The sequence below is a fragment of the Pseudonocardia sp. MH-G8 genome (assembly GCF_002262885.1).
Taxonomy (GTDB): domain Bacteria; phylum Actinomycetota; class Actinomycetes; order Mycobacteriales; family Pseudonocardiaceae; genus Pseudonocardia.
This window is the reverse complement of sequence record NZ_NKYF01000040.1, coordinates 1-57113: the sequence shown is the minus strand read 5'-3', so window position 1 is coordinate 57113 and position 57113 is coordinate 1. Positions and strand designations below refer to the sequence as shown.

Genomic DNA, 57113 nt, shown 5'->3' with positions numbered 1-57113 from the left:
TGCCCTACCGCCTCGACGAGGCCGCCACGCACTCCACGGAGGGCGCGCAGCTGGGCAGCTTCACGATCACCTACTCGATCGGTACGCAGGCGTGGGACGCCCTGCCCGCCGACCTGCAGGCCGCGCTGACGCAGGCCGGCCGGGACACGACGCGGCACCTGTGCCGCGCCATCGACGAGGAGAACGCCGCGTCCCGGGCCGAGCTCGCCGCGGGCGGGTTGGCCTTCCACACCCTCACCCCTGACGAGCAGCGCCGCTGGCACGACGCCGTGGCGCCGGTCCGGGACCGGTGGGTGGCCGACATGGAGCGCCTGGGCCTGCCCGGCCGCGCCGTCCTGGACGCGATGCTCGCCGCCCTGCGCGACCAGCAGGCGGACGCCCGATGACGCCGCGGGACGGGTTCGACAGTGTGCTGCGCCGCGTGGAGGACGCGCTGGCCGCGGTCGCCGCCACCGCGCTGCTCGCGCTGGCCGCGCTCATGGTGCTCGAGGTGCTGCTGCGCTACGTCCTCGCTGCGCCGATGTCGTGGTCGCTCGCGTTCATCAGCGACTACCTCCTGATCGGCTTCTTCTTCCTCGGGCTCCCGTACACCGTCCGCGCGGGCGCCCACGTGCGGATCGACGTGCTGTTCCGGGCGCTGCCGGTCGCGGCGCAGCGCGGGTGCACCGCGGTGGGGACGGTCCTGTCGGCGCTGTTCGTCGCCGCGCTCACCTGGGGTGGCCTCGCCCTGACGGGCGCGGCGTGGGCCGGCGGCGACATCCCGCCGCCCGGCGGGGCCGAGCTGTCCTGGCCCGTCTGGACCTCGACGGTCATGGTGCCGGTGGGCGGGGTCGTACTGCTGGCGCGGCTGCTGCGCACGCTCGTGGTGCGCCCCACCGAAGCACCCGAGGATCCCGACGACGAGCAGTCCGTCGTGGCGGAGGCGATCTGATGCTCGCCGCCCTCGTCATCGTCCTGTTGCTGGTCCTGCTGCTCGTCCGGGTCCCGGTCGGATTCGCGATCGGCATCGCCGGGGTCATCGGCCTGCTGCTGCAGGGCGGACCGCAGCTGGTCCTCGGCGTGCTGGAGACCACCCCGCACACCGCGGTGTCGGCCTACTCGCTCACGCCCATCCCGCTGTTCATCCTGATGGCGCAGTTCGTGCTGCGCAGCGGGGTGGCGGGCGAGCTGTTCGACGCCGCCCGCATCTGGGTGGGCCGCGTCCCGGCCGGGCTCGGCGTCGCGACGACGCTCTCCGGCGCGGTCTTCGCCGCCATCTCCGGTTCCAGCACGGCGGCCGCGGCCACGCTCGCGTCGACCGCGGTGCCGGAGATGACCCGCCGCGGCTACGACCCGCGGCTGGCCGGCGGCCTGGTCGCGGTGGTCGGCACGCTCGCGGCGATGGTGCCGCCCAGCATCATCCTGGTCTTCTACGCCGTGCTGGCCGAGGAGAGCGTCGGGCAGGTGCTCGTGGCGGGATTCCTCCCCGGGGTGCTCGTGACCGTCGCGCTCGTCGTCACGACGCTGCTGCTCGTGCGCCGCCGCCCGGAGCTCGCGCCCCGCGGTGAGCGGCACCCGCTGGCGGTGAAGGTCCGGACCCTGACCGCCGTGGCGCCGGTCGCCGTGCTGTTCGCACTGGTCACCGGCAGCATCTACCTCAGCCTCGCCACCCCGACGGAGGCCGCCGCGCTCGGCGCCGCCGGAGCGCTCGCGATCGGCCTGGTCCGGCGCAGGCTCGGCGCCCCCGAGATCCGCGCCGCGCTGCTGGACACGCTCGGCTCCAGCGTCATGATCCTGCTGATCATCGCCGCCGCGCACGTCTTCGGCTACGTCCTCACGCTGACCCGGGTGACCGAGACCGTGGTGGGCGCCGTGGCCTCGATCCCCGCGCCCGCCGCCGTCGTGTTCCTCGGGATCGCCGTGGTCTACCTGGTGCTCGGCGCGTTCCTCGACCAGATGGCGATCCTCGCTCTCACCGTGCCGATCGTGCTCCCGGTGGTCGAGCAGCTGGGCTACGACCCGGTGTGGTTCGGCGTGATGGTGGTGCTGCTCGCCGAGATCGGTCTGGTCAGCCCCCCGCTCGGGCTGAACGTCTTCATCGTCGCCCGTGCCACCCGCCAACCCACGGAGCAGGTGTTCCGCGGCGTGGTCCCGTTCGTCGTGGCGATGCTCGTGGTCGTGCTGCTATTCACGTTCGTCCCCCAGATCGTGCTGTGGCTGCCCGGGACGATGGCGGGCTGAGGGGGCGCGCGGGCCGTTGTCGCCGGACCGAGGCGATCGTTAGGTTGTCCGGACCAACGGCAGCGATGGAGGCCCGCGCCCGCATGACCGCCCCGACCGTGCACCTCGTCCTCGACGAGCTCGGCCCTATCGCCACCGTCCGCCTCGCCGGCGAGGAGGTGAGGTGATGCCCGAGCGTCCACAGGTGCTGGTGGACCGCGCCAGCCCGGTGCCGCTCTACTTCCAGGTGGCCCACCAGCTCGAGCAGGCGATCGAGTCCGGCGAGCTGCCGCCCGGGTCGAGGCTGGACAACGAGATCGCGCTCGCCGAGGAGCTGGGGCTCTCGCGCCCCACGATGCGCCAGGCCATCCAGTATCTGGTCGACAAGGGCCTCCTGGTCCGCAAGCGCGGCGTCGGCACCCACGTCGCGCGGGCCCGGGTACGCCGCCCGGTGGACCTCACGAGCTTGTTCGACGACCTGACGAGCTCCGGTCAGGATCCGACCACGACCGTCCTCGCGCACCGCGTCGAACCGGCGTCCGGGGTGGTGGCCTCGACGCTCGAGGTGGCCGACGGCACGCCCGTGGTGGCCCTGGAACGCCTGCGCCGGACCCGCGGTGAGCCCCTCGCCCTCCTGCGCAACCACCTGCGCGCCGACCTCGCCCCGCTCGACGCGGACGTGCTGGCGCAGCGCGGGCTCTACGAGGTGCTGCGCGAGGCGGGCGTCGCGCCGGCCTCGGCGAACCAGAGCATCGGCGCCCGGCGGGCCACCGCCGCGGAGGCCGCGCTGCTCGACGAGACCCGCGGCGCACCGCTGCTGACGATGCGACGCACCACGTTCGACGAGCGCGGCGTGGTCGTGGAGTACGGCGATCACCTGTACCGCGCCTCGCGCTACTCGTTCGAGGTGGCGCTCACCGGCCGCTAGATCGTTCAGGCCGATGGACAGACGTGCTGGACTGCTCCAGGATCACCGCCCGTAGGTTCCCGTCGTCAGCGAGGACGCATCGATGACACCCAGCAGAACGAGTCGCTCGCTCCTGGCGCTCGGCACGGTCACCGCGATCGCGCTCGCCGGCTGCGCCGACGGCGGGTCGATGGGCGGCACCGCCCCGGCGGATCCCCAGCGGGGCGCCGGCGCCGAGACGGTCACGCTCACGATCACCGGCAACTCCGCGCAGGGCGGCAAGAACGCGCGCGACGCCGACTGGATCGTGGACCACGTGATCCCGCGGTTCACCGAGCAGATGGCCGCGCAGGGCGTGCAGGCCACGGTGACGTTCGTGCCGTCGGGCGTGGACGACGAGCAGTACAAGACGCGCCAGTCGCTCGACATGCGCTCCGGCGCCGGCGCCGACATCGTGTCCCTGGACGGCATCTGGGTCGGCGAGTTCGCCCAGGCCGGCTACCTGCGCCCGCTCGAGGAGGTGGTCGGACCCGCGGCGGCCGGGTGGGAGGGCTGGGCCCAGGTCCCGGACGCGGTCGAGCAGCTCGCCACGTTCGACGGGCAGCGCTACGGCATCCCGGACGGCTCCGACGGGCGCGTGATCTTCTACAACAAGGAGCTCTTCGCCCGGGCCGGACTGCCCACCGAGTGGCAGCCGGCGAGCTGGCAGGAGATCCTCGACGCCGGGCGCGCGCTCGCGCAGCTGCCGGACGTGGACGCGATCCAGCTCAACGCGGGCACCGCGATGGGCGAGGCCACCACCATGCAAGGTGTGCTCCCGCTGCTGGCCGGCGCCGGCGCGGCGCTGCACGGCGAGGGCGGCTGGCAGGGCGACACCGCCGCGGTGCGCGACGTGCTGGGCTTCTACGGGGCCGTCTACGGCGGCGGGTTGGGCGACCCGCTGCTGCAGCAGGAGGCGCAGGGCCGCGACAAGAGCTTCCAGGAGTTCGCCGCCGGGCGGGTCGGCATGCTGTTCGAGAGCGACTACTTCTGGCGCTCGGTCGTCCACCCCGAGGTCGGCATCGCTCCCATGGCCGACCGCGACGAGGTCGTGGGCTACGCCAAGATCCCCGCCCAGGGACCGGGCACCGGGGTGAACGGACAGGACTTCGTCTCGATGTCCGGCGGCAGCATGAACGCGATCAACCCGAACACGCAGTACCCGCAGCAGGCCTGGGAGCTGCTCGCCTTCATGAACTCGGCAGACGCGGTGCGCGCTCGCCTCGGCGACTCCGCCCGCATCACCCAGCGGGCGGACGTCAACGCCGAGGCGCTCGCGACCGACCCGATGTTGAGCTTCGTGGCCGAGCAGGTGCTCCCGCTGACCGGCTACCGGCCGGGCCTGGCCGTGTACCCGCAGGTCTCGAAGGCGCTGCAGGAGGCCACGGCCGCCGTCGTCGCCGGCACGCCACCGGAGCAGGCCGCGCAGGACTACCGGACCGCGCTGGAGGGTGTGCTGGGTGGCGCTGACGACATCACCACCGGCTGAGGCGCGCCGCGGCCCCGCTGCCACGGATGCGGCCGGCCTGGGCAGGACCCGGGCCACGGCGTTCGTCGTGCCGGCGCTGGCGCTCGTGGCGGTCTTCCTGGTCTACCCGGCGCTCTGGACGCTCTACCTCGGGCTCACGAACTACCGGCTCACCGGGCTGGCCGCGGCCCGCCCGGAGGTCGTCGGGCTGGACAACTACACCCGCGCGCTGTCGGACCCGGACTTCCTGAACTCGCTGTGGCTGACGCTGCTCTACGTGCTCGGCTCGGCGGTGATCGGGCAGTGCGTGTTCGGTTTCGCGCTGGCCTGGATGCTGCGCACCTCCCCGCGGGTGGTCCGCACCGTCGTCGAGTCGCTGGTGATGCTGGCCTGGATCCTGCCCAGCTCGGTGGTGGCGTTCCTGTGGATCGCGCTGCTGGACCGCGACACGGGCTCGCTCAACACGCTGCTCGGCACGCCGGGCGTCGGGTGGCTGCTGCAGTACCCGATGTTGTCGATCATCGTGTTCAACACGTGGCGGGGCACCGCGTTCTCGATGCTGCTCTTCGGCGCGGCGCTGAACGCCGTGCCGCCCTCGCAGCTGGAGACCGCGCGGATGGTCGGTGCGTCCGGCATGCAGCAACTGCGCGACGTCGTGTTCCCGCACATCCGCGGGCACGTGCTCACCAACCTGCTGCTGATCAGCCTCTGGACGTTCAACGACTTCGCCCCGTACCTGATCACCGCGGGCGGGCCGGACGGGCGCTCGGAGATCCTGCCGGTGTTCGTCTACCAGGTGGCGATCTTCGACGGGCAGCTCGGCTTCGGCAGCGCCATCTCGCTGCTGATGCTGCTGATCAACCTGGTGATCGCCGTGGTCTACCTCCGGTTGCTGCGGGAGCGCCGGCCGTGACGGGGCGGGAGTGGGCCGGAAGGGTCGCCTTCTACGTGGTGATCGCCCTGATCACCGCGTTCATGGCGATCCCGGTGCTGTGGCTGCTGTCGGCGCCGTTCGACACCGCCCCGACGCTGACGACATCGCTGCCGGACTGGACGTGGCAGAACTTCACCGGCCTGCTCGAGAACCCCTACGCGCTCACATCGCTGGGCAACTCGATCCTCCTGTCGGTGGGCAGCGCGGTGCTGGTGACCGTGCTCGGGGCGCTGGCCGCGTACGCGCTGTCGCGGGTGTCGATCCCGGGCCGCGACGCGCTGCTCTACGTCCTGCTGCTGCTGTCCTCGATCGTCACGGGCACCGCGGCGATGGTGCCGATCTTCCTGCTGATGTTCGAGCTGAACCTGATCGACTCGCAGCTCGGCGTGGTGCTGGTGCTCTCCGGCGGACTGCTGCCCGCCGCCATCTTCATCCTCAAGGACTTCATGGACGCCACCCCGCGCTCCTACGAGGAGTCGGCGCGGGTGTTCGGGGCCGGGCCGCTGCAGATCCTGCGCGATGTCGTGCTGCCCACGGTGCGCCCGGGGATCGCGACCATCGCGGTGTGGGCGATCGTGAACGTCTGGGGCAACTTCCTCACCCCGTTCATCCTGCTGCGCAGCCCGGAGAAGGCGCCCGCCGCCGTCGTGCTCTACACCTTCTACACCGAGGGTGGGCAGGCGAACCTGGGCCTGATCTCGGCGTTCTCACTGCTCTACTCGATCCCGGTCGTCGCCATGTACGTGTTCGTCAACCGGCGCTACGGGTTCCGCTTCCACGGAGGGATCAAGCGCTGATGGCCGACATCCAGCTGGAGTCGCTGGTCAAGACCTACCCCGGCGGCGTGCAGGCCGTCGACGGGCTCGACCTGACCATCCGCGACGGCGAGTTCTTCGCCCTGCTCGGCCCGTCCGGCTGCGGCAAGACCACGCTGCTGCGCACCATCGCCGGGCTGGAGACGGCGACGTCGGGGACCATCCGGATCGGTGGGCGCGACGTCACCGGCCTCACGCCGGGCGCGCGCGACGTCGCGATGGTGTTCCAGGACTACGCGCTGTTCCCGCACATGAGCGTGCAGGACAACATCGCCTACCCGTTGCGGATCAAGAAGGTGGGGAAGGGTGAACGCCGGCACCGGGCCGCGCAGACCGCCGAGGGGCTCAGCCTCGGGCACCTGCTCGAACGCCGCCCCGGGCAGCTGTCCGGCGGCCAGCAGCAGCGGGCGGCACTCGCCCGCGCGGTCGTGGCCCACCCGCAGGCCTTCCTGTTCGACGAGCCGCTGTCCAACCTCGACGCGCGGCTGCGCCTGGAGGCGCGCACGTTCCTCAAGCGCCTGCAGCGCGACCTGGGCGTCACCACCGTGTTCGTCACCCACGACCAGGCCGAGGCACTCGCGATGAGCGACCGGATGGCCGTGATGGAGGCCGGGCGCATCCGCCAGATCGGCACACCCAAGGAGGTGTTCCAGCGCCCCACCAGCACGTTCGTCGCCGGGTTCATCGGCTCCACCCCGATGAACCTGATCCCCGCCGTCGTCGAGGGCGACGCGGTGCGGGTGGCCGGCACGTCCGCACCGGTGCCCGGGTCCGCCCGCGCCCACGTGCGCGACGGGGAGCAGGTGGTCTACGCCGCGCGCCCGGAGTACATGACCTTCTCCCCCACCGAGGTGGCCACCGGCCTGGGCGGCACCGTGGTGATCGTGGAGAACATGGGCGTCGGGTCGCTGGTGTCGCTCGACGTGGGCGAGCACACCGTGCAGGTCACGGTGCCCGAGGGCGAGGAACCCGAGCCGGGCAGCCGCGGCTGGGCGGTGGCCGCGCCGCAGCGCGTCCTGCTCTACCGCGCCGACGACGGCGAGCTCGTGGGCAGCGACCGTGCGGCACCCACCGACCCCGCGCTCGCCCGCACGGGGTCCTGAGCCGTGGCACCGCTCGCCGTCCACCGCGGCCGCTGGACCCTCGAGGACCGCGCCGAGGAGTTCTACCGGCTGCTGCCGGTCGAGGTGCCTCCCGGCACCGCGGCGATCTCCGTGGAGCTGGACCACGACCGCAGCTCTGCCGTCCTCGACCTGGGCTGCTTCGGCCCGTCCGGCTTCCGCGGCTGGTCCGGTGGGGCGCGCGAGCGGTTCACGATCGGGGCGGGGTTGGCCACTCCCGGCTACCTGCCCGGCCCGGTGGAGCCCGGCGTCTGGCACGTGTGCCTGGGGCTGCACCGCGTCCCGCGCGACGGGGCGCCGTTCGAGGTGCGGGTGGAGGCCGTCCCGGCGCCGGATCCCCCGTCGCTCGCCCCTCCACCGGTGCCGCAGCGCCGCCCGCGGCGTGCCCTGCCCGCCGAACCCGGGATGGTCTGGCTCGCGGGCGACCTGCACAGCCACACCGTGCACTCCGACGGCGCGCTGACCGTCGACGAGCTCGCCGCGCTCGCCGCCACGGGCGGGCTCGACTTCCTCGCGGTCACCGACCACAACACCGTCAGTCACCACCGCGAGCTGCCCGACGCGGGACTGCGCGCCGGGGTGCTGCTGCTGCCCGGCCAGGAGGTCACCCGCGACACCGGCCACGCCAACGCGTTCGGCGACATCGGCTGGATCGACTTCCGCCGCCCCGCCGACGACTGGCTCACCGAGACCGAACGCCGCGGCGGGCTGCTCTCGATCAACCACCCGCTCGCGGCCGACTGCGCGTGGCGGCTGCCGATGCGCCGCCGCCCCCGGTTCGCCGAGCTGTGGCACTGGACGTGGCTGGACCGCCGCTGGGGCGGCCCGCTCGCCTGGTGGCTCGCCTGGGACGCGAGCGTGCTCCCGCTCGGCGGCAGCGACTACCACACCCCCGTGCACGGGCGGCCGCTCGGCGCTCCGACCACCTGGGTGCAGGCGGACGGCGGCACGGACACCCCCGCCGGGGTCCTCGCCGCGCTCCCGGCGGGCCGGATCGCGATCAGTGCCGGGCGGGACGCCCCGGTGCTGCTGCGGGTCGGGGACGAGCTGCTCGCCGTCGACGGTGACGGCACCTACCTCGTCGACCCCGACGGCGGGCGCCGCGTGGTCCTCGGCGACCGTCGGGCCTTCCCGGGCCGGCCCGGCCCGCACCGGCTCGAGGCGGCCGACAACACGGTCGTCGCCCTCGCCACCTGAGCGCCACCGCCGACGACGACACCCCTCGCGACCAGCCCCGACCGGCGGACAGGTCCCCGTTCCGGACGACTGCCGCGGACACGCTCCGCAGTCACATCGCTCGATCGCGCGTCTGGAGGGACACCTTCGAGTGCGATGTGTGCCAGCGCCGCGACGGACCGGGCCCGACGCGCCAAGCTGGGCGCATGCGACGCAAGCCTTTGGTGGCAACAGTGCTGGTCAGCGCGGTGGTGGGCACGGTGCTGGCGGTGCTCGCGCCGGCGGCGGCAGCCGGCTCCGAATCGGATTCGAACAGCTCTCCCGGCAACCGCGGCTGGTCCAGCAGCCACGGCAGCGGGGACTCCGGCGGGGACTCCGGCGACGACTGACGACCGCCCTCGACCCGGGGCCGCAGGCCCCGTGCAGACCGCCGCCGCCTCCCTCCCCCTCGGTGCGGCGGCGGTCCGCGCTCCGGACCGGCTCAGTCCCGGCGCTCGGCCATCCGGCGGTACACCTGCGCGGCGGCGCGGGAGAACCCGTCCGGCACGTCGACGGCCGCCAGCGCCGCCGCGGCCTCGTCCATCTCCCCCGCCCAGCGCCACGCCTTCGCGCCGGCGCGTGCCTGCAGCGCGTCGAGGTGGGCGCCCAGGTCCACCCCGTCACCGGCCAGCTGCTCGCGCAGCGCGTCCTGCACGCCGTAGGCGTCGGCGGCCGACGCGAGCACCGCCCAGACGGTCGGCAAGGCCTTGGTCTGCAGGGCGTAACACGCCTTCAGGGCGCTGGCCGCGCCGAGGTCGGACCCGAGCACCCGCGCCGTGAACGGGGTGCCGGCGAAGAGATCGGCGACGGCCGGCGCGGCCACACCCGAGAGCCACAGCACCGTGCGACCGAGCTCCCAGGCGGGCGGGCCGATGACGGCCGCGTCCACCACCTGGCCGACGCCCAGCCGCGTGCCGATCTCCCGCACCGTCGCCGGGGCCACCGCATTGGCATCGACGTAGAGCGGCGGGTCCGGGCGACCGGCCGCCGCGGCCGCCACCTCCTGCGCGACGGCCGCGGCCGCGTCCGGCGGGCAGATCGAGACGATCACGTGCGCGCGGCGCGCCAGCTCGCCGACGTCGGGCACGGCGATGAGGTCGGCGAGCTCGGCGCGCTTGGCGGTGGCGTGGCTGCGGCCGGCATCGGCCCAGATCACCGCCCCCGCTCTGGCCTTGAGCGCCGAGCCGAGGGCTGCGCCCATCGCGCCCGGGTGCAGGATCCCGACCACCGGCCGAGGCGGGAAGGGTGTGTCCACCCGTGCATCATCGTCGGTGGCTCAGCCGCCCACGATCAGCCCCTCCACCACGGCCCGCACCTGCAGCAACACCGGCGCCACCCCCGGCACCACGAACGCCGCCAGCAGGAACACCGCGAGGGTGAGCGCGGGGGCCACCACCCACGCCTCGACCTTGCCGCCGGTGCGGAACCGGAGCGGTCGCGGGCTGCCCACCGGGTACCAGTGCCGCTGCCGGATCGGTAGCGGCCACAGCAGCGGGGCGCCGGTCTCGGTGACGGCATCGCCGACCGAGTGCACCACCATCCCCAGCGCGACCGCCGCGCCGAGCCAGCCCGCGGTGCCCGCCGTGCCACCCGGCACGAACTGCTCCACCGCGTACGTCAGCCCGGCCGCGATCACCAGCGACGGCGGGCCGGGCACCAGCGCGTCGAGACCCTTGATCGCCAGAGCGAGGCACACGAACAGCGTGCCGATCAGCACCGGGGCGCCGAAGCGGGCGGATGCCAGGTTCACCGCCAGCCCGAGGAGGACGGCACCGACGACGGTGTGGGTGAGGCCCCGGTGGGAGCCGCGGCCGGTGTCGCGGCGCCCCCGCGTGAGGTTGTAGACCAGCCGCGACAGCGGCCGCACCACGCGGCTCGCCAGCCAGGACGCCACCGAGAACCGTCGGGTGGCCGTCGAGGACGGGTGGTCGAGGTCGGGTAGCAGTGCCGCGCCCGCGCAGACCGCGGTGAACGTCAGGACGGTGCCGGCGTCGGGATGCGCACCCAGGAGCTCCGGCACGAAGCCCACCACCGCGAGCCCGAGGGCCGCTCCCGACAACGCGTGACTGACCCCGAGCACTCCGCGACGTTAACCCGATCGGGCCACGACGGCGGGCCGGGCGCGCCGGGCTCCTCCAGCAACTAAACGTGGCGTGCGCCTCAAAACGGGGCCGATCGGGATTCTGCCCCGCCCAGCAGTGGGTTGGACGGGGGCGTGCGGCCGTCACGACGGCCCCCGAAGGCTCCCCCGAAAGGCTCCTCTTGCGGCCACACATGCCGCCGATGTTTCGCGCACTCCGCCACCGCAACTACCGCTTGTGGGCTGCATCGGACCTCGTCTCCTCCACCGGTACCTGGATGCAGGTGCTCGGGCTCAACTGGCTCGTCCTCGAGTCGACGGGCTCGGCCACCGCGGTCGGTCTCACGATCCTGTTCCAGGCCGTCCCCATGCTGGTGCTCGGCTCGTGGTCGGGTGCGCTGGCCGACCGGCTGCCACTGCGTCCGCTGGTCCTCGTCACCCAGACCCTGCACCTGCTGCTGGCGGGGACGCTCGCCCTGATCTCCCTGACCGGCGCGTCCACCACAGTGATCTACGGCATCGCCGTGCTCACGGGCTTCGTCGCGGCGTTCGACGGGCCACCGATGACCAGGCTCGCGGCCCAGGTCGTCGGGCGGGCGGGTCTGGGCAACGCGCTCGCGCTGGGCAGCGTCTTCAACTCGACGGGCCGGATCCTGGGCATGAGCCTCGGCGGGGTGCTCGCCGGGTTCGGCGGCGCGTCACTCCTGTTCGGTGTCAACGCGCTCAGCTTCGGCGCCGTGATCATCGCGGTGCTCGCCCTGCGGCCGGGCGAGCTGCACGTGATGGAGGTCAGCCGACCCGAGCGCAGCGGGGTGCCGGCCGGGTTCCGCTACCTGCGGGGTGAGCCGCGGCTGCTGGTCCTGTTCGCACTGGGCTTCGTGCTCTCGAGCCTCGGCCGCAACTACCAGGTGTCGATGGCCGCGATGAGCAACGGTCCGCTGCAGGCCGGCGCAGCCGGGTTCGGCCTGCTGTCCACCGTGTTCGCCGTGGGCACGGTCGGCGGCGGGCTGCTCGCCGCCAACTGGCGCGAGCTCGGGGTCCGCGTGCTGCTCGGCGCCGCCCTCGTCACGAGCGCGCTGCAGGTCCTCAGCGGGTTCTCCACGGGCCTTCTGCAGTTCGCCGCGGTGATCCTGCCCATCGCGGCGGGTGCGGTGGTCATCGACACCGTGCTGGGCACCCGCGTGCAGCTCGACAGCGATGACGACATGCGCGGGCGGGTGGTGGCGGCGCAGGGCACCGTGTCGGCCGGCGCAGGCGCGCTCGGCGGCCCGCTGGTGGGCTGGCTGTCGGAGACCCTGGGGCCCACGACCGCCCTCGAGGTGTCCGGGTCGGTCGCACTGGTGGCCGCTGTCGCAGCGACGGCCGCGCTCGTCAGGATCCGTGCCGCGCGACGGCCGGCCCGGCTCGATCCGATCCGGCCGCCGGACACCGACGAGCCGGCACCGGCACTCGTCTGAGGGCCGCGCCGTCACCTTCCGAGGGTCACCTTCCGAGGGTCACCTTCCGAGGCGGTCCAGGAGCTGCTGGGCGGCCAGCGTGGGGGTGAGCTCGCCCTCGCGGACCGCCCGCTCGACGTCGGGGAGGGCGTCGCGGACACCGGGGTCGGACTGCAGGCGGTCGAGCAGCCGGTCGCGGACCACCGCCCACATCCACTGCACCTGCTGCGCTGCGCGGCGCGGTTCGAGCTCGCCGGCCTCCTCCAGCGCGGCGCGGTGCTCCTGCACCGACGTCCACACCTCGTCCATCCCGCTGCCCGTCTGCGCGCTGCAGGTCAGCACCGGGGGCGTCCAGGCCTCGCTGACCGGGGTCAGCAGCCGCAGGGCGCCGCGCAGCTCCCGGGCCGCGGCACGGGCGTCGGCCTCGTGCGGGCCGTCGGCCTTGTTGACGGCGACGACGTCGGCCAGCTCGAGGATGCCCTTCTTGATCCCCTGCAGGGAGTCGCCGCTGCGGGCCATCGTGAGCAGCAGGAACGTGTCGACCATCGCCGCAACGGCCACCTCGGACTGCCCGACGCCGACGGTCTCCACCAGCACCACGTCGTGCCCTGCGGCCTCCATCAGCACGATCGTCTCGCGGGTGGCGCGCGCGACGCCCCCGAGCGTGCCGGCGCTCGGGGAGGGCCGCACGAACGCGTTCTCGTCGTTCGCCAGGGCCGCCATCCGGGTCTTGTCGCCGAGGATCGAGCCCTTCGTCCGCGTGGAGGACGGGTCGACGGCGAGCACGGCCACGCGGTGGCCCGCCCCGGTGAGCCGCGTGCCGAGCGCCTCGATGAACGTCGACTTCCCGACACCGGGCACCCCGCTGATCCCGACGCGGCGGGCCCCGCCGGCCCGCGGCAGCAGCTCCATCAGCACCTGCTGCGCGGCCTCCCGGTGATCGGGCCGGTGCGACTCGACGAGCGTGATGGCCCGCGCCAGCACCGTCCGCGATCCGTCGAGCACGCCCTTGGCCAGGGCGGCGACGTCCACCTCACGCGCCACGGCTCACCCGTGCAGCCGCGCGCTGAGCGTGCCGAGCAGGTCGACCGCAGCCTCGGCGATCACGGTGCCGGGCCCGAACACCGCCGCCGCCCCGGCCTCCTTCAACGCAGGGTGGTCGGCAGGCGGGATCACGCCGCCGACGACGACCACGATGTCCTCGCGCTGAAGCGTCGCGAGCTCGGCGCGCAACTCCGGCACCAACGTCAGGTGCCCGGCCGCGAGCGAGCTGACCCCGACGACGTGCACGTCGGCCTCCACCGCCTGGCGCGCCACCTCGGCCGGCGTGGAGAACAGCGGACCGACGTCGACGTCGAAACCGAGGTCGGCGAACGCCGTGGCGATCACCTTCTGGCCGCGGTCGTGCCCGTCCTGGCCCACCTTCGCCACCAGGATGCGCGGCTGGCGGCCCTCCCGCACGGCGAAGGACTCCACCAGCTCACGCGCCCGCTCGATCACGGGGTTCTGGCCTGCCTCGTGCGCGTACACACCGGAGATGATCCGGATCTGACCGGAGTGGCGCGAGAACACCTTCTCCAGCGCGTCGGAGATCTCCCCCACCGTGGCCTTCGCCCGCGCCGCCGCCACCGACAGGCCCAGCAGGTTCTGCTCCTGCGAACGCGGCGAACCCTCCGCGATCAAGGCGGCCGCCGACGTCAACGCCGAGAGCGCCGCATCCACCTCGCGGTCGTCGCGCTCCTCGCGCAGCCGCCGCAGCTTCTCCAGCTGCTCGCGGCGCACACCGGCGTTGTCGACCTTGAGGACGTCGATGTCCTCGTCGGCGTCGGGCAGATAGGTGTTCACCCCGATCACCGGCTGCCGCCCGGCGTCGATCCGGGCCTGCGTGCGCGCCGCGGCCTCCTCCACCCGCAGCTTCGGGATGCCCGCGTCGATCGCCTGCGCCATCCCACCGGCCCGCTCGACCTCCTCGATGTGCGCCCACGCCCGCCGCGCCAGGTCGTAGGTGAGCCGCTCCACGTAGTGGCTGCCACCCCACGGGTCGATCACCCGCGTGGTGCCCGACTCCTGCTGCAACAACAGCTGCGTATTGCGCGCGATGCGCGCCGAGAAGTCCGTGGGCAGCGCGAGCGCCTCGTCCAGGGCGTTGGTGTGCAGGCTCTGCGTGTGCCCCTGGGTGGCGGCCATCGCCTCCACACACGTGCGCACCACGTTGTTGTAGACGTCCTGCGCGGTCAGCGACCAACCCGAGGTCTGGCAGTGGGTGCGCAGCGAGAGCGACTTGTCGCTCTGCGGCGAGAACGGGCGCACGAGCTTCGCCCACAGCAGCCGCGCCGCCCGCAGCTTCGCCACCTCCATGAAGAAGTTCATGCCGATGCCGAAGAAGAACGACAGGCGCGGCGCGAACCGATCCACGTCCAGGCCCGCATCGATCCCGGCCCGCAGGTACTCCACCCCGTCCGCGAGGGTGTAGGCCAGCTCCAGGTCGGCCGTGGCTCCGGCCTCCTGGATGTGGTAACCGGAGATGGAGATCGAGTTGAACTTCGGCATCTCCCGCGAGGTGAACGAGAAGATGTCGGAGATGATCTGCATCGAGGGCTGCGGCGGGTAGATGTAGGTGTTGCGGACCATGAACTCCTTGAGGATGTCGTTCTGGATGGTGCCCGCCAGCTGCTCGTGCGCCACCCCCTGCTCCTCCGCCGCCACGATGTAGAGCGCGAGCACGGGCAGCACCGCGCCGTTCATCGTCATCGACACCGACATCTCACCCAGCGGGATGCCGTCGAACAGCTGCCGCATGTCGTAGATCGAGTCGATCGCCACCCCCGCCATCCCGACGTCGCCCCCGACGCGGGGGTGGTCGGAGTCGTAGCCGCGGTGGGTGGCCAGGTCGAACGCGATCGACAGGCCCTTCTGCCCCGCCGCCAGGTTGCGCCGGTAGAACGCGTTCGACTCCGCCGCCGTGGAGAAGCCCGCGTACTGGCGCAGCGTCCAGGGCTGCGTGGTGTACATCGTCGGGTACGGGCCCCGCAGGTAGGGCGCGATACCCGGGAACGTGTCGAGGAAGTCCAGCCCCGCGACGTCGGCCGCGGTGTAGAGCGGCTTCACCCCGATGCCCTCCGGGGACTCCCAGATCGGCACGTCGCCGGTCCACCCCCCCGCCGGGGCCGCACCGCCGTCCAAGGGCACCTGCGTGAAGTCCGGGATGGTCATCGCACATCCTCCAGCGCGGTGTAGACCGAGTCGATCACGGCGAGCGCGTCGCCGCCGGCCGCGAGGTGCCCGTCCAGGCCGGGCACGTCGGCCGACCCGGCCAGCAGGACCTGCCGCGCGCCCGCCTCCCGCAGCGCCTCCACCGTCCGCGCCCCCCGCTCGGTGTAGAGCGCGTCGGTCGAGCACAGGACGGCGACGCCGGTGCCGGCAGCCGTGAAGGCCGCGGCCACCTCCTGCGCCGTCTCCGTGGGTCCGGCCTCGGGCGTCTCGATACCGCCCGCGGCGAGCAGGTTGCGCGCGAAGCCCGCACGCGTCGTGTACGCCGACAGCGGTCCCAGCGTCGCGAGGAACGCCCGCGGCCGGACGCCGGTCTCGGCGAGCACGGTGTCGGAGCGGTCCCGGAACGCCTCGTAGGGCTCGGCGGGCCGGAAGCGCGGCAGCCCGCCACCGGGTGGCTCCGGCACCGGCCGGCGCTCCAGCACGGGCTCCGCCAGGTCGGCGAACTCGCTCACCCCGGTGATCGGCGCGGTGCGCCGCGCGGCCGCGCGCTCGCGTCCCTCCCGGACCGCCGCCACCCGCTCGGCCACCAGCCCGGCGTCCAACGCGGCGAGGACACCGCCTGCGGCCTCGATCTCCTGGAAGAACGTCCAGGCGGCGGCCGCGAGCTCCGCGGTGAGCGACTCGACGAACCACGAGCCGCCTGCCGGATCGACCACCCGGGCCAGGTGCGACTCCTGCACCAGCAGCGCCTGGGTGTTGCGCGCGATCCGCCGGGAGAAGGGCTCGGACGCGCCGAGCGCGGCGTCGAACGGGGCCACCGTGACCGCGTCGGCGCCACCGACCCCGGCCGCGAAGCCTGCGACGGTGCCGCGCAGCAGGTTGCCGTGCGCGTCGCGGCGGGTGAGCATCGCCGGCGACGACACGGCGTGCTGGACCTGGGGCAGCGCCGTCGATCCCTGGGCGGCCCCGCAGGCCTCGGTGACGCGCGACCACAGCCGCCGCGCCGCGCGCAGCTTCGCGATCGTGGGGAACTGCGCGGCCGTGGCCGCGTAGCGGAACTCCAGCTGCCCCGCCGCGCCGGCGAGGTCCAGCCCGGCACCGGTCAGCGCGCGCAGGTACGCGACACCCGCGGCGAGCGAGAAGCCCAGCTCCTGCGCGTCCGAGGCCCCCGCGCCGTGCACCGGCAGCGCGTCCACGACGACCGTGCGGACCCGGGGGTATCCCTGCGCGACGCGCCGGGCGAGCGGCACGACCGTATCGACGTCCGGGCCGGCGCCGGTGCGGGCGCGGCGCCCCACCGGGTCCAGACCGAGGGTGGCGCGCAGGTCGGCGGGCGCGACCCCGCGGTCGGCGGCCAGCGCGAGCAGCGCCTCCGCCGCGGCGATCTCGGTGCCGGCCGGGTCCGCCGATGCGTCGAGCACCACGGGGGCGAGGTCGAGCTGCACGCCCTCGAGGACGGCGGGCAGGTCGGCGACCGCCGTGCCCTCCGCACCGACGGCCAGCCAGATCGAGCTGACGCCGTTCTCCAGGTCGGCGAGCACCGCCGTGCGGGCCGCCGCGGGATCGGGCTCGGCGTGGCGCTGCCGCACGTCCCAGCCGTCCGGGGCAGGGCCGTTCGCCCGCCCCCCGCGTACGAACGGCGCCGCGCCCGGCACGCCGGCCGACGCCGGGTCGGGCGCGTCGTCGGCGGTGTAGAGCGGGCGCACCCGGATGTCCTCAGGGGTGGTCCACTCCAGCCGCTCGACGCCCGCTCCGGCCGGGGCGTCGGGCGGGATGCGCCCTGCCTTGCGCACCACCTGGTCGACGAGCGCCGACCACTGCGCGCGCGCGGCCGCGGGGAACTCCGCGGCGAGCGTCAGCTCTTCCGGCTCCGACGGCGCGCCCGCGTCGAGCGCGTCGCTGTCGACCTGGGACGTGTTCATGCGGTGCCACTCCTCCGCCACCCCGCGCAGCAGCCTTGCCGGCGGGCCCGACGGTTCGGAGTGTAGGTCGGCGCGTGTGCCCCAGCCCGGTGCGCGCAGCGTGATCCGACCCACGGGACGGTCAGGCGAGGAGGATCTGGTCCCCGTCCACCTCGATGGCGCGCTCCGGCAGCGGCGCGTCGGCCGGGCCCTCCACGACCGCGCCGTCCTCCACCGCGAAGCGGCTGCCGTGGCAGGTGCACACGATCGTGCCCTCGCGCACCTCCCCGACGGCGCAGCCCTGGTGGGTGCACGTGGCGGAGAAGGCGCGGAACCGCCCCGCCGTCGGCTGCGTGACGACCACGTCCCGATCGGGGAAGACCGCACCGCCGCCGACCGGGATGTCGGACGCGCCGGCCAGCGCGTCCGCAGCGCCCGCGGCGTCCGGCTGCGACGGCGGGGCCGGAGCCGGAGCGGGCGGCGGCGCCGGGCGGGCGTCGTAGGTGGTGCAGGCGCACAGCGCTGCGGCGCAGGCGCCGGCCGAGCCGGCCACGAAAGCGCGGCGGGACGGGGCGGAGGGGAGCACGGCGAACACCTCAGGTCGGAGTATCGGGAGATCGGGTCAGAAGGAGAGCCCGGAGGTGGAGAAGAACCACAGCGACGAGCTGAGCCAGACGGCCGTCACGGCGGTGAAGAGGGCGCCGCCGAGCAGCGGCAGGCTCCACCGCGGGCTGTGCGGACGCTGCAGCACCAGCATCTTCGTGACGAAGGCGCCGTAGACGAAGCAGCCGGCGAGCGAGTGCAGCAGCACCCGGGGGGAGCCGTCCTGGAAGCCGAGCGCGTAGAGGCAGTGCACCGCGACCGGCACGGTGACCAGCACGGCCGCGCGACCCGACCAGCGGTGCACCGCCGCCAGCCGGCGCGATGGGCCGGCGGCCCGCCACCGCCGGCCCACCCGTCCGTGCAGCGCAGCTGCAGACCACAGCTGTCCCAGCGCCAGCACGAACGCGATGCTGCCCAGCCAGGCCTTCGCGGCCACGCCGGAGGAGAAGCCCGCGACGTTGACCGCCGCGGCCGCCGGCTCGTGCCACCGGCCGTACACCCCGAGCCCGACCGCGACCAGCGAGCCCGCCGCCGCGGCGACGAGCACGGCACCCGCGCCGCTGCCGGCGCGAACACCGCCGGCGTGCGCCCCGGCCGGCCGCGAGCCGGTGGGGCGGGTCCTCACCGGATCACCTCGTCACCGCCGTCGAGGGCCGTGACGTCGACCGGCACCCCGTCGAACGTGGTGGCGGCGGGGTCCGCCGGGTCCAGCGCGGGCGCGGGTCGCCGGACCCCGGCCGAGGAGGCCACCCCCGTGACGTCCCCCGCGCCGTCGACGATCCAGCCGATGCGCGTGGTGACGCCCCGGACGTCGGCGCGGCCCTCGTACAGACCGGCCGGCCCCGCGACGCCCTCCGCCGCGAACGGGCGCTCCTCGCCGTCGACGGTCACGGCACCCAGCACGGACTCCTCGGTGGCGGTGGCGGTGACCACCGGTGCGCCGCCCGCGTCGGAGAGCCGCAGGTCCGCGCCGGTGAGGGTGCCCTCGAGCCAGGTCTCGACCTCGTCCCCGTCGCAGACGTAGCCGACCGCGCGCCCGTCCCGCACCGCGATCGCGACGGTCACCTCGTCACCGGCGGAGCGGCCGGCGTAGGCGACGTCGGTGACGGCCGGGGCTGCGGGCGGCGCGGGCCCGGACTGCGCGGCGGACTGCGCGACCGGGGTGCCGGCGGATGTGGAGGCAGAGGTGGCGGCGTTCACGAGGAGCAGCCCGCCGCCGAGTGCGGCGACCACTCCCAGGGTGAGCAGCGGTGCGTACCGGGTCACGACACTCCCCGGGGTCGTCGGGGCCCGGACGGTCCGGGCGCGTCCTCGGGCACACGCGCGGCGGAGCGGGACGGTTCACCGCGATCCGCAGCGGATCGCGGTGAACCGGTACGCCCGCGCGGCCGTGTCGCAGGTGGGAGCCGCTCCGCTAGGGTTCCGCCCCCGACCACCGCCCCCGGGAGCCCGCTGACCATGCCGCCCGCACGTGAGCGTGCCGAGGACCGTGACGAGGCACTGCTGCACTCCGTCTACTCCGAGCACGGGCGCGCGCTGCTCGCCTACGCCACGAGGTTGACCGGCGACCGCGCCGCCGCCGAGGACGTCGTGCAGGAGACGCTGATCCGGGCGTGGCGGCACCCGGAGGTGCTCACCAACGGCAAGGGCTCGACGCGGGGGTGGCTCCTCACGGTGGCGCGCAACCTCGTCACCGACCGGTACCGCGCCCGGGCGGCGCGTCCGCGGGAGGTGGCGGAGAACCCGGACGCACCGCCGCTGGTGCGCGACCACGCCGACAGCGTGGTCGCCTCCGTCACCGTCATGGCCGCGCTCGACGAGCTCTCGGAGGACCACCGCGGCGTGCTGGACCAGATCTACTTCAAGGGACGCAGCCTCGGCGAGGCCGCCACCGCGCTCGGCATCCCGGCGGGCACGGTGAAGTCACGGTCCTACTACGCGCTGCGGGCGTTGCGGCAGTCGCTCGCAGGTCCTGCGCCCGAACCCGACACGACGGGAAGCGGGGTGCCGGCATGAACCGTCCGCGCGATCCGCACGAACACGGCCAGGAGGGCCGCCACCAACGGTACGAGGCGCACGATCCGGTGGAGCTGGGCGCCCACGCCCTCGGGTTGCTCGACCCTGCGCAGTCCCGGGCGGTCGAGGCGCACCTCGCCGGCTGCCCGACGTGCCGGCACGAGTGGGAGGAGCTGCACGGGATGGTCGATGTTCTCGACGACGTGCCCCCGGAGGCGTTCCTCGACGGCCCGCCCGACGGTGACCTGGTGCTGCAGCGCGCGCTGCGCCAGGTCCGCTACGAGGCGCGCTCACGCGGCCGGGCGCGGCGGCTGGCCGTCGTGGCGGCGGCCGTCATCGCCGTCGCCGCCGTCCTCGGCGGCGGCGTGCTGGTCGGCCGCTCGACCGCCCCGCCCGCGGTCGTGGCGGCACCCGCACCCGCCGCCGACGCCGTCGTGCTGTCCGGGGGCGGCGAGCCGGGCGTCTCGATGTCCACCACCCTCTCGCCCGCGGCCGGCTGGGTGCGCCTGTCCACGACCGTGCAGGGCATTCCGGCCGGCGAGCGCTGCCGGATCGTGGTGGTCGCCCGCGACGGCACCCGCCAGGTCGCCGGAAGCTGGCTCGTCCCCGAGCGCGGCTGGCGCGACGGGCTGACCCTCGACGGCTCGGCGCTCGTCGCCCTCGACGACGTCGCCGCCGTGGTGGTGGAGAACGAGGCGGGCCAGGAGTTCGCCGCCGCCCGCACCTAGCCGCGTTTCGGCAAAGCCACCTTCACGACCCCTGGCGCCATGAAGGTCGCCTTGCTGACGTGTCGACGGCGCGCAGGCGGGGTTGTGTGTGGGGCCTGCGATCGCGCGCGAGAGCGGCGGCCGCGTAGGTCGTGCAGGGCCAAGACAGGTTGCCGCGTTGGCCTCCCGCAACGCAGACGCGACAGCTTCCGCGCCCGTCGTCCTGGTGCTGAGTCAACGCCCTTTCCAGGGCGACGGGTTGCCCGACGAAGAACCGGGCCAGTTCAGCGACGAGACGATCCACGGGGGCTGCGTCCACCATCGGCTCCCAGCTGCCAGTGGCGCCGCACCTCGAGACGCCAGCCGGTATAATATGACATACCTGGTATGGCGATCTATACCAGGTATGGGGCGACATGCCAGGAGGAGTCGATGGCCCGACCCGACCACCGACGAGTGCCGGAGTACGAGCGGATCGCCGGTGATATCCGCCGACAGATCCGCGACAGCGCACTCGCGCCAGAGGATCGCCTTCCCAGCGCCGCAGCCCTCAGCGACCACTACGGCGTCAGCATGATCACCGCGAAGAACGCGATGAACGTGCTGCGGTCCGAGGGGTTGATCTACGGCGTGCCGGGAAAGGGCACCTTCGTCACTGCTCAGCGACGGCTGCGGCGCTCCGCTCCACACCGCTACTTCCAAGGCTCCGCCCCGACGTACGTCCTCGAGGCGGAGCGGGCCCGGATGCAGCCACGGGTCGAACACGCCACCAGCCGCATGGCCGCCACGGACAGCGTGGCCCGCCGCCTGGATTTGAGCGTCGGAGACGACGTGGCCGAGACCACCACCCGCACGTTCGCCGACGACCGACCGGTCAGCTGGTCGTACTCCTGGGAGCCGCTCGCCATCACGGCGAACACGGAGATCGAGGACCCCCATGCGGGCGCACACGGAGGCAAAGGACTCGCAGCGCGCTTCGCCGCTATCGGCTGGACAGTGGAACAGGTCGAGGAGAACTTGATCATCCGCGATGCCACCACGGAGGAGCGCACAGCGCTCGCCCTTCCCCTGGGCGCACCCGTAGCCGAAGTGCGCCAGACGGTCAGGGCAGTGCGCGACGGACAGGACGACCTGGTGCCGATCGAGGCGGCCGACATCGTGTTCGCCACGGACCGCATCGAGTTCAACTACCTCATGGACAGGCCGCACTGAGCGAAGCGACGCAGACCCTGCCGAGACTCGCGCCACCCGGGCCGCCGCCGAGGTTCTACATACGGTAGAACTACTACAGGCGGTAGAAGTTCCAAGGGGTGGAGGCACCGCGTGGACGCACTGGACCTGGCTCGCTGGCAGTTCGGGATCACGACGATCTACCACTTCCTGTTCGTCCCGCTGACGATCGGGCTGTCCGTCGTCGTCGCCTCGCTGCAGACCGCGTGGCACCGCACCGGGCGGCCGGAGTACCTGCGCGCCACCAAGTTCTTCGGCAAGCTGTTCCTGATCAACTTCGCGATGGGCGTGGTGACCGGGATCGTCCAGGAGTTCCAGTTCGGCATGAACTGGAGCAGCTACTCCACCTTCGTGGGCGATGTCTTCGGCGCGCCGCTCGCGCTGGAGGCGCTGCTCGCGTTCTTCCTCGAGTCCACGTTCATCGGGCTGTGGATCTTCGGCTGGGACCGGCTCCCCCGACGCGTGCACCTGGCCACGATCTGGGCCGCGGCGATCGGCTCCAACCTCTCGGCGTTCTTCATCCTCGCCGCCAACGCCTGGATGCGCCACCCCGTCGGGTTCGCCGTCGACCCGGCCAACGGACGCGCGTACCTCACCGACATCGTCGCCGTGCTCACCAACCCGCAGGCGCTCTCGACCTACGTGCACGTCGTCAGCGCGTCGTTCGTGGTCGCCGGGCTGTTCGTCGTGGCCGTGAGCGCCTACAAGCTGCTGCACCGCGAGCGCACGCCCCACCCGGACGAGCCCGGCATGTTCCGCCGGACGCTGCGTGCCGGCCTGATGACGACTGCCGTCGCGGGGGCCGTCGTCGCGCTCTCGGGCGACCACCAGGCCAAGCTGATGGCCGAGTACGAGCCGATGAAGCTCGCCTCCGCGGAGGCGATCTGGGACAGCGAGGGCGCCGCCGGGTTCTCGCTGTTCGCCATCGGCGACCACGAGATCGGGGAGGTCGGCGTCGGGCGCAACATCATCGACGTCGAGGTGCCCTACGTGCTCAGCTTCCTCGCCACCGGCTCCCCCGCAGGCGAGGTGGAGGGCATCAACGACCTGCAGCAGCGCTACAGCACGCAGTTCGGCCCCGGCGACTACACGCCCAACATCCCGGTCCTGTACTGGTCGTTCCGGCTGATGATCGGGCTGGGCATGGCCGGCGTCGGCGTCGGCGTGCTGGGTCTGTGGCTCACCCGGCGCGGCGCGCTGCCCCAGCAGCGCTGGATGTACCGCGTGGCCATCGTCGCCCTCCCCGCCGCCCTCGCCGCGAACATCTTCGGCTGGGTCCTCACCGAGATGGGTCGCCAGCCCTGGACGGTGGTCGGGCAGTTGCTCACCGCGGCGAGCGTCTCCCCCGGTGTGAGCCTCGCCGAGGTCGCCTTCTCGCTCACCGTGTTCACCGTGCTCTACGGGGTGCTCGCCGTGGTCGAGGCGCGGCTGCTCCTGCGCTACGTCAAGGCGGGACCCGGGCACGTCATGCCCTACCCCGGCGAGGGCGAGCCCGAGTCCGACCGCATCCCCGCGTTCATCTACTGAGGAGAGCGACATGGACCTGCCCACCGTCTGGTTCGTCGCGATCGCGGTGCTCTGGACCGGCTACTTCGTGCTCGAGGGGTTCGACTTCGGCGTCGGGATGCTGCTGCCGGTGCTCGGCCGCGGCCGGGAGGCCGAGGCCGACCGCCGGGTCGTCATCAACGCGATCGGCCCGGTCTGGGACGGCAACGAGGTCTGGCTCATCACCGCGATCGGCGCCATGTTCGCCGCCTTCCCCGCCTGGTACGCCGCCACCCTGAGCGGGTTCTACCTGCCGGTGCTGCTGATCATCGTCGCGCTGATCGGGCGCGGGGTGGCGTTCGAGTACCGGGGCAAGGTCGCCCCGCGTAGCGACAGCGAAGCGGAGATCAAGGCAGCCGCGCGCTGGCGGGCCCGCTGGGACGCCGCGATCGTCTTCGGCAGCGCCGCACCGGCGTTCGTCTGGGGCCTGCTGTTCGCCAACATCGTGCGCGGTGTCGAGCTGGGCCCCGACGGGGTGGTGCGCTCCGGCCTGCTCGACCTGCTCAACCCGTACGCGCTGGTGGGCGGGCTGGCCACGCTGACGCTGTTCGTCCTGCACGGCGCGGTGTTCCTCGCCCTCAAGACCGACGGGCCGGTCCGGCGCCGCGCCCGGACCGCGGCGCGCACCACGGCCCCGGTGGCTGCGGCAGCGCTCTTCGCGTTCCTCATGTGGACCCAGGCCGACCACGGCTCGGTCGCGACGGCGGTCCTCGCCGCCGGCGCCGTGGCGGCGCTGCTGTCGGGCACCGCGCTGCTGACCCGCCGCCGGGAGGGCTGGGCGTTCCTCGCCACGGCGGTGGCGGTGGCGGCCACGACGGCGGTGCTGTTCGTCGCGCTGTTCCCGGCCGTGCTGCCCTCGCTGCTCGACCCGGCCTTCGACCTGACGGTGGCGAACGCGTCCTCGGCTCCCTACACGCTCACGATCCTGAGCGTGATCGGCGCCGTGTTCCTCCCGCTGGTGGTGCTCTACCAGTCCTGGAGCTACTGGGTCTTCCGCAGGCGCGTCACCCGCGCGCACGTGTCGTGAGGCCCCTGGACCCGCGGCTGGTCCGCAGCACCGCGGCGGTGCGGGTGCACCTGGCCGTCACGGTGGCGTGCGGGTTCGCCGCCACCGCGCTGATCCTGCTGCAGGCCTGGCTGGTGGCGCACGCCGTCGCCGGGGCCACCGCCGGCGGGGCCGCGGCACTGGGCACGACGGTCGCCGCGGTCGGTGCCGTCGCGCTCGCCCGCGCCGCGCTGGCCTACGGCGCCGAGACCACCGCCCTGCGCAGCGCCGCCCGGGTGAAGTCCGACCTGCGCCGCAGGCTCGTCCGGCACGTCGCGGCCGGCGACCCGGCCACCACCGACGCGGGCGAGCTCACCACGCTCGCCACCCGCGGCCTGGACGCCCTGGACGACTACGTCGCCCGCTACCTGCCCCAGCTCGTGCTGGCCGCGCTCGTGCCGGTGGCCGTGCTCGTCGTCGTGTTCCGGGCCGACTGGATCTCCGCGCTCGTGATCGCGCTGACGGTGCCGCTGATCCCGGTGTTCATGGCGCTGGTCGGCATGAACACCCAGGAGCGCACGCGCCGGCAGTGGCACCTGCTGGAGCGCCTGGGCGGGCACTTCCTCGACGTCGTGGAGGGTTTGCCCACGCTGGCGGTCTTCCGGCGCGCGAAGGCCGAGGCCGCGCTCATCCGGCGGGTGACCGACGCGCACCGCGAGGCCACGATGAGCACCCTGCGCGTGGCGTTCCTGTCGGCGTTCGTACTGGAGCTGCTCGCCACGCTGGCCGTGGCCCTGGTGGCGGTGGAGGTCGGGCTGCGGCTGCTGTACGGCCGGCTGGACCTGGAGACGGCGCTGCTGGTGCTGATCCTCGCGCCCGAGGCGTACCTGCCGCTGCGCGAGGTCGGCGCGCGGTTCCACGCGAGCATGGAGGGTGTCACCGCCGCCGAGCGGGTGTTCGCCGTGCTGGAGCGTCCGGGCGCGGCCGTCGCACCGCCTGCCCCGGTCATGCCGGCGGCACACCCGGCCGTGCGGTTCGACCACGTGGAGCTCACGTACCCGGGCCGCGCGGCGCGCGCGCTCGACGGCGTCGACCTCGTGCTGGAACCCGGCACGACGACGCTGGTCACCGGCCGCAGCGGCGCGGGCAAGACCAGCCTGCTCTCGCTGCTGCTGCGCTTCGCCGAACCCACAGGAGGTCGGGTGCTCGTCAGCGGCGATGCCGACGGGGGCGAGGTCGACCTGCGCGACACCGACCCCGACGCCTGGCGTCGGCGCATCGCCTGGCTGCCGCAACACCCGTACCTGTTCGACGCCACGGTGGCCGACAACGTCCGCCTCGGCCTGCCCGACGCCCCCGACCACGCCGTACGGCGGGCCGTGCAGCGGGCGGAGGCGCAGGCCGTGGTCGAGGCGCTGCCCCAGGGCTACGACACCCCGCTCGGCGAGCGCGGGCACCGGCTCTCGGCCGGCCAGCTCCAGCGGATCGCGCTGGCCAGGGCGTTCCTGCGCCAAGAGGTGCTCGACGCGCCGATCGTCCTGCTCGACGAACCCACCGCGCACCTCGACCCGGAGCACGCCGCCGCCGTCCGCGCCGGCGTGGCCCGGCTGCTGCGGGGCCGCACCGGCGTGATCGTGGCCCACGACGAGGGCTGGGCCGATCTCGCCGACGCGGTGGTGCACCTGGACGCGGGCCACCCGGCCCGTGCGGAGCTCGCGGAGGTGCGCGGTGCCTGACACCACCCGACGCGCGCGGGACCCGCTGCTGCGGATGGTGGCGCTGGCCCGGCCGCGGGGTGCGCGGTTCGCGCTCGGGGTGCTGGCCGGCGCCGTCGCCACCGGGTCCGGCGTCGCCCTGCTCGTCGTCGCGGCCTGGCTCATCGCCACCGCGGCCACCTCACCGCCGCTCACGGCCCTGTCGGTCGCCGTCGTCGCGACCCGCGCGCTGGGCGTCACCCGCGGGGTGGCGCGCTACCTGGAGCGCCTGCTCACCCACGACGCCGCCCTGCGCACCCTCGCCGACGCCCGCGCGCGCGTCTACGACCGGCTGGCGCACGCCGAGGCGGTGCACCGGTTCCGGGCGGGCGACCTCGTCACGCGGCTGGTCAGCGACACCGACGCCACCCAGGACCTGCTGGTGCGCGGGCTCACCCCGCCGCTGGCGGCGCTCGTGACGGGCGCGGGCGTCACGCTCGTCAGCGGCGCGCTGTTCCTGCCCGGCGGGCTGCTGCTCGCCGCGGGCCTGCTGCTGGGCGGGGTCGCCGTGCCACTGGCCGCGGCAGCGGCGGGCCGCGGGCCGGGACGGCGCCGGGCGGCCGCGCGGGCCCGGCTGTCCACCACGCTCGTCGAGACCCTGCACGGCGCCCCCGACCTGGTCGCCTACGGCGCGCTGCCGGCCGCGCTCGAGCGCGTCACGGCGGCGGACGCCGAGCTCACGCGCGTCGAGCGGCGCGACGCGGGGCTGCTCGGCCTCGGTGCGGGCGCGTCCGCGCTGCTCGCCGGCCTCACCCTGTGGGGCACCCTGCTGCTCGGTGTGGCCGCGGTGCGCGACGGGACGCTCGAGGCGGTGCCGCTCGCGGTGCTGGTGCTCACCGCGCTGGCGGCGTTCGAGATCGTGGCGCCGCTGCCGGCGGCGGCCGCGCGCCTCGGGGCCGTGCGCGCCGCGGGCGCCCGGCTGTTCGACGTGCTCGACACCCCGCCCGCGGTCCGCACGCGCACACCGGAACCGCACGTGTCCGGCGGCGCGCCGGGGCTGCGGATCCGCGGCCTGCGGGTGCGCTACGGCCCGCGCGAGCCGTGGGCGCTCGACGGCGTCGACCTCGACGTGCCGCCCGGACGGCGGATCGCCGTGGTGGGCCCCAGCGGGTCGGGCAAGAGCACGCTGGCCGACGTCCTGTTCCGCTTCCGCGACCCGGACGCCGGCACCGTGCACCTCGACGGCGTCGACGTCACCACGATGGCACCCGACGCAGTGCGGGCCCGCGTGACCGGCATGCCGCAGGACCCGCACGTCTTCGCCGGGACCGTGCGCGCGAACCTGCGCCTGGCCCGTCCCGACGCGGACGACGACGAGCTGCTCGCCGTCCTGCGCCGGGTCCGGCTCGACACCGGTCTGCTCGACACCGAGGCGGGGCCCCACGGCGCCCGCCTCTCGGGCGGGATGCGCGTGCGGCTCGCGCTCGCCCGGGCCCTGCTGGTCGCCGGGGCCGACGGACCCGGGGCGCCGCTGCTCGTGCTCGACGAGCCCACGACGCACCTCGACCCGGACACCCGCGACGCGGTGCTCGACGACCTGCTGTCGGCCACCGCGGGCCGTTCGCTCGTGCTCATCACCCACGACCGCAGCCGGCTCGACGGGTTCGACGAGGTGGTGGAGCTGGTCGGCGGGCGCGTCCGCGATCTCCCGGCCCATCTCCCGGCCGACTTCTCAGCCCCGGCACAGGCGCGACCTGCCACCATCTCACCTGTCGAGGCTCAGCGGTAGGGTCTCGACCTCAGCAGGGCCGTCAGGCCAGGTGCCGGACAATGATGAGGTTCTCCCGTGCGTTCTCCCCGTTCCCTCGCCGCCATCGTCGCGGTGCTCGGCATGGCGCTGGTCGCCTGCTCCGGCACGACGACGGGCACGCCGACCTCGGCCCCTGAGCAGACGCTGCGCGCGATCGAGGACGACGCCGACTTCTCGTGGGAGCAACAGCCCGTGCCGCTGGAGCTGGGCGTCACGCACACGCAGGACAGCCTCGACCCGCACCACGCCGACGAGGCCACCGAGCGTGGCATCGAGATCCTCTCCGACGACGGCGCGGTGTGGGAGAACCACCACCTGATGGGCTTCGGCACGAGCAACCCGGAGCCCTCCCCCGGCGACTACGACTGGGAAACCCTCGACCGGCGCATGGAGCTCACCGAGGAGACCGGCAACAAGACCGTGCTCACCCTGTGCTGCGCGCCCGACTGGATGAAGGGCGGCGAGGCGGGCGAGACCGACTGGGACCTGCTCGAGGACAACCCGTTGCCGGAGTTCTTCGACGACTACGCCGCGCTCGCCGCCGCGGCGGTGGAGCGCTACCCGCAGATCGAGCGCGTGATGGTGTGGAACGAGCTCAAGGGCTTCTACAACCAGGCCGCGAACCGCTGGGACTACGAGGGCTACACCGAGTTCTACAACCAGGTGTACACGGCGGTGAAGAACGTGCGCTCCGACGTCGAGGTCGGCGGCCCCTACGTCGTGCTCACCAGCCTCGACGAGGGCGAGACCGACGCGTCGAAGGACGTCACCGGCCCGTGGGGCGCCGCGGACCAGCGGGCGCTCGACGTCGTCGACTACTGGTTGGCGCACAACGTGGGCGCCGACTTCCTCGCCGTCGACGGTTCCACCGCCACCAAGCAGGACACGGTGCCCGACCCGCTGGAGGGCGCGCAGAAGTTCGCCGACCTCACCAACTGGATCCACCAGCGCACCGACCTGCCGGTCTGGTGGGCCGAGTTCTACCCGGACGTGCCCGTGGGCGAGACGGGCGCGGCCGACAGCCCGGCCAGTGCCGCCACCACGCTCGCCACCATCGCCGCCTACGCGCAGTCGGGCACCGCGGGCGCGCTGCTGTGGGGCCCGCAGGGCCACGACCTGGAGTACGCCGCGCTCTGGACCGACAGCACCGAGGACGGCGGCGGGCAGCCCACGCCGCTCACCGCGGCCTGGCAGTGGCTGGTGCCACGGCTGGCCGAGGGCAACGTGGAGATCGGGCGCTCGAGCACCCAGCCCCTCGTGGTCTTCCGCGCGCCCGACGGCGCCGTGGTGGTCAACGCCAGCGCCGACCAGGTGCAGGTCGGCGACGCCGAGCCGGTGCAGGGCTGGTCCATCACGGTGGTTCCGCGCAGCTCCTGACACCGCCCATCAGGGCTTGCGGGCGACACCGCCCAGCACGAGCCCGTCCCCCGTGTCGGCCGGCGTGAAGGAAGGGCCGTCGGGCCACCAGTCACGCAGCCGGACGAGGCCCGGCTCCACCATCTCGAGGCCGTCGAAGAACTCCTCGATCTGCGCGCGGGTGCGGAAGTACCCCGAGCCCATCGCGCCGTTCGCGAACACGTCCTCGATGAACCGGGCCAGGCGCGTGCCCTCACCGTCGTCCTCGGGGTCGCAGAAGTGCGACAGCACGAGGTAGGAGCCCGAGGGCAGCAGCTCCATGTAGCGCCGGACGATCTCGTGCGGGCGCAGGTCGTCCGACACGTGGTGCATGGTGCTGCTCTGGATCAGCGCGATGGGAGCCCCGGCCTCCAGGAACCTCTTCGCCAACGGGTGGCCGAGCACCTCGTCGGGCTTGGTGAGGTCGGCGTCCACCAGGTGGGTGAAGTCGTTCTCCTCGAGGATGGCCCGCCCGTGCGCCAGCACGATCGGATCGTTGTCGACGTAGATCACCCGCGCGCTGGGGTTGAGCCGCTGGGCCGCCTGGTGGGTGTTCTCCGCGCTGGGCAGGCCCGCCCCGACGTCGAGGAACTGGTCGATGTGGGCCGAGTTCACGAGGAACCGCGTGACCCGCCCGAGCCACGTCCGTTGCGCCTTGGCGAGCCGCGCGATGGCCGGGGTCACGTCGTTGACCTGGTTGAACACGGCGCGGTCGACGGCGTAGTTGTCCTTGCCGTCCAGGAAGCAGTCGTAGACCCGCGCGACGCTCGGCTTCGCCGTGTCGATGTGTCGAGAGGGCGGGACGGGCGTGTCGTCCGCGTCGGAAGGGGCGTCGATCGGGGTGTCCGGCGTCACGCGCCGTAGCCTAGCGGGCACGCCCGGGCCACCACATCCCCCGGGGCGGGTGTCGCGCCCCCCTATCGGGGAAGGGGGTCACCACCGGGAAGCGTGAGCGTGCTGGGAGTGCGGGGCAGGATCGCGTCGATGTAGGCCTTCGCGGCCGCAGTCGTGCCCACGTCCTTGCCTGCCTTCTCCGACAGGAACCAGCGGTGCTCCAGGATCTCGTGGAACACCTCGGCGGGCTCCAGCCGGTCGGCGAGGTCCTCCGGGATGCGGGCCATCACCCGGTCGTAGACCTCGGCGCGCCACCGGTGCCCGGCCACCGTCTCGGGCACCGCCCGGCCCTCCTTCTGCTCCAGGTAGCCGCGGTAGCTACGAAGGTCGTTGAGCAGGCGACGGGCCTGGTTCTCGGTGACCTCCAGCCCGGTGAGCGCATAGAGCCGGTTGCGGTGCCGGCCGGTCTCGGCCACCTGGGTGTGCACCTTCAGCCGCACACCGGCGCCGGTGGTGATCAGCTCGATCTCGTCGACGTCGAAACCGAGCTCGTTGATCCGGTCGACCCGCGCGGCCACGCGGTAGCGCTGCTCCGCGGGGTTCAGCAGCTCCTCGCGGGTGAGCTCGTCCCACAGCGCGGAGTAGCGCCGCGGCAGCTCGGCCGCGATCTCGACGGGGTCGACGTCCTCGGGCAACAGGCCACCCGACTGCAGGTCGAACAGCTCACCGCCCACCCGCTCGGCCGCGTAGTCGATGTCGAAGCTGCGCTGCCCGTCCGAGAGCGCGGGGTGCAGCTCCGCGGTCTCGGCGTCCACCAGGTACGCGCCGATGCTGCCGGCGTCGGGCCGGAACAGCGTGTTGGACAGTGAGCAGTCACCCCAGAACAGCCCCGCGAGGTGCAACCGGACGATCAGCTCCACCATCGCGTCGATCAGCTGCACGGTGGGGCGCGCGGCGTGCCCGTGGGAGAACACGTAGCGGTAGGACATCGAGTAGTCCAGGAACCGCGTCACGAGTATCGCGTCCTGCGGGAGGCCTCCCGCCGCCGGGCGCTCGACGCACACGCCGAGCACCGACACCGCGGGCATGCCCATCGTCTCCAGCTGCCCCAGCAGCCGGTACTCCCGGCGCGCCAGCCGCTCGTCGATCTCCTTCAAGGCGTAGACGTGCCCGTCGACCTCGACGAAACGCACGACGTGACGCGAGATGCCGCGGTGGGCCACCTCGAGGAGGTGGGCGTCCTGCCACTCCTCGAGGGGCTCGTGCCACGGCAGCGAGAGCAACCCCGCGGCGTGCTCGGCCGGTGGACGGAAGATGAAGCGCACGGGACCAGTATCGCCGAGACGGCGATCAGGCCTTCGGGCCGCCCGCGACGTAGATCACCTGGCCGGACACGAACCCGGCTCCCTCGCTCACGAAGAACGACACCGTGTGCGCGATGTCCTCCACCTGTCCGGGGCGCGCCACCGGGATCTCCTTCGCGCGCGCGGCGACGTAGGTGTCCCAGTCCTCGCCGATGCGCTCGGCGGTCGCGCGGGTCATGTCGCTGACGATGAACCCGGGCGCGATGCAGTTGGCGGTGACACCGAACTTGCCCAGCTCGATCGCGAGGGTCTTGGTGAAGCCCTGCAGCCCCGCCTTCGCGGTGGCGTAGTTCGTCTGGCCGCGGTTGCCCAGCGCGGACGTGCTGGACAGGTTGACGATCCGGCCCCACTTCTGCTCGACCATGTGCTTCTGCACCGCACGTGCCATGAGGAACGAGCCGCGCAGGTGCACCCCCATCACGGTGTCCCAGTCCGACTCGGTCATCTTGAACAGCAGGTTGTCGCGGGTGACGCCGGCGTTGTTGACCAGCACGGTGGGCGCACCGAGCTCGGTGGCCACGCGGTTCACGGCGGCCTCCACCTGCTCGGTGTCCGCCACGTCGGCGCCGACGGCGAGCGCGCGCCCGCCCGCGGCCTCGATCGCGTCGACCGTGCCCTTCGCGGTGGCCTCCTCGAGGTCGATCACCGCGACGGCGAAGCCGTCTGCGGCCAGCCGCTGGGCCGTGGCCGCGCCGATCCCGCGGGCCCCTCCGGTCACGATCGCCACGCGCTGCGGGCTCTGGGTCATCTCTGCACTCCCCGTCCTCGTCCTCGTCGACTCCCCCGGGAGTCTCGGTCACGGCGGCGGAACGCGCCAACGGCGAGTGAGCTACGTCGCGGAGCTGACCTCATGATCGAAGTACCGATCATGGCCGCACTAATCGAAGAAGCGGGCCAGGTGGCGCGGGTCCGGGGCGTCGTCGGGGGTCGCGGGCGTGAGGTCGGCGAAGATCGTCGACTCGTCGCGGCCCACGTGCAGCGGGTGCCAGGCGGGCCGGTCCGGCCCCCAGCAGATGCCCTTGAACGTCTGGGTGTCGAGCAGCCGGACGTGCGTGGGATCTGCCACCGCGTTCACATGCTTCCACCAGGGCGAGAGCACGTGCAGCACGCCGCCGGGCCGCAGCACGCGGTGGCACTCGGCCACCAGCGGCAGGAAGTCGATCAGGTGTTCCAGCACGTGCACCGCGAAGATCTGGTCGGCGCTCCCGTCGCGGAACGGGAGCGGGCGCGCGACGTCGGCCACGGTCGCCACCGACGGCGTGTGCCGGCGGTCGACACCGATGTTGGTCGGGTACTGGCGCTGGTCGCCGCAGCCGAGGTCGAGCACCACCGGGTCCCGGCCACCGACGCGTACCCGGTCCCACACCGCGTGGACGCCACCGAGCCTGCCGACCAGCCGCCGCACGGTGTCGAGCTGGTCGGGCCGGTCCACCTGCCCGCGCAGGTGCACGACGCCGCCGTCGACCTGAGCGGTGACATCGAGGCCGCGCACCCGCTCGTCGTGGACGAACAGCTCCGCCACCACGTCGGTCAGGTCGTCGTCGCACAGCTGTTGCCTCGCCTCGCCGCCCATGCTGATCCGCTACCCGTGCTCCGCGGCGGTCAACCGTCGGCGGCCGTTTCGCATCCGGCACCTCGGGAACGCCGAACGCGTGACCCTGATCAGCACCCGCGGAGGAGAGATGCGCGCATGACCGGCTTCCTCGGGCCGGGCGATCCCGGCTCCTTCGACGAGTTCCTCGCCCGCTTCTTCGGCTCCGGTCCCGGTGCCCGCGGCCCGGTGCGGCGGGTGGACCTGACCCGGTTGATGAGCGCCGGGGCCCGTGAGCTCGTGGCCGCGGCCGCGCAGCTCGCGCTCGACCGCGGCGACACCGACCTCGACGCCCAGCACCTGCTGCTCGCCTCGACCCAGCTCGAACCGACCCGCCAGTGGCTGGCGCGCGCCGGAGCCGACCCGGACACCATCGCCCGCATGCTCGACGAGCGGATGCAGCGCGGCGAGCCCACCGGCCGGGCGCCTGCGCTCACGCCCGCCGCGAAGCGGGCGCTGCTCGACGGCCACCAGGTGTCGCGCTCGCTGGGCTCCACCTACATCGGCCCCGAGCACGTGCTGATGGCCATCGCGGCGAACGAGGAGTCGGCCGCGGGCCGGCTGCTGGCCGAGGCGAGCTTCTCCCCCGGCCCGCAGGCCGGTCCGCCCCGCGCCGGCTCACGCACCCGACCGGCCCGTCCGAGCGAGGGCGCAGCGGGAACCTCCGGTACGCCGACGCTGGACCAGTTCGGCCAGGATCTCACCGCCGCGGCCCGCGAAGGCAGGCTCGACCCCGTCGTCGGGCGGGCGCTGGAGATCGAGCAGACCATCGAGGTCCTCTCCCGCCGCACCAAGAACAACCCGGTGCTGATCGGCGAGGCCGGCGTCGGCAAGACCGCCATCGTCGAGGGCATCGCCCAACGGATCGTCGACGGCGACGTGCCCGACACCCTCGCCGGCCGCCGCGTCATCGAGCTGCAGCTCTCCGGGGTCGTCGCCGGCACCCGCTACCGCGGCGACTTCGAGGAGCGGCTGCGCACGCTGATCGACGAGATCCGCGCCCACGGCGACGAGCTGATCGTCTTCATCGACGAGCTGCACACGATGGTCGGGGCAGGCGGCGGAGGCGGCGGCGAGGGCGGTGGCTCCATGGACGCGGGCAACATGCTCAAACCTGCGCTGGCCCGCGGAGAGCTGCACGTCATCGGCGCCACCACGCTCGACGAGTACCGCAAGCACATCGAGTCCGACGCCGCGCTCGCGCGCCGGTTCCAGCCCGTCACGGTGCCGGAGCCCAGCTGCGAGGACGCGATCGAGATCCTGCACGGGCTGCGCGACCGCTACGAGGCCCACCACCAGGTCCGCTACACCGAGGACGCGCTGCGCGCCGCGGTGGAGATGTCGGACCGCTACCTCACCGACCGCTTCCTGCCGGACAAGGCGATCGACCTGATGGACCAGGCGGGGGCCCGGGTGCGCCTGCGCACCCACACCCCCTCGACCGACCGTCGCGGGCAAGAGCAGCGCCTCGAGCAGCTGGAGCGGGACAAGGACCAGGCCGTCGCCGACGAGCAGTACGAGCGGGCCTCCGAGCTGCGCGACGAGATCGCCGGCCTGCGCAGCAGGCTCACGACGGCAGGCGCGTCCGACGGCAGCGTGCCCGAGGTGGGCGTCACCGAGATCGCCGACGTGGTGTCGCGCTCGACCGGCATCCCCGTCACGCAGCTCACCGAGGCCGAGCGCGACCGGCTGCTGCGCCTGGAGCAGGAGCTGCACAGCCGCGTCGTCGGGCAGGACGAGGCCGTGTCGGCGGTCGCCGAGGCGATCCGCCGCTCCCGCGCCGGGCTCGGCGACGAGGACCGGCCGGTCGGCAGCTTCCTGTTCCTCGGGCCCACCGGCGTCGGCAAGACCGAGCTGGCGCGCGCGTTGGCTGTCGCGCTGTTCGGCGAGGAGGACCGGATGGTCCGCCTGGACATGAGCGAGTACGGCGAGCGGCACACCGTCGCGCGGATGGTCGGCGCGCCTCCCGGCTACGTCGGGTACGGGGAGTCGGGCCAGCTCACCGAGGCGGTGCGCCGCCGGCCGTACTCGGTGCTGCTGCTCGACGAGATCGAGAAGGCCCACCCCGACGTGTTCAACGTGCTGTTGCAGGTTCTCGACGACGGGCGGCTCACCGACGGGCAGGGCCGCACGGTCGACTTCCGCAACACCGTGATCATCATGACCAGCAACGTCGGATCGGAGCTGATCACCAACCAGGGCATGACGCTCGGTTTCGGCAGCAGCCGCGACACCGACACCGACGCGGACGCCGGAGCCCTGCGCGACAAGATCATGCCCCGGCTGCGCGACGTGTTCCGCCCGGAGTTCCTCAACCGGATCGACGAGATCATCGTCTTCCGCCGGCTCGACCCGGAGCAGCTCGCCACTATCACGGACCTGCTGCTCGGCGACACCCGCAGGCGCCTCGCGGCCCAGGACGTCACCGTCGAGTTCACGGACGCCGCGGTGCGCCGGATCGCCGAGCTGGGCTACCAGCCCGAGTTCGGCGCGAGACCGCTGCGCCGCACCATCCAGCGTGAGGTCGACAACCGCCTGTCGAGCCTGCTGCTGGCCGGGAAGCTCCCGGCCGGCACCCACGTGAAGGTGGACGAGACGGACGGCGACCTGGACATCCGACCCACCGTCTGACCCCTCGACCGCACCTTGCGGTCAGGCCCGGGGCCGCAGGCCTGCGGCCACCTTCAGATCGGCTGCCAGTGCGGCCAGGGACTCCTCTCGGGCCTCCGGCGGGCCGCGCAGGATCGAGCTCGGGTGGACCGTGGGTACCAGCTGGTAGCCCTCCCACTCCAGGACCTGGCCGCGCTGCTCGGTGATCTTGAACGCGTTCCCCAGTAGTGCCTTGCCCGCCACCGCGCCGAGCGTTCCCAGCACGGCCGGGTGCACGGCGGCCAGCTCGCCGTCCAACCACGGGCGGCAGGCGCGGATGTGCGTCACCCCGGGCGTCTTGTGGATGCGCCGCTTGCCCTCGCGCTCGAACCGGAAGTGCTTCACCGCGTTGGTCACGTAGACGCCGTCACGATCGATGCCCGCCCGCTCGAGCGCCTGGTCGAGCACCCGCCCGGCGGGCCCCACGAACGGCTCGCCGGCCTGGTCCTCGCGATCGCCGGGCTGCTCCCCCACCAGCACCAGCCACGCCGAGGACGGGCCGGCGCCGAAGACGGTCTGCGTGGCCGGTTCGTACAGCTCGCACCGCGTGCAGGCGGCGGCGTCGCGGCGCAGGTCGTCCAGATCCGGGTGTTCGAGGTCGGTGGCGGTCACCTCCCGGTGCTACCCCGTCCGTGAGCGCGTCCAACCGCTCCTGCCAAGGTGATCGGCGTGACCACCACGTTCGTCCTCGTCCACGGCGCGTTCTGCAACGCCGCGGTCTGGGCGCCGACGGTCCGCGAGCTCACGCTCCGCGGGCACCGCGCGCTCGCCGTCGACCTGCCCGGCCACGGCCTCGGCGCCACCATCCCCACCGGCTACCTCGGCGGCCAGGACCTGGCAGAGCTCGCCACGCAGCCCAGCGGAATGGCCGGTATCGGCACCGCCGACGACGTCGCCGCCGTCACCGACGTGCTGCGGCGGGCCCGCACCCACGGCCCCGTCGTCCTCGTCGGGGCCAGCCGCGGCGGTATCACCCTCACCGCCGTCGGCAATGCCGCTCCCGATCTGGTCGACCGACTGGTCTACGTCTCCGCCTGGTGCTGCACGAACGGCACCCTCAGCGAGTACTCGGCCGGCCCGGAGAACGCGCAGAGCCTGCTGCCCCACACCGGGCTCGTCCCGCTCGCCGACCCCGGCGTGATCGGTGCGATCCGCCTCAACTGGCGCACGTCCGACCCCGACGTGCTCGACCGCGCGCAGGAAGCCCTGCTCGCCGACGGCACCCGCGCCGAGCTGCTCGCCTACCTGCACACCCAGGATCCGGACGAGAGCGTCGCCATCGACGAGGAGGCCACCCGCGCGGACGCCGCGACGTGGGGCCGCATCCCGCGCACCTACGTGCGCCTGACCTCCGACCGCGCCATGCCGCTCGCGCTGCAGGACCGGTTCATCGCCGACGCCGACGCCCTGACCCCGGACAACCCCACGGACGTGCGGTCGATCGACAGCGGCCACCTGCGGTTCCAGATCCACCCGGCCGAGCTGGTGGAGATCCTCGACGGGCTCGCCTGAGCCGTCAGCGCGGTTGCAGCTCGGCCACGAAGTTCGCCAAGCGCGACCTGCCCCGTACCGACGAACGTCAGCGATGCGCGGGGCTCCACGCATCGGCAGGTACCCGGCCGAGCAGGTCCGACACCTCCTCCCACACCTCCGCCACCGGGATCTGGTCGAGGTAGGACGGGCGGTGCGCGCACCCGTCCCCGCGACGGTGCGGGTGGCCCGCGGTGCTGCAGTCGGTGCCGCACTCCGGGCAGTGCAACGTCCAGCTCAGCAGCGGGCGGTGCCGGGTGCGGGTGGCGGGCGCGGCGTTGATCGCGTTGCCGCACCAGTACAGCCCGACCGTTGCCGAGCCCACCGCGCGCGCGAGGTGCAGCGGCCCGGAGTCGTTCGCGACCACCACGGCGCAGCGCTGCAGCGCCGCGGCGAGCACGCCGAGGTCGGTGCGCCCGCTCAGGTCGGTCACCGGGCGGGCGGCGGCGGCCACGACGGCGCCGCTCACCTCCGCCTCACCCGCGGCCCCGACGAGCACCGGGCGCGCTCCCGTGGCCGTCAGCGCATCGGCGAGCGCGGCGAACCGCTCGGCGGGCCAGCGCCGGCGCGGGTCGGTGGCCCCGGCGTGCAGCGCCACCCACGGCGCGTCCCCGGGCAGCAGCGCCGCGGCCGCGTCGCGCTCGGCGTCGGACACGGCCAGGAGCGGGTACTCGGCGTCTCCTCTCGCGCCCGCGAGCCGGACGACTTCGAGGCAACGCTCCGCCTCGGACTGGTAGTAGCGGTAGGGCACCGTGACATCGAGCGGCGGCGCGCCCTCGGCGCGCAACCCGATGCTCCGGCGAGCCCCGAGCGCGGACACGAGCGGGTTGGAGGCGGCCCCTCCACCGTGCAGCTGGACGGCGAGGTCATAGCGCTGCTCCCGCTCCTGCGCGAGGAACGCGGGCAACGCGTCCGCCGCGGGGGCGCCGGGCGGCTGGCCGGCCAGCCCGTCGACCCGGGGCAGCACGCGGACCCGGTCGACCGGGCCGGGCCTGCCGGTCAGGAAGCGCTCGTGCCACGCGGCGCCCAGCAGCGTCAGGTCCGCATCGGGGAACCGCGCGCGCAGCGCGGCGAGCGCGGGGGTGGTCATGAGGTAGTCGCCGAGCGCGTTGCAGCGCAATACGGCGATGCGGCGAACTCCGAGCCCGTCGATCACCCGGCCCGGTTACCCGGCGCGCGCCGGGGTACGCACGTCGGGTGCGGGAGAACGGGCAGGATCGACCGACGGCACTGGTGCTGCGCGCGCTGCACCTCGGGGACCTCCTGGTGGCGGTCCCCGCCCTGCGCGCGCTGCGGCGGGCGCTGCCCGACCACCGGATCGTCCTGGCCACCACGCCCGCGCTCGCGCCCCTGGTGGAGCTGACCGGCGCCGTCGACGAGCTGCTGCCCACCGCGGCGCCGGACGCACTCACCTGGGACCGTCCGCCCCCGGACGTGGCGGTGAACCTGCACGGCCGGGGCCCGCAGAGCCACCAGGCGCTCGACGCGCTGGACCCCCGGCGGCGCATCGGCTTCGGCGCACCCGGCTGGGACGGCCCGGACTTCGACGAGATCGCCGCGCGGCACCCGCAGGAGCGCGAGCGCTGGTGCGCGATGCTCGCTGCGCAGGGCATCCCGGCCGACGCGGGCGACCTGCGCCTGCCCCCGCCCTCCGGGGTCGCGCCCGGGCGCCGGGTCTCTCCCGTGCTCGTGCACCCCGGTGCCCGTCACGGGTCCAAGCGCTGGCCGGCGCGGCGCTTCGCCGAGGTCGCTGCCGCCCTGAACTGCCCGCTCACGCCCGTCACGATCACCGGCACCACCGATGAGCGCGAGCTCGCCCTCGCCGTGGCGGGCGCGGCGGGGCTCGCCGAGTCCCGGGTCCTCGCCGGGCGGACGGACCTGGCGCAGCTCTGCGCGCTCGTGGCCGGCGCGGCGCTCGTCGTCAGTGGGGACACCGGCGTGGCCCACCTGGCCGCCGCGTTCGGCACGCCGTCGGTGACCCTGTTCGGGCCGGTCGACCCGGCGCAGTGGGGCCCGCCCGCGGACGGACCCCACGTCGTGCTCGGCGACCCCGACCTCCGCCACGGTGACCCGTTCGCCGACGACCCCGACCCGGCACTGCTCGCGGTCGGCGTCGGCGACGTCCTGCGCGCGGCCGCCCGCCTGCGCGACCACCCCCGCAGCCGCACCCCGGCCCGCGCCGCCGAGATCCGCTGACGCCGAGATCGGTCCGAGCCGCACACCAGCGCCGTCAGGCCAGCGCTGGTGTGCGGGTCGGTTCGATCAACGGCGGCGGCCTCACCGGCCGGCGGTGGCGGCCATCGGGGTGCGGGACGGGCGGTAGGGCACCGCGACCACCTCGCCGCCCCACGAGCGCACCAGCGGTGTCTCGGGCAGGTCGGCCGGGTCGTGGTCGCCGCCCTTGACCCACAGGTCCGGGCGCAGGGCGTCCAGCGGGCCCCGCGGGTCGTCGGCGTCGAACACGGCCACCGCGTCCACGCAGCCCAGGGCGGCGAGGGCCGCCAGGCGCTCCTCGAGCGGCACCAGCGGGCTGTCCGGGCCGGTGCGCCGGCAGACCGACGCGTCGGAGTTGACGAGCACCAGCAGGCAGTCGCCCAGGGCGCGGGCGGCCTCGAGCGTGGCGGTGTGGCCGGTGTGCAGGCCGTCGAACGATCCGCCCGTGGCGACGACCGTGCCGCCGCCGGCCCGCACGCGCCGCGCCACCCGCGCTGCCGCGTCCAACCCGGAGACCGCGAACCGCGGGCGGGCGTCGGTGGACACCGGCTGGATCCACCGGCTGCCCTCCCGGCGCACCGCGGCCCCGCCCCCACGGGCGACGAACCCCGCCGCGCCGTGGACGGCCTCGGCGACCGCTTCGTCGACGGTCGCGCCGCCGGCCAGCGCGGCGGTGACGCCCCCGGCGAAGTGGTCACCCGCGCCGCACGGGTCCTGCTCGTCCACGGACGGGGCGGGGGCGGCCGAGCAGGCGCCGTGCCGGTGGCGGACCACCGCTCCGGCGCCGCCGAGCGTCACGGCCACGGCACGCGCCTCCCAGCGGCCCAGCAGGCGCCCGGCGAGCGCCAGCGCCTCGGAAGCGCCGCTGCCGTCGCCGCTGCCGGGCGCCGCCTGGCGCGCCTCGGCCAGGTTCGGGGTGACGACGCTCGCCCCGGCGATCGGTTCGGGGCCGCGCGGGTGCGGGTCCCAGACCACCGGCACGCGCCGCGCGACGGCACGCTCCAGCGCGGCGCGCACGCGCGGGTCGGCGGCCACGCCGCGCCCGTAGTCCGACACCAGGACCGCGCCCGCGCCGGCGAGCGCGGTGTCCAGGTCGAGGGCGTCGCCGAACCCGGCGGCGGGCTCACCACGGCCGCGGTCGGTGCGCAGCATCGACCGGCCGCCGGCGCGCCACCGGCACTTGACGACCGTTCCTCCCGTCGACGGTCCGGCGAACACGTCGACGGCGCCGTCGAGCAGGGCGCGCAGCCGCTGCCCCGCCTCGTCGTCCTCCAGGGCCGTGATCAGCCGGACCGGGGTGCCCCGGCCCGCGATCAGGACCGCAGCGAGGCCCGCGCCGCCGGGCCGGGCCTGCTCGCCCTGCACCGCGAGCACCGGCGCGGACGCGTCCGGGCACAGCCGGTCCACGCTGCCCTCGACGTCGACGTCGAGCAGGGCATCGCCGATCACCACCACCGGGCGCGCCCGCCGCCCGTTGCGCCCGGGCCTCATGACGCGCTCCCCGCGACGACGGGAACTCCCGCCGCAGCTGCGACGACGTCGCGCGCCTGCACCGTGCGGTCCGGCACCGTCGTGGCCGACTCGAGGTGGTAGGCACCCGAGGGCAGGATCCCCGCGCCGCCCGCGACCGCCATCACGCGCTGCTGGGCCAGGACGTCCTCGCCGCAGTGCGCCTCCGGCAGGTCGGTCCAGAAGTCGAATCCGCCGACTGCGTCGAGCACCTGGCGGTCGTAGAGCACGCAGCCCCCGACCCAGGCGATCTTGTAGGGCACCCAGCGCTCCCCCGGCCGCAGGTGCGCAGCCGCCAGGTGCGCGGGGTTGGCCGCGTTGTGCAGCGTCCAGCGCTGCCAGGAGCGCGTACCCGGCTCGATCCGCTCCGCCTCGACGGGCCCGGTCCAGCGTTCGAACGGCGCCAGCTCGTCGGGGCGGTGGTCGTCGAGGTAGGACAGCCCCTGCACCGCGGCGCCCACGAGCCCGCAGCCGAGCGCCGAGATCGCCTCGTGCAGGCGGGCGAGGGCACCCGGCTCCAGCCACACGTCGTCGTCGAGGAACAGCACGTAGCGGGCCGACGAGCGGGCGAGCAGCGACGCCCGGTGCTCGGCCAGCCCGCGGCGCGGGCGGTGCCGGACCGTGCGCACCGGGTGCCCGGACGCCCGCAGGGCGCGCAGCAACGTCTGCGCGGGCGGGGTGTCGTAGGACGCGGGCCCGTCCGACTGGTCGCTCACCACCAGGCCGAACGGCAGCTCCTGCGCCGCCAGCCCGGCCAGCGTCGTCGCCAGCTCCACGGGGCGCTCGCACGTCGGGACGAGGACGTCGAGTCCCGTCGCGGGCCGGCTCACGACCGACCCGCCCGGATCCGGCCCACGATCGCGGTCGTGGAGTGGTCGGACAGGTAGTCGAGCACCCGCACCTCGCCGCCGAGGCGCTCCACGGTCGGCGTCTCCGGCAGCATCTGCGGGGTGTAGTCGCCGCCCTTGGTGTAGACGTCGGGGCGCACGGCCTCGATCAGCGCGACCGGGGTGTCCTCGGCGAACGCGGTGACCAGGTCCACGCACTCGATGGCCCCGACCACGCCCGCGCGGTCCTCGAGGGGGTTCACCGGCCGCTCGGGGCCCTTGAGCCGCTCCACGCTGTCGTCGTCGTTGAGCGCCACGACGAGCACGTCCCCCAGCGCGCGGGCCTGCCGCAGGTAGGCGACGTGGCCGCGGTGCAGCACGTCGAAGCAACCGTTGGTGAACACGATGCGGTGCCCGGCGCGGCGGTGCTCGTCCAGGATCGCCAGCAGGTCGCGGTGGGCCAGCAGCCCGCCCCGGTCGCGCGCGGCGAGCCGCGCGCTCAGGGCGCCCGCCGAGCACACGGCCGTGCCCTCCTGCGCGACCACCACATCGGCGGCGCACTGGGCGAGCACGAGCGCCGTCTCGGCCACGATGCCGCTGGCGAGCGCCGCCGTGATCGCGGCGGTGAAGGTGTCGCCCGCACCGCAGGCGCGCGAGTCGGGCCCGGGCACCGCGTGCGTGCGCCCGGGCGGCGCGTCCGGGTCGGCCGGCAGCCGCACCGCACCGTCGACGTCCAGCGTGACGAGCACGTCGGCGCCGCCTGCCGCGGCCACCAGCTCCGCGCGGTGGGCGAGCACCCATGCCGCACGGTCGGGACCCGCCGGTTCCGGCACGCCGATCAGCGCGGCGGCCTCGGCCACGTTGGGGGTGACGGCGTCGGGGGCCAGCGCGCTCCACCCGTCGCCGGAGCGGGCGTCGACCACGAGCAGCGGGATCTGCGCGCGGCGCCGGGCCAGCGCGGCGCGCACCTCCCGGCCGACGGCGCCGAGCCCGTAGTCGGCCACGAGCACCGCGTCGGGCTCCCGGTCCAGGGCGGCCTCTAACGCCGCGACCAGCGCCGTGACGGTCCGTGGACGGGGGCCGCGGTCGGGTCCGACGTCGTAGCGCGCGAGCGGCTGGCCCGCCGACACGAGCCGGCGCTTGACGGCCGTGGCGCGCCCGTCCTCGCAGACGCACGGGGCGGTGTGCACCCCGGCGGACTGCAGGAGTTCGCGCAGGACCGCGCCGTCGCCGTCGTCGCCGAGCACGGAGACCAGCTCCACGCGCGCGCCGAGGGCGGCGAGGTTGGCCGCGGCGTTCCCGGCACCGCCAGGGGTGCTGCGGGTCTCGGACAGCTCGACGACCGGGACCGGGCCGTCGCGGCCCAGCCGCCGGGCCGGACCCGACAGCCAACCGTCCAGCAGCGCGTCGCCCACGACGACGACGCGCGGGGCGCGCGCGGTGATCTCGCCCGCGAGCGCGGCGGGAACCCGGGCGGGGGTGAGGTCGATCAGGGGGTCGACGGGGCGAACGGGGTCCATCGGTCCTCCTTCGCGGTCAGCGGGGTCCCGGGGACGGCGAGCGCGAGTGCCGCCGCGGCCAGCCCGCCGGGCGGCACGTCGAGGCACTCGTGGTTGTAGGGGCATTGCAGCTGCCGGCACGGCGAGCACCGGACCGGCCGGCCCAGCAGGGTGGCCCGCGTGCTGCGCGGCTGCAGGTCACCGGTGCGCTCGGTGCCGGCGAAGGCGACGGCGACCGGGGTGCGCACGGCATCGGCGAGGTGCATGCCGCCGGAGTTGTTCGTGATCGCGACGGACGCGCGGGCCAGGAGCGCGGTGAACACCGGCAGCGCCACCGGCGGCACCGCCGTCACGGCGGGGTGCTCCGCCGTCGTGACGACCCGCGCGACCAGCTCGTCCTCCGCGGCCGAACCCGCCACCCGCACCGGCATCCCGGCCTGCGCGATCCGCGCCGCGACAGCGCCGAACAGCTCGGCAGGGTAGCGCCGGGAGGCGCACGAGGCGCCCGGTGCGAGGACGGCGAACGCCCCGTCCGGGGCCAGCTCCGCCGCGGCGATCGCCGCGCCCGCGGGCACGCGCAGCGCGGTCTCGTGCCCGCGGCCGGGCACGCCGATCGCCGCGAGCAGGTGCAGGGCGCGGTCGACCTGGTGGGTGGTGTCGGGGGGAGGCGTCACCCAGTGCGTGGCGACGGCACCGCCGAACTCGCGCGAGTGCACCACGCGGGTGCCGATACCGGCCAGCATCCCGAGGTGCGCCACCGGCCACGGCGACTGCGAGAACGACGTGAGCACCAGCAGCACGTCGTAGCTCCCGGCGGCCATCCGTTCCACGAGCTCGCGCTCCCCCGCCGCGTCGCCGCAGGCCGCTCCGGGCAGCTGCTGCCAGGACGGCGAGGCCACCAGCACCCCGTCGAGCTCCGGGATCATCGGCACGACCGCGGCGCCCGCAGGGGAGGCGAGCAGCTCGATCCGCGCCCCGGGAGCGGCCGCCCGCAGCGCCCGCAGCGCGGGCGTGGTCGTGACGACGTCGCCGATGTTGTCGGCGCGCACCACGAGGATCCGCGCGCCCGCCAGGTCGACGGGCCCGCCGCGGTCGGCACCGGGGTGGCGGCCGGGAACCGCCGTCGCGCCCGTCATGGCCATGACGGCTCCGTGGACGCGCACACCACCATCTCCCGCACCTCGCTGCCCTCCGGGCGGGTCAGCGCGTAGACGACGGCGTCGGCCACCTCGCCCGGGTCGTTGAGCTGCGCGTCCGGGCCCGGCTTGTACTGGTCGGGCCGGCCGTCGAAGAACGCGGTGTCCATGCCACCGGGCACCAGCAGCGTGACGCCGACGCGGCCGGCCAGCTCGCTCGCCAGCGCCCGGGTCATGCCCACCACGCCGAACTTCGAGGCGCAGTAGGCCGAGGCGTCGGGAAGGGCGCGCAGGCCCAGGGTCGAGGCCACGGTGACGATGCGCCCGCGGTTCGCCGTCAGCGCCGGGAGGGCGGCGCGGACCACGGCGGCGGTGCCGAGCAGGTTCACGCCGATCACCTGTTCCCACTCGTGCGCCGGGACGTCGCCCAGCGCGCCGCAGCGGTCGGTGCCGGCGGCGGTGACCACGGCGTCGAGGCCGCCCGCCGCGCGTACGAGCTCCGCGATCGCGGCCTCGCTGCGGCGACCGTCGGCGAGATCGGTGACCGTGGACAGCGCGTCGGCGTACCCGGGTTCGGGGCTCACCGGCACGCGGTCGAGCAGCAGCGGCCGCCCGCCGGCGGCTGCGACGGCCCCGGCGACGGCGCGGCCGAGCCCGGACGCGGCACCGGTGACGAGGACGGTGCCGACCGGGCGGGGCGCGCGGGTCGGGGTGGATGTCGGGGCGGGGAGGGTGTGCGTCACGTCGATCCTTCCGTCGGGCCCGCGGCCGCGGGGACGGCATCGGGGCGGGTGGGTCGGTGCGCCGGCACCAGCCGGTGCACCGCGGAGACGACATCTTCGGGAGCGACCCGGGACAGGCACGGGTGCCCCGGGACGGGGCAGTCGCGGGCGCGGGTGCCGCGACACGGCGCGTCCTGCGCGCCGAGCAGCACGTGGGGCACCCGGTAGGGCCGCCACCGGACGGCGGGCACCACCGGGGCGAACAGCGACACGACCGGCGTGCCGACGGCGGCGGCGAGGTGGGCTGTGCCGGTGTTGCCGGCGACGAGCGCCGCGGCCCCGGCGAGGACGCCGGACAGCTGTGCGAGGTCGGTGCGCCCGCCGAGGTCGAGCGCGTGCCCGTCGGCGACGGCGGCGGTGAGCTCCCGCTCCCCCGCGCCGCCGGTGACGACGACGGGCAGACCCGCCTCGCCGAGCAGCCGTACGGCATCCCGGTGGTGCGCGGCCGGCCAGCGCCGGGCGGGCGCCGTGGCGCCGGGGTGCACCACGACGTAGGGGCGCCGGGCGAGCGGCCCGAGCAGCGCGCCGACCCCCGGGGGCCGCCGCACCGCGAGCCGCCCCTCGTCCCCTGCCGGGAGCCGGAAGCCCGCGGCCGCGGCGATGGCCAGGGCCCGTTCGGGCTCGGGCTGGTCCTCGGGCAGCTCCTCACCCGGACGCAGCCGCACGTCGAGCAGCGAGCCGGGGTAGTCCGCCGAGGCGCCGGTGATCCGGCCGATCCCGGCCAGGCGCAGCAGCAGCGCGGTCGGCAGCGGGGACTGGTGGAACGAGGTCAGCACGACGGCCTCGTCGAAGGCGTGCCCGGCGAGCATCGTGACGGCGCCCTCGACGTGCTCGGGCGTCACCGCCGGGGCCGGGTTCACGATCCAGGGGCTCGCCCACTCCAGGACGCGCCGCACCCCGGGCAGGAGGCGACCGGCCGCGGCGCCCGCAGGGCCGCACAGCAGCGACACCTCGGCGTCCGGGGCCGCCGCGACGGCGCGCACGGCGGGACCGGCGAGCAGCACATCGCCCGCGGCGTCCAGCCGGACCACCACGATCTTGCTCACGACGCACGCTCCGCGGCCGCCACCGCAGCAGCAGCCTCGGTCCCGAGCAGGTGGCGCACCGCGGCGAGGAGGTGGGGCCGCACGACAGGCGCGGCCGCCACCTCCTCGGGGCGGGTCACCGGCGTGGGCACGAGCACGGCGGCGGCGCCTGCGGCGGCCGCCGCGTCGACGTCGGCGCCGATGTCGCCGATCACCGCCGTGGCCGCCGGGTCGACCCCGAGCTCGCGCGCGGCGGCGAGCACCATGCCCGGCCGCGGCTTGCGGCACGGGCACCCGTCGTCCGGGCCGTGCGGGCAGACCTGCCACACCCCGAACGGTCCGAGCAGCTCCCCGACCCGCCGGTTCACCGCGTCGACCTGCGCGGACGTGAGGATCCCGCGGGCGATCCCGGACTGGTTGCTGACGACGCCCACCGGTATCCGCGCCGCGCGCAGCAGGTCCAGTGCCACGCGCGCCCCGGGCACCGGCCGCACCCGGTCCGGATCGCCGTTGTACGGCACGTCGACGACGAGGGTCCCGTCCCGGTCGAACAGGACGGCCTCGGGCATGTTCCGGACGATCACGTAGGAGTAGGTGTCCGGGCCTGCTGCTGGTAAACCGCTCCGCACCCCACTACTACTCGAAGTAGTCACTACTACTGCCTGCGACCGGCGAACTCGCGCCTCATGGACACGCCCGACCCACTGTTGTGACCAAGGCCACCTTCGCGGTTACGGTGGCGGGAAGCGGGTGTCCGGCGCTGCCGGCGCCCGTAGGAGGGAGGCGAGCGCGTGAGCGAGCACGTTCCCCGTCCGGTCCGGCCGCGGGTCACCGCGCGCACCTCCTACCGCATCGCCCCGCTGGTCCGGCCCAACCGCCTCTACCGGGCCATCGCCGCCCGCCTGGAGCGCATGCCGCGGGCGCTGCGCCTGTTCACCGGTCTCGAGCGGCGCAGCAAGGAGGCGCTGTACGGCTGCCGGATGTGCGGGCAGTGCGCCCTTCCCGCCACGGCCTACGCCTGCCCGATGACCTGCCCGAAGCAGCTGCGCAACGGCCCGTGCGGCGGCGTGGCGCCCAACGGTGACTGCGAGGTGCATCCGGGGGAGCGCTGCGTGTGGCTCATCGCCTACGAGCGGGCGGCGGCCACAGGTCACGAATCCGACCTCGCGTTGCTGCAACGCCCCATCGACCAGCGGTTGCGCGGCACGAGCTCGTGGGTGCACTACTGGCTCGGCCGCGACGAGGGGCTGTGGACCGACGCCGCACCGCGGGAATCCGTGCGCCGCGCGCCCGTCGAGCTCGGGATGCCGCAGGTGCCCCGGTGACCGCCGCCGGCAACGGGGCCCCGCCCGGACGCCTGCGGGCCGCTCTCGCCGCCGGACGGTTCGCGGTCACCGCCGAGATCGGCCCGCCGCGGGGTGCCGATGCCGCCGCCGTCGATCGCAAGGCGGCGCTGCTGCGGGGCTGGGTCGACGCCGCGAACGTCACCGACAACCAGGGCGCGCACGTGCGGCTGTCCAGCCTGGCCGGCAGCGTGCTGGCGCTGCGGGCGGGCGTCGAGCCGGTCATGCAGCTGACCTGCCGCGACCGCAACCGGATCGCGCTGCAGTCCGACCTGCTCGCCGCAGGAGCGCTGGGCGTGCCCAACGTGCTGCTGCTCTCGGGCGACCACCCGGTCTACGGCGACCACCCCGACGCGGCCGGGGTGTTCGACCTCGACAGCCTCCAGCTCGTCTGGACCGCCCGCACCCTGCGCGACGAAGGCGTGCTGCTGTCCGGACGACCGGTCGAGAAGCGCCCCGAGTTCCTCATCGGCGCGGTCGAGAACCCCTTCGCCCCGCCCACCGCGTTCCGCGCCATCCGCTTGGGCAAGAAGGTGGCCGCGGGCGCCGAGTTCTGCCAGACCCAGTTCACCTTCGACGTGCCCGCCTTCGCCCGCTTCATGGCGGAGGTCGTCGACCGCGGCATCGCGCAACGCTGCAGCGTGCTCGCCGGCGTCGGGCCGATCCGCTCGCTGCGCGCGTACGAGTTCGTGCGCTCCCAGGTGCCCGGCGTCCACCTGCCGGAGTCGGTGGGGCGCCGGCTGCGCGGGGTACCGGGCGACCGGGTCGCCGCGGAGGGCGTCACGCTGTGCGTGGAGACGATCGAGGAGCTGCGTGCGATCCCGGGAGTCGCCGGCGTGCACGTCATGGCGTTCGGCTACGAGCGGGGGATCCCGGAGATCCTCGAACGGGCGGGCCTGGGACACCCCTCGGCGCCCGCGGCACCCACCGAGAGGAAGGAGCGCGCCTGATGGCCGCTTTCCCGTCCGACCTGGCCATCGCCAAGGGCGCCACGCTGCAGCCGCTGGTCGACGTCGCCGCCGGCATGGGGATCGGACCGCACCTGGTCACCCCGTACGGCCGCGAGGTCGCCAAGATCGAGCTGGACGCGATCGAGGAGCTGGCCGATCGGCCCCGCGCCAAGTACGTGGTGGTCTCGGCCATCACCCCGACCCCGCTCGGCGAGGGCAAGACCACCACCACGGTCGGGCTCGGCCAGGCGATGCGGCACATCGGGCGGCGGGCCACCGTCGCGGTCCGCCAGCCGTCGATGGGACCGACGTTCGGCATCAAGGGGGGCGCCGCGGGCGGCGGCTACTCGCAGGTGGTGCCGATGGAGACGCTCAACCTGCACCTCACCGGCGATTTCCACGCCGTCACCGAGGCGCACAACATGCTCTCCGCGATCCTCGACAACCACCTGTTCCAGGGCAACGAGCTCGACATCGACCAGCACAACATCACCTGGCGCCGGGTCATGGACGTCAACGACCGCGTCCTGCGCAACATCATCGTCGGGCTCGGGGCGAAGGCGGACGGGACCCCGCGCCAGACCGGCTTCGACATCACCGCGGCCTCCGAGGTGATGGCGATCTTCGCGCTCGCGCGCTCGGTGCAGGAGATGCGCGAGCGGCTGGGCCGCATCGTCGTGGCCTACGACGGCGGCGGCAAGCCGGTCACCGCGCAGGACATCGGCGGGGCCGGCGCCATGGCCGTGATCATGCGCGACGCGCTGCGGCCGAACCTGCTGCAGACGCTGGAGAACACGCCGGTGCTGGTGCACGCGGGCCCTTTCGGCAACATCGCGCACGGCAACTCCTCGGTCGTGGCCGACCTGATCGGCATCCACGCGGGCGACTACCTGATCACCGAGGCCGGCTTCGGCGCCGACATGGGTGCCGAGCGCTTCTTCAACATCAAGTGCCGCGCGTCGGGCCTCACGCCGGACGCGGCCGTGGTCGTCACGACGGTGCGCGCGCTCAAGGCGCACTCCGGGCAGCACCGGATCGTGGCGGGCAGGCCGCTGCCCGACGGCCTCTTCGCCGAGAACCCCGACGAGGTGCACGCCGGCGGGGCCAACCTGCGCAAGCAGATCGAGAACATCCGGCTGCACGGCGTCTCCCCCGTCGTCGCGATCAACGCGTTCCCCGGCGACCACCCCTCCGAGCACGCCGCCATCGCCGAGATCGCCGCGTCGATGGGCGCCCGCTCCGCCGTCTGCACCCACTTCGCCGACGGCGGGCGCGGCGCCGTCGAGCTCGCGCACGCGGTGGCCGAGGCTGCCGAGGAGCCCGCGGACTTCCGGTTCCTCTACCCCGACGAGGCCCCGCTGCGGGAGAAGATCGAGACGATCGCGCGGCGGGTGTACGGCGCCGACGGCGTGGACTACACCCCCGCCGCCGCCCGCCAGCTCGACTCCTACGAGCTCAACGGCTTCGGCCACCTTCCGGTGTGCATCGCGAAGACGCACCTGTCGATCTCCTCGGACGCCACGCTGAAGGGCGCACCCACCGGCTGGCGGCTACCGGTGCGCGAGGTCCGCGCCTCGGTCGGCGCCGGGTTCATCTACCCGATCTGCGGTGACATGCGCACCATGCCCGGGCTGGGCGCGAACCCGGCCGCGCACCGCATCGACCTGGACGAGAACGGCGAGATCGTCAACCTGTCGTGACGCTGCCGCGGCGGTCGGTGCGGCAGGCCGGAGCGGGTACCCGCAGGCATGACCGACTCCGAGCACGAACCCGTCGAGTCCGCCCGGCCCACGCTCGGCCGCCGCGACCAGCCCGACACCTTGCGCCCCGACACCGATCCCGACGACGGCCCCGACCACAAGCTCCCGCCCGACGAGGACACGCCCCGCCCCACCCAGCCGCCGGGGCAGGACGACCCTGGCGACGAACGTTGACCGAGTCGTGATCAGCGAAAGTGGTACGGGAGCGACAGATCTGTCGCCCTCAGACCACTCCTGGCGATCATGACGGCGCGCCGTCGTGCGAGACGTACGTGAGCGCGGTCGCGAGGCGCCTGGTGTGCGGCTCACGCCGCGCCGCCGCGTAGTCCGGCGGGCCTCGGGGTACGAACCGGACATGCCGCCCACGGTCGTCGTCTTCGCGCCCTCGCCCCTGCTCACCGTCACCATCGAGGACCGGGCCGGTCAGCCCGACATCCACGTCCACGCGGGCGGGCAGGGGGTGTGGCAGGCGCGGATGATCTCGACGCTGGGCGTGCCCGTCGTGCTGTGCGCCGCGCTCGGCGGGGAGGCGGGCGACGTGCTGCAACACCTGCTGCCCGGCGAGGACATCGAGCTGCAGGCGGTGCGGGTGGGCACCCGCAACGGCGGCTACGTGCACGACCGGCGGTCCGACGACCGGGACCCGATCGCCGAGGCTCCCGGCGGGCCGCTGGACCGCCACGAGCAGGACGCGCTCTACGAGGTGATGCTGCGCGAGGGCATCGAGCACGGCACCGCGGTGCTCGCGGGTCCGAACGACGACCAGGTGATCCCGGCGTCGCTGTACCGCAGGCTCGCCACCGACCTCGGCGCGAACGGCTGCCGGGTGGCCGCCGACCTGGCCGGGGAGCGCCTCGACGCCGTGCTCGCCGGCGGCCCGGCGGTGCTGAAGGTCAGCCACGAGGAGCTGATCGCCGACGGGCGGGCCGGCAGCGACGACCCCGCAGACCTCGTCGCCGCGATGCGCAAGCTGCGTTCCGAGGGCGCCGCCACCGTGATCGTCTCCCGTGCCGCCGAGCCCGCACTCGCGCTACCGGCCGACGGCGAGGGCGAGGGTGACGTGCTGGAGATCCACGTGCCGCCGCTGCAGGCGGCCGAGACCCGCGGCGCGGGCGACTCGATGACCGCGGGCGTGGTTGCCTCCCTCGTGCGCGGGGACCCGATCCGCGAGGCCCTGCGCACGGGCGCGGCGTGTGGTGCGCTGAACGTGGTCCGCCGGGGGCTGGGCACCGGCGGTGAGGCGGCGATCCGCACGCTGGCCGAGCGGGTCGAACTGGTGGACTGGAAGGGGTAGGGACGGGTGCGGGCACTGGTGACCAACGACGACGGCATCGACTCCCCCGGCCTGGCCGCGCTGACGCGGCTGGCGCTGGCCGCCGGGCTCGACGTCGTGGTGGCGGCACCGTCGGAGCAGTCGAGCGGCGCGAGCGCCGCGATCACCGCGGTGCGCGACGAGGGCCGCACCCTCATCGAGCGGCATGAGCTCGGGGACCGGCCGGAGCTGCCCGCGTGGGGCGTGCGCGCCCAGCCGGGCCACATCGTCGTGGCGGCGCTCACCGGCTGGCTGGATCCGGCGCCCGACCTCGTGCTCTCGGGCGTCAACCGCGGCGCCAACGTGGGACGGGCGGTGCTGCACTCCGGCACCGTGGGCGCGATCCTCACGGCTGCGCTGCACGGCGTGCGCGGCCTCGCCGTGAGCCTCGACGTCCCCCTCGACCCCCAGGGCGAGCGGCACTGGGACGCGGCCGACGACGTGTTCCCCCGGGTGCTGGAGCTGCTGCTGGACGCGCCACCGGGCACGTCCCTGTCGCTGAACGTGCCCGACCGTGACCGCGGCCGGCACCGGGAGCTGCGCCACGCCCGCCTCGCGGCCTTCGGCACCGTCCAGGCCCGCGTCGACGAGGTCGAGGACGGCGGGCTGCGCCTGGGGGAGGTCGAGGTGGGCACGGAGCCGGAGGAGGGCACCGACGGCGCGCTGCTGGCCGCGGGCCACCCGACGCTCACGGCGCTGCGTTCGATCAGCGAGGACGAGGGCCGCCTGGTACCCGACTGGCTCGCGAGCGCGAGCCGCGTGCGCTCCTGAAGCCCCTGCTCAGGCGCGGACCGTCGCGTCCACCGCTCTGCAGAGCATGTGCAGGGCCGCCAGGTGGCATTCCTGCACGGTGGCGGTGTCGCCGGGCAGGCAGACCGCGTCGTCGCAGACGTCGGCGAGCGGGTTCGGGCCGGGCCCGGTGATGGCCCAGCTGGTGGCTCCCGCACCGGCCGCTGCCCTCGCGGCGCCGAGGAGGTTCGGGCTGCGGCCGCTGCTGGAGAACAGCAGCACGACGTCCCCGGGGCGGGCGTGTGCGCGCACCTGCCTGGCGTAGACCTCGCTGTACCCGTAGTCGTTGCCGATCGCGGTGACGCTGGAGCCGTCGGCGTGCAGCGCGATCGCCGAGAGCGCCTGGCGTTCCCCGTCGAAGCGGCCGACGAGCTCGGCGGTGAGGTGCTGGGCCTCCGCGGCGCTGCCCCCGTTGCCGGCGGCGAGCAGGCGCCCCCCGGCCAGCAGGCGCCCCGCCAGGTCGGTGCCCCAGCGGGCGAGCGTCGGGCCCGCTGCCCGCAGCGCCGGCAGCGCGACGGCGAGCCGGTCGACGTGGGCGCCGACGGTGTTCACCACGGTGGCGGGCGAGGCGGGCGCCGCCACCGGGTTCACCGGGCCACCCCGGCGGTCTCGGGCGCGGCGGGGTCGCGCACGTCGTCCGCGGACCGGACGTCGGGACGGTCGACCTTGGCGGCGGTGTGGCGGCCGCGTGCGGTGACGACCTCGTCGTAGACCAGCGCGGAGGCCGTGGCCACCCGCTCCCAGTCGTAACGGGCGAGCACCCGGTCGCGGCCCGCGATGCCGTAGGCGGCACCCATCGTCGGCGAGCTCAGCAGGTCCCGCAGCGCCGTGGCGAGCAGGTCGGGCCGGCGCGGCGGCACGAGCAGGCCGGTGACCCCGTCCACCACGGTGTCCTGGATGCCCCCGACCGCGGTCCCGACCACCGGTCGGCCGCACGCCATCGCCTCGAGCGGCACCATGCCGAACGGTTCGTACCACGGTGTGCACACGACGGCGTCGGCCGAGCGCAGCAGGGCCGGCACATCGGGGCGGGCGACCGGACCGATGATCTGCACGCGGTGGGACACGCCGTGGCGCTGCGCGCAGTCGCGCAGGCGGGCGGCGTCCGGATCGCCGTCGCCACCGCCTCCGGCGACCACGAGCTCCGCGGCCGGCACCCGGCGCAGCGCCTCGATCACCTCGTCGACGCCCTTGCGCCGCACGAGGCGCCCCAGCGTGAGCAGCCGAGGTCGGTCGCCTCGCGGGGCGACGGGTCCGTCGGTGCTGAACTCCGCGGTGTCGACGCCGCAGGGAACCACCGTCGTGCGGCGCCGTGGCGCGCCGATCCGGGCGAGCTCGAACACCTCGTCGGTGCACGTGGCGAGCACGCGGTCGACCTGGCGGGCGACCGCGAGCTCGGCCGCGACCCGCCCGTCCGGGCTCGTGTCGTCCTCCCGTTGGTGGCGGCGCTTCACGCTGCCCAGCGCGTGGAAGGTCTGCACCACCGGGATGCGCCCGGCCGCCGCTGCGAGCGCCACCATGCCCGACATCCAGAAGTGCGCGTGCACCACGTCGGGCGGGTCGGCGGTCCATGCCTCGTCCAGTGCCTGGGTGAACGCCGGCAGGTGCGGCACCAGGTCGTCCTTCGCCACGTGCTCGGCCGGTCCGGCGGTGACGTGGCGGACCACGACGCCGGAGCGCAGCGGCACCCCGTCGGGCAGCCCGGGCGCGTCGCGGCGCGTCCACACCGTGATCTCGTGACCGGCGTCGGCGAGCGCGGAGCTCAGCTCCAGCACGTGCACGTTCTGGCCTCCCGCGTCGGCGCCTCCGAGGGCGGCGAGCGGGCTGGCGTGCTCCGACACCATTGCGATGCGCATGGCCGGTCAGCTCCTTCCGGTGATGCCGGCTGCGACGGGGGCGCGGCGCGCGGCACGGGTGGACGCATCGGCGGTGACGGCGTCGAACGTGGCGTCCCAGTCGGCGAGGAAACGGTCGAGGCCGTAGCGGCGGAGGGCGTGCTCACGTGCGGCAGCGCCGGTGCGCCGCGCGAGCTCCGGCTCGGCCATCAGCTCGCGCAGCGCGTGCGCGAGCCGGGCAGGATCGGTCGAGAGGTGGCCGGTGCCCGGTGGCACCGCCTCCACCGCCTCGGTGGTGGCGAGCGCGACGACCGGCATGCCGAGGTGCATCGCCTCGATCAGCGACAACCCCAGCGAGGTCCAGCGCAAGGGGTGCAGGTACGCCCGGCGCCGCGCCATCTCGGCGTGCATCCGGTGTTGGGGCAGGTCACCGCATTCGTGGATGTCCAGATCGACGCCCGCATCGCCTCCGGAGGAGGCGCCCAGGTGTTCACGCAGACCGTCGGTGCCGATCCCGAAGACGTCGAGCGGCACGGAGCGGGAGAGCTGCGGCAGCAGGTCGGTGCCGGTGATCCGCCCCCGTCGCACCGGTTCGTTGACCACGACCGCGGCGGCCGCACGCTCACCGCTGTAGCGGTGGCCCGGGTCGACGACGCCGTGCTCGATCACCCGAGTGGGGGTGCTGCCGGTGTCCCACATCAGCTGGTTGAAGTGGGTGACGTGCACGAGCGGCACGTCGTCGCGGTCGGCGACGGGATGGCGGCTCGTGGCCGCGTGCTCCCGCGGCGCGTTGTGCTCGAGGTACACCGCCGGCACGTCCCGGCCGGGCGCGCGGCCCAGCCAGCGCTGCGCGAGTGCGAACTCCTCGGGCCGCTGCAGGACGACCACGTCGACATCCGTGTCGGCGAGGTCGTCGGCAGCCACCTCGACGGCGGACGCGGGCCAGTCCCACGCCGCCGGGCGCCCGCCACCCCACGGGCCGCGCTCGGGCAGCGTCGGGAGCAGGTAGCGGTGCGGGCCCTGGACGAACGCGGTCGTCCACGAGCCGTGCACGTGCCAGACGAGAATGTTCACGTCCTCGGATTCGCCCAACCTGCGTGGATCAAAACCGGATTCCCCCGGTCGCTACTTGGCGGAGTGGTCACAGCACGTTCGGTGACGGGGTACGAGCCGGGGTGGCGGGGTACGTGCGAGCGGTGAGCACCGGTACCGACCTGCGGCGCATCGCCGCCGACGATTTCGGCTGGTCTCACCTGCCCGAGCAGCTCGACGCCATGGAGCACGCGGTGCAGGGGCACGACGTGCTGGCCGTGCTGCCGACCGGGTCCGGAAAGTCCGCGATCTACCAGGTGCCCGCGCTGCTGCGCGCCGGGCCGACGGTGGTCGTCTCGCCACTGGTCGCGCTGCAGCACGACCAGCGCGAGGGCCTGGCCGAGAGCGGGGCGCCCGACGCCGTGGCGGTGAACTCCGTGCAGCGCTCCGGGGAGAACCGGGCGGCCTGGGAGGCCCTGTCCGCGGGGTCCGCCGAGTACGTCTTCCTCGCCCCGGAGCAGCTGGCGAACGACGACGTGGTGGAACGGCTGCGCGCCGCGGGCCCCGGCCTGTTCGTGGTCGACGAGGCGCACTGCACCGGACGCGATGCGCGCCGTGCTGGCCGCGCTCGGGGACGGCGAGGCCCGGACGCCGAAGGAGGTCGGCGCGCAGAGCGGTGTCTCCCCCACCCGCCGGACCTCGGCCCTCAACCTGCTCGAGCAGGCCGGCGCGGTCGTCACCGCCGCCGACGGGCGGTGCCGCGCGACCGGGATGCGGACCGACGAGGCGGTCGAGCGGGCGGTCGAGATCGCCGAGCACCGGCGGGAGACCGTGCGCTCCCGGATCGAGATGATCCGCGGCTACGCCGAGACCACCGACTGCCGCAGGCGCCTGCTGCTCGGCTACTTCGGCGAGCAGCACGCGGAGCCGTGCGGGCACTGCGACAACTGCGATGCCGGGACCTCACGCGAGGCCGAGCCGGCCCACGCCGAGGATCCTGGCTCCCAGGAGCGCGTGCGCCACCCCGAGTGGGGCGAGGGCACGGTCATGTCGACCGAGCGCGACCGCGTCACGGTGCTGTTCGCCGAGCACGGCTACAAGACGCTGTCCCTGGGCGCGGTCCGCGAGAACGACCTGCTCGCGCCCGCCGACCAGACGCCCGCGGGGTGACGGTGCGAGCACGTCTGTCGGTTCCCGTCGGGCTCCTGCCTGGGGGCTGGGTGCGTTCCGCGGAACGCGGTCAGGCCGCCGCCCGGGCCCGGGGCCGGCGCGGGAGCAGCGCATCCAGGATCGGTTCCGGGTCCAGGCGTTCGCCGAACCAGTTCGGGGTCAACGTCGCGGCCTCGATCCGCAACCCGGCCCGAGCGTGCATCTCGACCAAACGCTCAGCCCGACCGCTCAACACCGGCCCGACCGCCGGGACCGCGGAGCCGTCCGGACGTAGGAACTGCCACCGGTCACCCAGCCGGTGGACCCGGTAGCCGTGATCATGGATTACACCGTGGTGATACGAACACACCAAGATCAGATTGTCGACGTCGGTACGACCACCCACCCACCACGGAACCAGATGATGGGCGTGCAAGTGACGGACATGGGCACAGCCCGGGAACTGGCACCGTGCCCCGTCCCGGGAGGTCAGCGCCGCGATCTGCGCCGGCGACGCCAACCGCCGGGAACGGCCCAGGTAGAGCCTGTTGCGGGCGCGGTCGTCGAGCAACACCTGCACCCGCGCATCACAGGCCAGCCGCTCCACCGTCGCCGCCGGAACCTCCGGCCCGCCGCGGATCTGCGCGGCACCGGTGGCGGCGTCCAGGTG

54 protein-coding genes and 1 pseudogene (1 of these 55 running past the window's edge) are annotated in these 57113 nt (G+C 74.5%); 30 read left to right on the top strand and 25 right to left on the bottom strand.

Annotated features, from left to right (window positions below; genetic code table 11):
- The 10 genes from dctP to CFP66_RS47680 all read left to right on the top strand — a co-directional run.
- A protein-coding gene (gene dctP / locus CFP66_RS43760; RefSeq protein WP_094931282.1) for a TRAP transporter substrate-binding protein DctP crosses the window boundary here: on the top strand, window positions 1-386 show its final stretch. It extends 685 nt beyond the left edge of the window; 386 of the gene's 1071 nt are visible here — the last part of the coding sequence; its start codon lies off the left edge, out of view; the stop codon is at window positions 384-386.
- Window positions 383-931, top strand: coding sequence for a TRAP transporter small permease (locus CFP66_RS43755; RefSeq protein WP_094931281.1), 549 nt, complete (start codon window positions 383-385; stop codon window positions 929-931). The genes dctP and CFP66_RS43755 overlap by 4 nt, the downstream gene beginning before the upstream one ends.
- Complete coding sequence (locus tag CFP66_RS43750; RefSeq protein WP_094931280.1) at window positions 931-2220, top strand: TRAP transporter large permease; 1290 nt, start codon at window positions 931-933, stop codon at window positions 2218-2220. Before CFP66_RS43755 ends, CFP66_RS43750 begins: the two co-directional genes overlap by 1 nt.
- Before the next feature lie 166 nt (window positions 2221-2386).
- Window positions 2387-3127 carry a GntR family transcriptional regulator gene (locus CFP66_RS43745; RefSeq protein WP_094931301.1) on the top strand — a complete coding sequence of 247 codons (741 nt, stop codon included), beginning with the start codon at window positions 2387-2389 and terminating at the stop codon, window positions 3125-3127.
- Between the two features lie 82 nt (window positions 3128-3209).
- Complete coding sequence (locus CFP66_RS43740) at window positions 3210-4634, top strand: extracellular solute-binding protein (protein WP_094931279.1); 1425 nt, start codon at window positions 3210-3212, stop codon at window positions 4632-4634.
- Window positions 4606-5526 (top strand): carbohydrate ABC transporter permease, encoded by a 921-nt coding sequence (locus CFP66_RS43735; protein ID WP_198962090.1) that lies wholly within the window; start codon window positions 4606-4608, stop codon window positions 5524-5526. Before CFP66_RS43740 ends, CFP66_RS43735 begins: the two co-directional genes overlap by 29 nt.
- Window positions 5523-6344: a carbohydrate ABC transporter permease gene (locus tag CFP66_RS43730; protein WP_198962089.1), complete on the top strand. Its 822-nt coding sequence runs from the start codon at window positions 5523-5525 to the stop codon at window positions 6342-6344. The genes CFP66_RS43735 and CFP66_RS43730 overlap by 4 nt, the downstream gene beginning before the upstream one ends.
- Window positions 6344-7465 (top strand): ABC transporter ATP-binding protein, encoded by a 1122-nt coding sequence (locus CFP66_RS43725; RefSeq protein WP_094931277.1) that lies wholly within the window; start codon window positions 6344-6346, stop codon window positions 7463-7465. Before CFP66_RS43730 ends, CFP66_RS43725 begins: the two co-directional genes overlap by 1 nt.
- 3 nt (window positions 7466-7468) lie before the next feature.
- Window positions 7469-8680: a CehA/McbA family metallohydrolase gene (locus tag CFP66_RS43720; protein ID WP_094931276.1), complete on the top strand. Its 1212-nt coding sequence runs from the start codon at window positions 7469-7471 to the stop codon at window positions 8678-8680.
- 185 nt (window positions 8681-8865) lie between these two features.
- Window positions 8866-9048 (top strand): hypothetical protein, encoded by a 183-nt coding sequence (locus CFP66_RS47680; RefSeq protein WP_143517603.1) that lies wholly within the window; start codon window positions 8866-8868, stop codon window positions 9046-9048.
- A 92-nt stretch (window positions 9049-9140) separates the two neighbouring features.
- On the opposite strand, the gene CFP66_RS43715 is transcribed toward CFP66_RS47680, so the two are convergent.
- Both CFP66_RS43715 and CFP66_RS43710 read right to left on the bottom strand, forming a co-directional pair.
- Window positions 9141-9953: a DUF1932 domain-containing protein gene (locus tag CFP66_RS43715; RefSeq protein ID WP_233160226.1), complete on the bottom strand. Its 813-nt coding sequence runs from the start codon at window positions 9951-9953 to the stop codon at window positions 9141-9143.
- Between the two features lie 21 nt (window positions 9954-9974).
- On the bottom strand, window positions 9975-10778 hold the full coding sequence (locus CFP66_RS43710) for a metal-dependent hydrolase (protein WP_094931275.1): 804 nt from the start codon (window positions 10776-10778) through the stop codon (window positions 9975-9977).
- A 203-nt stretch (window positions 10779-10981) separates the two neighbouring features.
- Here CFP66_RS43710 and CFP66_RS43705 point away from each other — a divergent pair, with 203 nt between their 5' ends.
- On the top strand, window positions 10982-12235 hold the full coding sequence (locus tag CFP66_RS43705) for an MFS transporter (RefSeq protein WP_094931298.1): 1254 nt from the start codon (window positions 10982-10984) through the stop codon (window positions 12233-12235).
- 39 nt (window positions 12236-12274) lie between these two features.
- Here the strand turns inward: CFP66_RS43705 and meaB are convergent, their stop codons facing one another.
- From meaB to CFP66_RS43675, 6 genes are all read right to left on the bottom strand, one after another.
- Entirely contained in the window at window positions 12275-13258 is a 984-nt protein-coding gene (gene meaB / locus CFP66_RS43700; protein WP_094931274.1) for a methylmalonyl Co-A mutase-associated GTPase MeaB, read from the bottom strand.
- Between the two features lie 3 nt (window positions 13259-13261).
- Entirely contained in the window at window positions 13262-15427 is a 2166-nt protein-coding gene (gene scpA, locus CFP66_RS43695) for a methylmalonyl-CoA mutase (RefSeq protein WP_094931273.1), read from the bottom strand.
- Window positions 15424-17349: a methylmalonyl-CoA mutase family protein gene (locus CFP66_RS43690; RefSeq protein WP_094931297.1), complete on the bottom strand. Its 1926-nt coding sequence runs from the start codon at window positions 17347-17349 to the stop codon at window positions 15424-15426. The genes scpA and CFP66_RS43690 overlap by 4 nt, the downstream gene beginning before the upstream one ends.
- A gap of 121 nt (window positions 17350-17470) precedes the next feature.
- Complete coding sequence (locus CFP66_RS43685; protein WP_233160225.1) at window positions 17471-17914, bottom strand: Rieske (2Fe-2S) protein; 444 nt, start codon at window positions 17912-17914, stop codon at window positions 17471-17473.
- 36 nt (window positions 17915-17950) lie between these two features.
- Complete coding sequence (locus CFP66_RS43680) at window positions 17951-18556, bottom strand: DUF6529 family protein (RefSeq protein WP_233160224.1); 606 nt, start codon at window positions 18554-18556, stop codon at window positions 17951-17953.
- Window positions 18553-19197: a hypothetical protein gene (locus CFP66_RS43675; RefSeq protein WP_094931271.1), complete on the bottom strand. Its 645-nt coding sequence runs from the start codon at window positions 19195-19197 to the stop codon at window positions 18553-18555. Before CFP66_RS43675 ends, CFP66_RS43680 begins: the two co-directional genes overlap by 4 nt.
- A 192-nt stretch (window positions 19198-19389) precedes the next feature.
- Here CFP66_RS43675 and CFP66_RS43670 point away from each other — a divergent pair, with 192 nt between their 5' ends.
- The 8 genes from CFP66_RS43670 to CFP66_RS43635 all read left to right on the top strand — a co-directional run bounded on the left by CFP66_RS43670 (window position 19390) and on the right by CFP66_RS43635 (window position 29295).
- Window positions 19390-19947 (top strand): sigma-70 family RNA polymerase sigma factor, encoded by a 558-nt coding sequence (locus CFP66_RS43670; protein WP_094931270.1) that lies wholly within the window; start codon window positions 19390-19392, stop codon window positions 19945-19947.
- Window positions 19944-20675, top strand: coding sequence for an anti-sigma factor (locus CFP66_RS43665; protein ID WP_094931269.1), 732 nt, complete (start codon window positions 19944-19946; stop codon window positions 20673-20675). Before CFP66_RS43670 ends, CFP66_RS43665 begins: the two co-directional genes overlap by 4 nt.
- 435 nt (window positions 20676-21110) lie before the next feature.
- Window positions 21111-21866, top strand: coding sequence for a GntR family transcriptional regulator (locus tag CFP66_RS43660; RefSeq protein ID WP_158228445.1), 756 nt, complete (start codon window positions 21111-21113; stop codon window positions 21864-21866).
- A gap of 111 nt (window positions 21867-21977) precedes the next feature.
- The gene (locus CFP66_RS43655; protein ID WP_094931267.1) at window positions 21978-23411 is read left to right on the top strand and encodes a cytochrome ubiquinol oxidase subunit I; all 1434 of its coding nucleotides are present in this window, start codon (window positions 21978-21980) and stop codon (window positions 23409-23411) included.
- A 10-nt stretch (window positions 23412-23421) separates the two neighbouring features.
- A complete protein-coding gene (cydB, locus tag CFP66_RS43650) occupies window positions 23422-24456 on the top strand; it encodes a cytochrome d ubiquinol oxidase subunit II (RefSeq protein WP_094931266.1) in 1035 nt (344 codons plus the stop codon).
- Window positions 24453-26150, top strand: coding sequence for a thiol reductant ABC exporter subunit CydD (cydD, locus tag CFP66_RS43645; RefSeq protein ID WP_094931265.1), 1698 nt, complete (start codon window positions 24453-24455; stop codon window positions 26148-26150). Before cydB ends, cydD begins: the two co-directional genes overlap by 4 nt.
- The gene (cydC, locus tag CFP66_RS43640; RefSeq protein ID WP_233160223.1) at window positions 26143-27897 is read left to right on the top strand and encodes a thiol reductant ABC exporter subunit CydC; all 1755 of its coding nucleotides are present in this window, start codon (window positions 26143-26145) and stop codon (window positions 27895-27897) included. The genes cydD and cydC overlap by 8 nt, the downstream gene beginning before the upstream one ends.
- Before the next feature lie 57 nt (window positions 27898-27954).
- Complete coding sequence (locus CFP66_RS43635; protein WP_094931264.1) at window positions 27955-29295, top strand: hypothetical protein; 1341 nt, start codon at window positions 27955-27957, stop codon at window positions 29293-29295.
- A gap of 9 nt (window positions 29296-29304) precedes the next feature.
- On the opposite strand, the gene CFP66_RS43630 is transcribed toward CFP66_RS43635, so the two are convergent.
- The 4 genes from CFP66_RS43630 to CFP66_RS43615 form a co-directional block, all read right to left on the bottom strand.
- The gene (locus CFP66_RS43630; protein WP_233160222.1) at window positions 29305-30168 is read right to left on the bottom strand and encodes an SAM-dependent methyltransferase; all 864 of its coding nucleotides are present in this window, start codon (window positions 30166-30168) and stop codon (window positions 29305-29307) included.
- Between the two features lie 62 nt (window positions 30169-30230).
- Window positions 30231-31472 carry a DUF4032 domain-containing protein gene (locus CFP66_RS43625; protein ID WP_094931263.1) on the bottom strand — a complete coding sequence of 414 codons (1242 nt, stop codon included), beginning with the start codon at window positions 31470-31472 and terminating at the stop codon, window positions 30231-30233.
- A gap of 25 nt (window positions 31473-31497) precedes the next feature.
- Entirely contained in the window at window positions 31498-32259 is a 762-nt protein-coding gene (gene fabG / locus CFP66_RS43620) for a 3-oxoacyl-ACP reductase FabG (protein ID WP_094931262.1), read from the bottom strand.
- Between the two features lie 129 nt (window positions 32260-32388).
- Window positions 32389-33084, bottom strand: coding sequence for a methyltransferase domain-containing protein (locus tag CFP66_RS43615; protein ID WP_094931261.1), 696 nt, complete (start codon window positions 33082-33084; stop codon window positions 32389-32391).
- Window positions 33085-33201: 117 nt separating this feature from the next.
- Here CFP66_RS43615 and CFP66_RS43610 point away from each other — a divergent pair, with 117 nt between their 5' ends.
- The gene (locus CFP66_RS43610) at window positions 33202-35733 is read left to right on the top strand and encodes an ATP-dependent Clp protease ATP-binding subunit (protein ID WP_094931260.1); all 2532 of its coding nucleotides are present in this window, start codon (window positions 33202-33204) and stop codon (window positions 35731-35733) included.
- Window positions 35734-35754: 21 nt separating this feature from the next.
- Here the strand turns inward: CFP66_RS43610 and CFP66_RS43605 are convergent, their stop codons facing one another.
- Window positions 35755-36363 (bottom strand): UdgX family uracil-DNA binding protein, encoded by a 609-nt coding sequence (locus tag CFP66_RS43605; RefSeq protein ID WP_094931259.1) that lies wholly within the window; start codon window positions 36361-36363, stop codon window positions 35755-35757.
- A gap of 57 nt (window positions 36364-36420) precedes the next feature.
- On the opposite strand from CFP66_RS43605, the gene CFP66_RS43600 reads away from it, so the two are divergent.
- Complete coding sequence (locus CFP66_RS43600) at window positions 36421-37263, top strand: alpha/beta hydrolase (protein WP_094931258.1); 843 nt, start codon at window positions 36421-36423, stop codon at window positions 37261-37263.
- Between the two features lie 67 nt (window positions 37264-37330).
- On the opposite strand, the gene CFP66_RS43595 is transcribed toward CFP66_RS43600, so the two are convergent.
- Window positions 37331-38437 carry a glycosyltransferase family 9 protein gene (locus CFP66_RS43595; RefSeq protein WP_198962088.1) on the bottom strand — a complete coding sequence of 369 codons (1107 nt, stop codon included), beginning with the start codon at window positions 38435-38437 and terminating at the stop codon, window positions 37331-37333.
- A gap of 41 nt (window positions 38438-38478) precedes the next feature.
- Here CFP66_RS43595 and CFP66_RS43590 point away from each other — a divergent pair, with 41 nt between their 5' ends.
- A complete protein-coding gene (locus tag CFP66_RS43590) occupies window positions 38479-39477 on the top strand; it encodes a glycosyltransferase family 9 protein (protein WP_198962087.1) in 999 nt (332 codons plus the stop codon).
- 81 nt (window positions 39478-39558) lie between these two features.
- On the opposite strand, the gene CFP66_RS43585 is transcribed toward CFP66_RS43590, so the two are convergent.
- Genes CFP66_RS43585 through CFP66_RS43555 form a run of 7 tightly spaced genes read right to left on the bottom strand, consistent with a single transcriptional unit; the run spans window position 39559 to window position 46842 of the window.
- Complete coding sequence (locus CFP66_RS43585; protein WP_094931257.1) at window positions 39559-40986, bottom strand: PfkB family carbohydrate kinase; 1428 nt, start codon at window positions 40984-40986, stop codon at window positions 39559-39561.
- Window positions 40983-41834, bottom strand: coding sequence for a glycosyltransferase family 2 protein (locus tag CFP66_RS43580; RefSeq protein WP_094931256.1), 852 nt, complete (start codon window positions 41832-41834; stop codon window positions 40983-40985). The genes CFP66_RS43585 and CFP66_RS43580 overlap by 4 nt, the downstream gene beginning before the upstream one ends.
- A complete protein-coding gene (rfaE2, locus tag CFP66_RS43575; RefSeq protein ID WP_094931255.1) occupies window positions 41831-43351 on the bottom strand; it encodes a D-glycero-beta-D-manno-heptose 1-phosphate adenylyltransferase in 1521 nt (506 codons plus the stop codon). Before rfaE2 ends, CFP66_RS43580 begins: the two co-directional genes overlap by 4 nt.
- The gene (locus CFP66_RS43570) at window positions 43321-44472 is read right to left on the bottom strand and encodes a glycosyltransferase family 9 protein (protein WP_198962086.1); all 1152 of its coding nucleotides are present in this window, start codon (window positions 44470-44472) and stop codon (window positions 43321-43323) included. The genes rfaE2 and CFP66_RS43570 overlap by 31 nt, the downstream gene beginning before the upstream one ends.
- Window positions 44463-45209, bottom strand: coding sequence for an SDR family oxidoreductase (locus CFP66_RS43565; protein ID WP_094931254.1), 747 nt, complete (start codon window positions 45207-45209; stop codon window positions 44463-44465). Before CFP66_RS43565 ends, CFP66_RS43570 begins: the two co-directional genes overlap by 10 nt.
- The gene (locus CFP66_RS43560; protein ID WP_094931253.1) at window positions 45206-46294 is read right to left on the bottom strand and encodes a glycosyltransferase family 9 protein; all 1089 of its coding nucleotides are present in this window, start codon (window positions 46292-46294) and stop codon (window positions 45206-45208) included. Before CFP66_RS43560 ends, CFP66_RS43565 begins: the two co-directional genes overlap by 4 nt.
- Window positions 46291-46842: an HAD-IIIA family hydrolase gene (locus CFP66_RS43555; protein ID WP_094931290.1), complete on the bottom strand. Its 552-nt coding sequence runs from the start codon at window positions 46840-46842 to the stop codon at window positions 46291-46293. Before CFP66_RS43555 ends, CFP66_RS43560 begins: the two co-directional genes overlap by 4 nt.
- Before the next feature lie 222 nt (window positions 46843-47064).
- Between CFP66_RS43555 and CFP66_RS43550 the strand changes: the two genes are divergently transcribed.
- The 6 genes from CFP66_RS43550 (at window position 47065) to surE (ending at window position 52409) form a co-directional block, all read left to right on the top strand.
- Window positions 47065-47598 (top strand): methylenetetrahydrofolate reductase C-terminal domain-containing protein, encoded by a 534-nt coding sequence (locus CFP66_RS43550; protein ID WP_094931252.1) that lies wholly within the window; start codon window positions 47065-47067, stop codon window positions 47596-47598.
- The gene (locus CFP66_RS43545; protein ID WP_198962085.1) at window positions 47595-48566 is read left to right on the top strand and encodes a methylenetetrahydrofolate reductase; all 972 of its coding nucleotides are present in this window, start codon (window positions 47595-47597) and stop codon (window positions 48564-48566) included. The genes CFP66_RS43550 and CFP66_RS43545 overlap by 4 nt, the downstream gene beginning before the upstream one ends.
- Entirely contained in the window at window positions 48566-50266 is a 1701-nt protein-coding gene (locus tag CFP66_RS43540) for a formate--tetrahydrofolate ligase (protein ID WP_094931251.1), read from the top strand. The genes CFP66_RS43545 and CFP66_RS43540 overlap by 1 nt, the downstream gene beginning before the upstream one ends.
- Before the next feature lie 48 nt (window positions 50267-50314).
- A complete protein-coding gene (locus CFP66_RS43535; RefSeq protein WP_094931250.1) occupies window positions 50315-50500 on the top strand; it encodes a hypothetical protein in 186 nt (61 codons plus the stop codon).
- A gap of 181 nt (window positions 50501-50681) precedes the next feature.
- A complete protein-coding gene (locus CFP66_RS43530; RefSeq protein ID WP_094931249.1) occupies window positions 50682-51620 on the top strand; it encodes a 1-phosphofructokinase family hexose kinase in 939 nt (312 codons plus the stop codon).
- Between the two features lie 6 nt (window positions 51621-51626).
- On the top strand, window positions 51627-52409 hold the full coding sequence (gene surE, locus CFP66_RS43525) for a 5'/3'-nucleotidase SurE (RefSeq protein ID WP_094931248.1): 783 nt from the start codon (window positions 51627-51629) through the stop codon (window positions 52407-52409).
- 9 nt (window positions 52410-52418) lie between these two features.
- Here the strand turns inward: surE and CFP66_RS43520 are convergent, their stop codons facing one another.
- Genes CFP66_RS43520 through CFP66_RS43510 form a run of 3 tightly spaced genes read right to left on the bottom strand, consistent with a single transcriptional unit; the run spans window position 52419 to window position 55336 of the window.
- The gene (locus CFP66_RS43520) at window positions 52419-53009 is read right to left on the bottom strand and encodes an SIS domain-containing protein (RefSeq protein ID WP_369805283.1); all 591 of its coding nucleotides are present in this window, start codon (window positions 53007-53009) and stop codon (window positions 52419-52421) included.
- A 5-nt stretch (window positions 53010-53014) separates the two neighbouring features.
- Window positions 53015-54283 carry a glycosyltransferase gene (locus CFP66_RS43515; RefSeq protein WP_094931246.1) on the bottom strand — a complete coding sequence of 423 codons (1269 nt, stop codon included), beginning with the start codon at window positions 54281-54283 and terminating at the stop codon, window positions 53015-53017.
- Between the two features lie 6 nt (window positions 54284-54289).
- Window positions 54290-55336, bottom strand: coding sequence for a glycosyltransferase family 4 protein (locus tag CFP66_RS43510; protein ID WP_094931245.1), 1047 nt, complete (start codon window positions 55334-55336; stop codon window positions 54290-54292).
- Window positions 55337-55536: 200 nt separating this feature from the next.
- On the opposite strand from CFP66_RS43510, the pseudogene CFP66_RS49710 reads away from it, so the two are divergent.
- Both CFP66_RS49710 and CFP66_RS49705 read left to right on the top strand, forming a co-directional pair.
- A pseudogene (locus CFP66_RS49710) lies at window positions 55537-55851 on the top strand (DEAD/DEAH box helicase); the annotation flags it as partial.
- Window positions 55852-55900: 49 nt separating this feature from the next.
- The gene (locus CFP66_RS49705; protein ID WP_233160221.1) at window positions 55901-56464 is read left to right on the top strand and encodes a DUF3553 domain-containing protein; all 564 of its coding nucleotides are present in this window, start codon (window positions 55901-55903) and stop codon (window positions 56462-56464) included.
- A gap of 70 nt (window positions 56465-56534) precedes the next feature.
- Here the strand turns inward: CFP66_RS49705 and CFP66_RS43500 are convergent.
- A partial coding sequence (locus CFP66_RS43500; RefSeq protein ID WP_143517602.1) for an HNH endonuclease occupies window positions 56535-57113 on the bottom strand: 579 nt, incomplete at its 5' end.

Excerpts from the sequence above, each read along its gene's own strand:
- CFP66_RS49705 (WP_233160221.1), top strand. The coding sequence starts at position 55,901 with ATGCGCGCCGTGCTGGCCGCGCTCGGGGACGGCGAGGCCCGGACGCCG.
- CFP66_RS47680 (WP_143517603.1), top strand. The coding sequence starts at position 8,866 with ATGCGACGCAAGCCTTTGGTGGCAACAGTGCTGGTCAGCGCGGTGGTG.
- CFP66_RS43540 (WP_094931251.1), top strand. The coding sequence starts at position 48,566 with ATGGCCGCTTTCCCGTCCGACCTGGCCATCGCCAAGGGCGCCACGCTG.
- CFP66_RS43535 (WP_094931250.1), top strand. The coding sequence starts at position 50,315 with ATGACCGACTCCGAGCACGAACCCGTCGAGTCCGCCCGGCCCACGCTC.
- CFP66_RS43515 (WP_094931246.1), bottom strand. The coding sequence starts at position 54,283 with ATGCGCATCGCAATGGTGTCGGAGCACGCCAGCCCGCTCGCCGCCCTC.
- CFP66_RS43665 (WP_094931269.1), top strand. The coding sequence starts at position 19,944 with ATGAACCGTCCGCGCGATCCGCACGAACACGGCCAGGAGGGCCGCCAC.
- CFP66_RS43570 (WP_198962086.1), bottom strand. The coding sequence starts at position 44,472 with ATGGCCATGACGGGCGCGACGGCGGTTCCCGGCCGCCACCCCGGTGCC.
- CFP66_RS43555 (WP_094931290.1), bottom strand. The coding sequence starts at position 46,842 with ATGCCCGAGGCCGTCCTGTTCGACCGGGACGGGACCCTCGTCGTCGAC.
- CFP66_RS43670 (WP_094931270.1), top strand. The coding sequence starts at position 19,390 with ATGCCGCCCGCACGTGAGCGTGCCGAGGACCGTGACGAGGCACTGCTG.
- CFP66_RS43615 (WP_094931261.1), bottom strand. The coding sequence starts at position 33,084 with ATGGGCGGCGAGGCGAGGCAACAGCTGTGCGACGACGACCTGACCGAC.
- scpA (WP_094931273.1), bottom strand. The coding sequence starts at position 15,427 with ATGACCATCCCGGACTTCACGCAGGTGCCCTTGGACGGCGGTGCGGCC.
- CFP66_RS43705 (WP_094931298.1), top strand. The coding sequence starts at position 10,982 with ATGTTTCGCGCACTCCGCCACCGCAACTACCGCTTGTGGGCTGCATCG.
- cydB (WP_094931266.1), top strand. The coding sequence starts at position 23,422 with ATGGACCTGCCCACCGTCTGGTTCGTCGCGATCGCGGTGCTCTGGACC.
- CFP66_RS43725 (WP_094931277.1), top strand. The coding sequence starts at position 6,344 with ATGGCCGACATCCAGCTGGAGTCGCTGGTCAAGACCTACCCCGGCGGC.
- rfaE2 (WP_094931255.1), bottom strand. The coding sequence starts at position 43,351 with ATGGACCCCGTTCGCCCCGTCGACCCCCTGATCGACCTCACCCCCGCC.
- CFP66_RS43530 (WP_094931249.1), top strand. The coding sequence starts at position 50,682 with ATGCCGCCCACGGTCGTCGTCTTCGCGCCCTCGCCCCTGCTCACCGTC.
- CFP66_RS43745 (WP_094931301.1), top strand. The coding sequence starts at position 2,387 with ATGCCCGAGCGTCCACAGGTGCTGGTGGACCGCGCCAGCCCGGTGCCG.
- CFP66_RS43610 (WP_094931260.1), top strand. The coding sequence starts at position 33,202 with ATGACCGGCTTCCTCGGGCCGGGCGATCCCGGCTCCTTCGACGAGTTC.
- CFP66_RS43750 (WP_094931280.1), top strand. The coding sequence starts at position 931 with ATGCTCGCCGCCCTCGTCATCGTCCTGTTGCTGGTCCTGCTGCTCGTC.
- CFP66_RS43755 (WP_094931281.1), top strand. The coding sequence starts at position 383 with ATGACGCCGCGGGACGGGTTCGACAGTGTGCTGCGCCGCGTGGAGGAC.
- CFP66_RS43585 (WP_094931257.1), bottom strand. The coding sequence starts at position 40,986 with ATGAGGCCCGGGCGCAACGGGCGGCGGGCGCGCCCGGTGGTGGTGATC.
- fabG (WP_094931262.1), bottom strand. The coding sequence starts at position 32,259 with ATGACCCAGAGCCCGCAGCGCGTGGCGATCGTGACCGGAGGGGCCCGC.
- CFP66_RS43740 (WP_094931279.1), top strand. The coding sequence starts at position 3,210 with ATGACACCCAGCAGAACGAGTCGCTCGCTCCTGGCGCTCGGCACGGTC.
- CFP66_RS43690 (WP_094931297.1), bottom strand. The coding sequence starts at position 17,349 with ATGAACACGTCCCAGGTCGACAGCGACGCGCTCGACGCGGGCGCGCCG.